General features: G+C 36.3%; 43 protein-coding genes and 1 other RNA gene. 28 read left to right on the top strand and 16 right to left on the bottom strand.

Features of this window, described 5'->3' with window-relative positions:
• Nucleotides 1–115: 115 nt before the first annotated feature.
• Nucleotides 116–241: a hypothetical protein gene (locus H7U22_RS23355; protein ID WP_262890381.1), complete on the bottom strand. Its 126-nt coding sequence runs from the start codon at nucleotides 239–241 to the stop codon at nucleotides 116–118.
• Nucleotides 242–455: 214 nt separating this feature from the next.
• Between H7U22_RS23355 and H7U22_RS20445 the strand changes: the two genes are divergently transcribed.
• The 5 genes from H7U22_RS20445 (at nucleotide 456) to H7U22_RS20425 (ending at nucleotide 3930) form a co-directional block, all read left to right on the top strand.
• The gene (locus H7U22_RS20445; protein ID WP_187073199.1) at nucleotides 456–647 is read left to right on the top strand and encodes a hypothetical protein; all 192 of its coding nucleotides are present in this window, start codon (nucleotides 456–458) and stop codon (nucleotides 645–647) included.
• A 45-nt stretch (nucleotides 648–692) separates the two neighbouring features.
• Entirely contained in the window at nucleotides 693–872 is a 180-nt protein-coding gene (locus tag H7U22_RS20440) for a hypothetical protein (protein ID WP_187073198.1), read from the top strand.
• Nucleotides 873–1136, top strand: coding sequence for a response regulator transcription factor (locus H7U22_RS20435; protein ID WP_187073197.1), 264 nt, complete (start codon nucleotides 873–875; stop codon nucleotides 1134–1136).
• A 660-nt stretch (nucleotides 1137–1796) separates the two neighbouring features.
• Entirely contained in the window at nucleotides 1797–2207 is a 411-nt protein-coding gene (locus tag H7U22_RS20430) for a hypothetical protein (protein ID WP_187073196.1), read from the top strand.
• A 247-nt stretch (nucleotides 2208–2454) separates the two neighbouring features.
• Nucleotides 2455–3930: a Fic family protein gene (locus H7U22_RS20425; RefSeq protein WP_187073195.1), complete on the top strand. Its 1476-nt coding sequence runs from the start codon at nucleotides 2455–2457 to the stop codon at nucleotides 3928–3930.
• Nucleotides 3931–3978: 48 nt separating this feature from the next.
• Here H7U22_RS20425 and H7U22_RS20420 read toward each other — a convergent pair whose 3' ends face one another.
• Nucleotides 3979–4251, bottom strand: a complete 273-nt coding sequence (locus tag H7U22_RS20420; protein ID WP_187073194.1) for a hypothetical protein — start codon at nucleotides 4249–4251, stop codon at nucleotides 3979–3981.
• A gap of 1020 nt (nucleotides 4252–5271) precedes the next feature.
• Between H7U22_RS20420 and H7U22_RS20415 the strand changes: the two genes are divergently transcribed.
• From H7U22_RS20415 to H7U22_RS20380, 8 genes are all read left to right on the top strand, one after another.
• Nucleotides 5272–8088: an N-6 DNA methylase gene (locus tag H7U22_RS20415; RefSeq protein WP_187073193.1), complete on the top strand. Its 2817-nt coding sequence runs from the start codon at nucleotides 5272–5274 to the stop codon at nucleotides 8086–8088.
• Nucleotides 8081–8956, top strand: coding sequence for a hypothetical protein (locus H7U22_RS20410; protein WP_187073192.1), 876 nt, complete (start codon nucleotides 8081–8083; stop codon nucleotides 8954–8956). The genes H7U22_RS20415 and H7U22_RS20410 overlap by 8 nt, the downstream gene beginning before the upstream one ends.
• A gap of 290 nt (nucleotides 8957–9246) precedes the next feature.
• Nucleotides 9247–9477: a hypothetical protein gene (locus H7U22_RS20405; RefSeq protein WP_187073191.1), complete on the top strand. Its 231-nt coding sequence runs from the start codon at nucleotides 9247–9249 to the stop codon at nucleotides 9475–9477.
• 132 nt (nucleotides 9478–9609) lie between these two features.
• Entirely contained in the window at nucleotides 9610–10086 is a 477-nt protein-coding gene (locus H7U22_RS20400; protein ID WP_187073190.1) for an ABC-three component system protein, read from the top strand.
• Nucleotides 10061–10537, top strand: a complete 477-nt coding sequence (locus H7U22_RS20395) for an ABC-three component system middle component 5 (protein WP_187073189.1) — start codon at nucleotides 10061–10063, stop codon at nucleotides 10535–10537. The genes H7U22_RS20400 and H7U22_RS20395 overlap by 26 nt, the downstream gene beginning before the upstream one ends.
• On the top strand, nucleotides 10524–12413 hold the full coding sequence (locus tag H7U22_RS20390; RefSeq protein ID WP_187073188.1) for an AAA family ATPase: 1890 nt from the start codon (nucleotides 10524–10526) through the stop codon (nucleotides 12411–12413). Before H7U22_RS20395 ends, H7U22_RS20390 begins: the two co-directional genes overlap by 14 nt.
• A 35-nt stretch (nucleotides 12414–12448) precedes the next feature.
• On the top strand, nucleotides 12449–12817 hold the full coding sequence (locus H7U22_RS20385) for a hypothetical protein (RefSeq protein WP_187073187.1): 369 nt from the start codon (nucleotides 12449–12451) through the stop codon (nucleotides 12815–12817).
• Between the two features lie 202 nt (nucleotides 12818–13019).
• Nucleotides 13020–15557, top strand: a complete 2538-nt coding sequence (locus tag H7U22_RS20380; protein WP_187073186.1) for an SIR2 family protein — start codon at nucleotides 13020–13022, stop codon at nucleotides 15555–15557.
• A 791-nt stretch (nucleotides 15558–16348) separates the two neighbouring features.
• Here H7U22_RS20380 and H7U22_RS20375 read toward each other — a convergent pair.
• The 5 genes from H7U22_RS20375 to H7U22_RS20355 form a co-directional block, all read right to left on the bottom strand.
• On the bottom strand, nucleotides 16349–17611 hold the full coding sequence (locus H7U22_RS20375) for a site-specific integrase (RefSeq protein WP_187073185.1): 1263 nt from the start codon (nucleotides 17609–17611) through the stop codon (nucleotides 16349–16351).
• A 259-nt stretch (nucleotides 17612–17870) separates the two neighbouring features.
• Nucleotides 17871–18237, bottom strand: a transfer-messenger RNA (tmRNA) gene (gene ssrA, locus H7U22_RS20370).
• An 80-nt stretch (nucleotides 18238–18317) separates the two neighbouring features.
• On the bottom strand, nucleotides 18318–19478 hold the full coding sequence (locus tag H7U22_RS20365) for a sialidase family protein (RefSeq protein WP_222621918.1): 1161 nt from the start codon (nucleotides 19476–19478) through the stop codon (nucleotides 18318–18320).
• Between the two features lie 205 nt (nucleotides 19479–19683).
• Complete coding sequence (locus H7U22_RS20360) at nucleotides 19684–20457, bottom strand: NIPSNAP family protein (RefSeq protein WP_317173014.1); 774 nt, start codon at nucleotides 20455–20457, stop codon at nucleotides 19684–19686.
• A gap of 22 nt (nucleotides 20458–20479) precedes the next feature.
• Entirely contained in the window at nucleotides 20480–21109 is a 630-nt protein-coding gene (locus H7U22_RS20355; protein WP_187073183.1) for a DUF4159 domain-containing protein, read from the bottom strand.
• Nucleotides 21110–21260: 151 nt separating this feature from the next.
• Between H7U22_RS20355 and H7U22_RS20350 the strand changes: the two genes are divergently transcribed.
• The 8 genes from H7U22_RS20350 (at nucleotide 21261) to H7U22_RS20315 (ending at nucleotide 33246) form a co-directional block, all read left to right on the top strand.
• On the top strand, nucleotides 21261–22259 hold the full coding sequence (locus H7U22_RS20350; protein WP_187073182.1) for an AAA family ATPase: 999 nt from the start codon (nucleotides 21261–21263) through the stop codon (nucleotides 22257–22259).
• A complete protein-coding gene (locus tag H7U22_RS20345) occupies nucleotides 22259–23146 on the top strand; it encodes a DUF58 domain-containing protein (protein WP_248284817.1) in 888 nt (295 codons plus the stop codon). The genes H7U22_RS20350 and H7U22_RS20345 overlap by 1 nt, the downstream gene beginning before the upstream one ends.
• 1 nt (nucleotide 23147) lies before the next feature.
• Nucleotides 23148–24539: a BatA domain-containing protein gene (locus H7U22_RS20340; RefSeq protein WP_187073181.1), complete on the top strand. Its 1392-nt coding sequence runs from the start codon at nucleotides 23148–23150 to the stop codon at nucleotides 24537–24539.
• On the top strand, nucleotides 24526–26664 hold the full coding sequence (locus H7U22_RS20335) for a DUF4175 family protein (protein ID WP_187073180.1): 2139 nt from the start codon (nucleotides 24526–24528) through the stop codon (nucleotides 26662–26664). The genes H7U22_RS20340 and H7U22_RS20335 overlap by 14 nt, the downstream gene beginning before the upstream one ends.
• A gap of 2 nt (nucleotides 26665–26666) precedes the next feature.
• Nucleotides 26667–28454 (top strand): hypothetical protein, encoded by a 1788-nt coding sequence (locus H7U22_RS20330; RefSeq protein ID WP_187073179.1) that lies wholly within the window; start codon nucleotides 26667–26669, stop codon nucleotides 28452–28454.
• A 90-nt stretch (nucleotides 28455–28544) separates the two neighbouring features.
• Nucleotides 28545–30179, top strand: a complete 1635-nt coding sequence (locus H7U22_RS20325; RefSeq protein WP_187073178.1) for a TldD/PmbA family protein — start codon at nucleotides 28545–28547, stop codon at nucleotides 30177–30179.
• 2 nt (nucleotides 30180–30181) lie between these two features.
• Entirely contained in the window at nucleotides 30182–31498 is a 1317-nt protein-coding gene (locus H7U22_RS20320; RefSeq protein WP_187073177.1) for a TldD/PmbA family protein, read from the top strand.
• A 107-nt stretch (nucleotides 31499–31605) separates the two neighbouring features.
• Entirely contained in the window at nucleotides 31606–33246 is a 1641-nt protein-coding gene (locus H7U22_RS20315) for a TldD/PmbA family protein (RefSeq protein ID WP_187073176.1), read from the top strand.
• Nucleotides 33247–33262: 16 nt separating this feature from the next.
• On the opposite strand, the gene H7U22_RS20310 is transcribed toward H7U22_RS20315, so the two are convergent.
• Together H7U22_RS20310 and H7U22_RS20305 are read right to left on the bottom strand one after the other, a co-directional pair.
• Nucleotides 33263–33688: a luciferase domain-containing protein gene (locus H7U22_RS20310; RefSeq protein ID WP_222621917.1), complete on the bottom strand. Its 426-nt coding sequence runs from the start codon at nucleotides 33686–33688 to the stop codon at nucleotides 33263–33265.
• Nucleotides 33688–34596 carry an SRPBCC family protein gene (locus tag H7U22_RS20305; protein ID WP_187073175.1) on the bottom strand — a complete coding sequence of 303 codons (909 nt, stop codon included), beginning with the start codon at nucleotides 34594–34596 and terminating at the stop codon, nucleotides 33688–33690. The genes H7U22_RS20310 and H7U22_RS20305 overlap by 1 nt, the downstream gene beginning before the upstream one ends.
• Nucleotides 34597–34932: 336 nt before the next feature.
• On the opposite strand from H7U22_RS20305, the gene H7U22_RS20300 reads away from it, so the two are divergent.
• Nucleotides 34933–36981: a tetratricopeptide repeat-containing sensor histidine kinase gene (locus tag H7U22_RS20300; RefSeq protein WP_187073174.1), complete on the top strand. Its 2049-nt coding sequence runs from the start codon at nucleotides 34933–34935 to the stop codon at nucleotides 36979–36981.
• Between the two features lie 6 nt (nucleotides 36982–36987).
• On the opposite strand, the gene H7U22_RS20295 is transcribed toward H7U22_RS20300, so the two are convergent.
• From H7U22_RS20295 to H7U22_RS20285, 3 genes are all read right to left on the bottom strand, one after another.
• Nucleotides 36988–37878, bottom strand: coding sequence for an SMP-30/gluconolactonase/LRE family protein (locus tag H7U22_RS20295; RefSeq protein ID WP_187073173.1), 891 nt, complete (start codon nucleotides 37876–37878; stop codon nucleotides 36988–36990).
• Between the two features lie 97 nt (nucleotides 37879–37975).
• Complete coding sequence (locus H7U22_RS20290) at nucleotides 37976–39736, bottom strand: ABC transporter ATP-binding protein (protein ID WP_187073172.1); 1761 nt, start codon at nucleotides 39734–39736, stop codon at nucleotides 37976–37978.
• Nucleotides 39720–41456: an ABC transporter ATP-binding protein gene (locus H7U22_RS20285; protein WP_187073171.1), complete on the bottom strand. Its 1737-nt coding sequence runs from the start codon at nucleotides 41454–41456 to the stop codon at nucleotides 39720–39722. The genes H7U22_RS20290 and H7U22_RS20285 overlap by 17 nt, the downstream gene beginning before the upstream one ends.
• Nucleotides 41457–41852: 396 nt before the next feature.
• On the opposite strand from H7U22_RS20285, the gene H7U22_RS20280 reads away from it, so the two are divergent.
• Nucleotides 41853–42698 (top strand): CvfB family protein, encoded by an 846-nt coding sequence (locus H7U22_RS20280; RefSeq protein WP_187073170.1) that lies wholly within the window; start codon nucleotides 41853–41855, stop codon nucleotides 42696–42698.
• 139 nt (nucleotides 42699–42837) lie between these two features.
• Here the strand turns inward: H7U22_RS20280 and H7U22_RS20275 are convergent, their stop codons facing one another.
• From H7U22_RS20275 to H7U22_RS20260, 4 genes are all read right to left on the bottom strand, one after another.
• On the bottom strand, nucleotides 42838–43521 hold the full coding sequence (locus tag H7U22_RS20275; protein ID WP_187073169.1) for an MCP four helix bundle domain-containing protein: 684 nt from the start codon (nucleotides 43519–43521) through the stop codon (nucleotides 42838–42840).
• 103 nt (nucleotides 43522–43624) lie between these two features.
• Nucleotides 43625–45058 carry an ATP-dependent DNA helicase gene (locus H7U22_RS20270; RefSeq protein WP_187073168.1) on the bottom strand — a complete coding sequence of 478 codons (1434 nt, stop codon included), beginning with the start codon at nucleotides 45056–45058 and terminating at the stop codon, nucleotides 43625–43627.
• 72 nt (nucleotides 45059–45130) lie between these two features.
• A complete protein-coding gene (locus H7U22_RS20265; protein WP_187073167.1) occupies nucleotides 45131–45280 on the bottom strand; it encodes a hypothetical protein in 150 nt (49 codons plus the stop codon).
• A gap of 89 nt (nucleotides 45281–45369) precedes the next feature.
• Nucleotides 45370–46509, bottom strand: coding sequence for a putative sensor domain DACNV-containing protein (locus H7U22_RS20260; protein WP_187073166.1), 1140 nt, complete (start codon nucleotides 46507–46509; stop codon nucleotides 45370–45372).
• A gap of 414 nt (nucleotides 46510–46923) precedes the next feature.
• Here H7U22_RS20260 and H7U22_RS20255 point away from each other — a divergent pair, with 414 nt between their 5' ends.
• From H7U22_RS20255 to H7U22_RS20235, 5 genes are all read left to right on the top strand, one after another.
• Nucleotides 46924–47730, top strand: a complete 807-nt coding sequence (locus H7U22_RS20255; RefSeq protein WP_187073165.1) for a DUF3822 family protein — start codon at nucleotides 46924–46926, stop codon at nucleotides 47728–47730.
• On the top strand, nucleotides 47721–48257 hold the full coding sequence (gene rsmD, locus H7U22_RS20250) for a 16S rRNA (guanine(966)-N(2))-methyltransferase RsmD (RefSeq protein WP_187073164.1): 537 nt from the start codon (nucleotides 47721–47723) through the stop codon (nucleotides 48255–48257). Before H7U22_RS20255 ends, rsmD begins: the two co-directional genes overlap by 10 nt.
• Before the next feature lie 174 nt (nucleotides 48258–48431).
• Nucleotides 48432–48893 (top strand): pantetheine-phosphate adenylyltransferase, encoded by a 462-nt coding sequence (gene coaD / locus H7U22_RS20245; protein ID WP_187073163.1) that lies wholly within the window; start codon nucleotides 48432–48434, stop codon nucleotides 48891–48893.
• Nucleotides 48894–49076: 183 nt separating this feature from the next.
• The gene (locus H7U22_RS20240) at nucleotides 49077–49580 is read left to right on the top strand and encodes an RNA polymerase sigma factor (protein ID WP_187073162.1); all 504 of its coding nucleotides are present in this window, start codon (nucleotides 49077–49079) and stop codon (nucleotides 49578–49580) included.
• On the top strand, nucleotides 49570–50178 hold the full coding sequence (locus tag H7U22_RS20235; RefSeq protein ID WP_187073161.1) for a hypothetical protein: 609 nt from the start codon (nucleotides 49570–49572) through the stop codon (nucleotides 50176–50178). Before H7U22_RS20240 ends, H7U22_RS20235 begins: the two co-directional genes overlap by 11 nt.
• Nucleotides 50179–50368: the final 190 nt, after the last annotated feature.

Below are 50368 nucleotides of genomic sequence, written 5' to 3'. Positions count from 1 at the left end.
CTCTTTTCATAATTCCCTAATTTAATGGTTCTAAATTGTTTTTAAAATTTAGTCCAGCTTTTTAGGGGGTTAATACAGTTTAACTTTTGGCATATCTCTTATTTTATTAAATAGTTTATTTCTTGTTTAGCCACTGACTTAGAATCATTTCATCATCAGATGTAAATTCTTTTGGTTGGTTCAACCACTTCCATTTACCATCTCTTTTCATAATCTGACCTTGATAGTAATTGTCAATCATAATCAGAAAATTATCTGCACATCCACCCCCATTGGTGCCTTTTTAAACAACCGTTTTAGTAACATCACCAAAAACCGCTATGAAAATTATTTCAGCACTTTTCATACACAGAGATTACAAATGATTTTAGTAAACACAAAAATAATAATTCACATTTTCAAATAGTTAAATCAAAACTTTCATGAAACGTGTTAAATAAGAAAAGGAAAATATAATGTGCAGGGTAATAGATGAAAATTCCGCTCCATTTGTATTAGCATTGGTGGATGTTGGTGATAGGTTGGCATATCATGGATATGAGGGTAATGTCTTTAAGATTGCGATCATTAAAACCGAGATAGAAGAAAGCTATTATTTTATGTTGGATTGTGGTAAAACAGTTGTGATCAACAAAAGTGGAGTTTAAGTGGATTTATACTTGATGCTAAGTATTTATACTTACATTACTTAAATGCTAGTAAAACAGAATACAACGGTAGCTCAATTAGATTCAATTAAGGTTGGTGATAATATTGAAGATGAAAATGGTAATGTTGGTGTAGTGTTTAAAATAGATATTTCAAAATATAGAAAAGTTGAAAGATATATCTTTAGAATTAAAAATGATGGAACTATTGAAGTCACAAAATAAATGAGTTGGTTTCTAACGGTTTATTTTAAAGCTAGACATCTTTCTATTTTGAATCTTGTTGGTGATGGTTTAACCAATAAAGAAATTGGGCTTAAACTGTCTATCAGTAAACAAACTGTTGAAACAATACGTACAGAATTAATAACAAGAACAAATTCTAAAAACACTGCTCAATTAATTGCTTTTGCATTTAGAAATGGCCTGTTAATTTTATTATTTTGTTGTAGAAATAAATTAACAGCAAATCAATCAAATTGGAAGTAAAAGGGAATAAGCTGGTCTTTTAAAATACTTTCCGGTATTTTGTATAAAAATTTCAACACCCCACTTTGCTCCACACGTTCGTTTAGATGAACAAACCAATTTATTTGACCCCATTCCACCACTTTTATGGTTTTTATAATTTGGCTGGAAATTAGGGTGTTGTAAGGAAATTATTTTTGGCGAGATGGGTCAGTACACTCTGGTTTTTCCACATAATACGATAACCGCCTATAACGGTATGATTCACGATTATGGGCTTCTAAATCCTATAGCAAATATGCCAGCTGTCAGGCAAGCCGTCATTCATGCTTCATATGTAATAAAATCATCTTTGTTACCCTAGAAATCTATTGAAACCTTGCTATATATCTATAAATATTGGACAAACCAATTCATTTGACCCCTTGTCGCCAATTTACTAACCTACAGGCTAGCAAAACTTTACAGTAATTTTATTTCCGGCAAGACGGGGTCAGGCTACCCGGGTTATCCACTTACACCAAAAATGGGAGCAAGACAGCCCGTCAGTTTAAAGACATTCCTGCCAATGCAAGTAATGTTTTCGCCAAGCCCAACAGCCTATCGGGTAAATGTGGAAAACAATCCTGCAGTGACAATGAATTTATTCCGAAATTTAGGCAGCTAACAAACAGTGACAGTATGCAGACCACCGAAAAACACATCCAACAGTTGGCCCAGGTCAGGAGCGTGATCTTTGACAGCTGGATCACCTATGTCGAATACAACTCCAGATGGCAGGGCAACAGGCTGGCCGGGCAGACCGACTGGCATGCAAAAATGTGGGAACTGAACGACAGCACGATCCCAAGGCTGCTCAGCAGGCTGGTGACCATCCTGAACCTGCAGAAGACCATCCCATTTACCTTCGAAAACCAAAACTTCATTCCCGATTACGAAATAAGGGCATCAGTGGAAGAGTACCGGAACCAATGGCTCGATGCACTCGCCACCTTTCCCGACCAAATGGAGATCGAGGACCTGCTCGCCGTACTGGTTGAAAATATGCAACTGATGGAACAGACCTCAAAGCTGTTTGTGCATTCGGCCTAAAGTCGAACTCCTTTACCAAAAAAGTCAGAAAACCAAACTTTATTTCTAATTTTTTGCTTAAATATCATTTATAAACCTAAAAAATTGCCTAAACAAGTCGATCTTCAATTCTTAGCACTAAATTTTTGCGTAGACAAAAATTTGCTTATTTCTAAAAATTTGCCTAAATTTAGGTTTTAAACCTAAAAATTTGCCTAAAAGGCACAATTCTTCGCCGTTAGTACTAAATTTTTGCAAAACCCCTTTTATGGACAGTTCTCTTCCCCTAAACCTACAGGAAATCATCTTCTCTTCGAGTGACACCACGCTGAGCAGGAAGATCAACCGCATGGAAGCAGCAGGGACCTTACGGAAACTCGCCCCCAGGATCTACACCCCAAATCTGGACGAGGAACCGGAGGCGATCATCAGGCGCAACATCTTCCCGATCATCGGTCATCTGTACCCAGGGGTACTGCTCAGCCACCGCTCCGCCCTGGAATTCAGGCCGACCGCTACGGGGAACCTCTTTTTGACCTACACCTATAACAGGAAGGCAGAACTGCCGGGGATCACGCTGAACATTATCAAGGGCGAAGGGAATATCGAAGGGGACAACCTTTTCAGCAACGGGCTCTACGCCTCCCAAAGGGAACGCGCAATGCTCGAAAACTTCCAGGTATCCAGAAAGCCAGGGCCCGATTCCAGAACGCTCACCATACCCCAGCTGGAGGAAAAGCTGGAACAGCTCATCCTCACCAAGGGAGAGGAAGGCCTCAACGCCTTCCGGGACAGGGCCAAACAGATCGCGGGCCAGCTCGGTATGGAAACGGAATTCGAAAGGATGAACAAGCTCATCAGCGCCATGCTGACCACCAAGCCCGCAAAGTTGCTATCCTCGCCCGTTGCAAAGGCAAGGGCCTTCGGCAGCCCTTATGACCCGGCAAGGATCATCCTTTTTGAAAAGCTGTTCCACGCCCTGCAGCAACCATTTCCGGTCATCGAAGAACCCTACAAGAGCCAAAGGGCCTATCGCAACTTTGCATTCTTTGAGGCCTACTTTTCCAACTACATCGAGGGGACCAAGTTCGAGCTAAACGATGCCAAACAGATCATCGAGACCGGTAAGCCAATGTCGGCAAGGGACGAGGATTCCCATGACATCCTGGGCACCTACCAACTGGTCAGTAACCGGACAGAAATGGCAAAAACACCAGGCTCGCCAAAGGAGCTGCTCGACATCCTGCGCTATCGCCATAAGGTGCTGATGAAGGCAAGGCACTCGTCCATCCCCGGAGAGTTCAAGGAGAAGAACAACGTTGCCGGCAACACCTCTTTTGTGGACCATACCCTGGTAAGGGGCACGCTGACCAGGGGATTTGATTTCTACCGGGCACTGGACGACCCCTTTGCCAAGGCAGCCTACATGATGTTCATGGTCAGCGAAGTGCATCCCTTCAACGATGGCAACGGCAGGATCGCAAGAGTGATGATGAATGCAGAGCTCAGCAGAGCAGGCCAATCGAAGATCATCATTCCCACGGTATTCAGGATCGACTACATCGGTGCGCTAAGGCAGCTGACCAGGAACAGCAACCCCGATGTCTATATCCGGATGCTCCAAAGAGCACACCTTTTCAGCGGCACCATCAAGGGAGAAGAAATCGATGAGATGCAGCTCATTCTGGAAAACAGCAACGCCTTCATTGAGGACGAGGGAACGATCCTAAAGATCGTAGGATAACATGCCAGTTGAACCGCTAAACAGGCGGCTGGTATTCCAACCTGAAGATCAGTTGCCCAAGGCCATAGCTGTATTCCTTTTCGAATTCTTTGATGCGGTATACCTTTCCAATACCAGAGAAGAAAGTTGCAGGTCGCGGGCATGCCCACCAGTCTTGAACTCATCCCAGGTCAGCTGATAACAGTTCACACATTGATAACGTACTTCCCTTTCTATATCCCTAAGTTCCTGATAGGCCGGGTTGCCTTTTTTGACATGATGAACCGAAGATACCTTAGCCTTTGAGCGCTTTAGAAAATCAATGAACTCACCCTTTTCCATAGAGCTAATTTAGCAGTATTGTCCCTAAACTGGATAAACCAGAGTACATTGATCCCCTTTCACCAAAAATGAAATTGTTATAAAGTTCTGCTTGCCTGTCTGTTAGGGAATTGGCGGGAAGGGGTCAAATGGATCAGTTTGTCCACTCCTGTACGTAATCTTGTCATTTTTAGATAAAGTCGCTTAAGAATAAGGAGGATTCTTCATATGCCCGCACTTTGTGCGGTACGCGATGACCAGCCACAATTCAAGGATTTATTTGAAAGGGTTTATCAACGAACAGGTAAAAAGATGAAGGGGCTATGTTGCTGTACAGAAAAAATTATTGGTAATGGCGTACCATCTGGAGAAAAAATAAGGCCTATAATCCAGCGTTTGATATGGAAATAAAAATAATAGCCCCAGAAAACTCCGAGGCTACACATGATAAAATTCTAGAAGGAAGTTTTCACTAAAGCAAAGGTAAATTTATTGCGCTGTATTACAAATGGAGGGCATTTAAATTAATGCTTCTCAGAAGCTAAATTTTTATGAGATTTTATTTGCTTTTAAAGACAGTGCCTTTCCATGACAATCTTTCCAAACGGAGAGGATTTATACTTCCATCCCTGATGTCTAACATACCTCATTACATAACATCATAACCTTACTAATCCTGCGAACAGCAGGATTTTTTTGCTTCAAACTTTCCTGCATTTTTTTGAAATCAATTAGCATTTCCAGATTGATAATTATTTTTTATTCGAAACGGACTAAAAGGGCAATCTAAGTTAGCTTGCGCAGCAGCTACGCGTGCATAATGAGTTCGTATCATGCAACTCTCCAGGGCTTATAGATCTCCAACTACTTTTGCAATGCAACAGTCCATAGTAAATTGGATTCCTCTAAAAATTCATAGAATTAGAAGTTCAATATTTGTGATTACGAATTCGCTACATTTACATAATTAATAAAAAAAGCAATTATAACAAATTGACCCCTGATTATGCTTTAAATAATTGTGGGGCAAACGATTCAAAAATGACTTTACACGAAGCGATTGAAACAGTTTTAAGAGAAAATAAGCGGCCACTCACTACCAAGGCTATTGCTTCTTTAATAAATACTCAGGGTTACTACCAGCGAAACGATTCGCAACCTGTTGAACCACGCCAAGTTTTAGCTAGGGTAAGGAATTATCCATCAACATTTGAGCAAATTAATGACCAGATAATTCTTGTTGAAGATCAGATTTGGAAAAACCTGTTGTTCAATTATTCATATTTGGTCAATACTTTGAGAGGCGTACATAGTGCTACTGATGTTCAATTCATTCTCGCGGTACTTCTATTTTTTAAAAGGCACTCCGATATTGAAAATCAAAACATTGATCAAAATCACTCTTCTTGGGACAACGTTTTGGCAAACCAGGAGATGCTTCTTCCAGATGGTAGGGAGTTAATAGATGCGCTCAATAGCTTTGACAGAAGATACTTAAGTCTTGAGGGCGTCTTTAAAGAATGTGGAAGATTTTTATCACAACTTGACTATCGCAGAAAAACAGAGATTTCGATTGCTATAAATAAAATTGACACCCGGGATTTAGACGAACGTGCATTTGGGGATGCTTTCGAATATTTCCTTTCAATTACTGCAAAAGGTAACGTTAATGCTGATTTCGCCCCTACTCCTTTCAGTTTGAGGGAGTTGATGATAAACGTTTTAGAACCTGAATCTGGAAGATCATTATTCGATCCTGTTGCTGGGACCGGCGGATTGCTGATTCAGGCAAATTACTACTCACAGGGAATTGGCATGGTTACTTCCGGGACTGAGATTAATATGCGTGTCGCACAATTGGGCAACATGAATCTTATTCTTCATGGTATACAGGATGCTGTGATTCGTTCGGGAGACTGCTTTCAAGAGGTGGATAATTCCATTACATACGACTACATTGTAGCTGATCTGCCATCTAGCGGAGTAATAAATTCCTTTGAACACGAACTTTTATTTAATAAATATCTCTTAGCACCACCAAGATCTGGAAGAAATTTTGGGTCATTAGTTCTCTTAATATTATCAAAACTAAAAGATACAGGAAAAGCAGTGATCACCGTATCTGAAGGTTTCTTAATGAAAAAAGGGAAAGAAAAAGAAATACGGGATATTTTGATTGACCAAGACGTGATTGAGAGCGTCATTAGCCTTCCTTATGGTACTTTACGGCCTTATACTGATGCCAAAGCCTCCCTACTTGTACTTAATAAAAATAAAGAGGCTGAATATAGGAATCGCATTAGGTTTATAACAGCGAACGTAGCAGATCATGATTCTAAAACGGTGTATCTTAATAATGATGACATAATCGCAGCCTATAAAAGTGACGCCATTTTTGCCAAAGACTCTCAGATTTTAGACATATCCGAACTAAGGCAGGACAACAATCTTTCTGCTGAAGGTTATGACGAACAGTATATTCTGGCAAATCTTATGATTAAGGAAGGCTCAGGAAAACTATTATCAGAATTAGTATCAATACGTGGGGGTATACAGCCTCAAAAAACAGATATAGACCCTACAGGTGACTTTCCCTTAATCAAAATCGAAAATTTATCTCGGGATATTTTAGAAACTGATCTATCTGATAACATTTCATCAAAAGTCTATTTTACACAAAAATATGCAAGGGCCCTAATCAGTGAAAAGTGCTTATTAGTTGCAAGAATCGGAGAAAATCTTAAAGCGACAATTTTTGTTCCTAATGAAAAAAACAAAAGTATATTAATTCATACAGGAATATATGCATTATTACCTTTAGATAAAAAAGACAGCGTAGATCTCGAATATCTTTATTATCAACTCTATTCTTCCTTTGTTGTTGAACAGGTTAAGAAAAGAAAACTGGGTGCGGTTATGCCTTATGTAAGCATTGCTAGTTTAAAGCAAATTGTCATACCTTATGTTGATCGGCAAACTCAAAAGAGCTTCATAGAGTCGCAAAAAGCCAATCTTATTTCGGAAGAGAAAAATCGCGCCAATGCTGTTCTTAAATCCTTGGGAAGCAAAGATGAGCTTAGGCAGTCTGAACTTGAAATAATCAAGACTTTAACACATCAACTGCGACCAACTTTTATGGGTATCAACAGTATTTCTAGCAGGATTATGAGGGTAATAGAGAAAGAAAAACTGCAAGATAGAATGGAATTTAATGACGAGGACCAACAGATTGAAGTAGATCCTGAAATAGCAGTATTTACCCAAAAGCCTGAAAACTTTCCATTGGGAAAACTGGTTAAAAAATTAATGGCTGATTCTGAACATTTGAGTGATATTTTAGGCACAGTTGAAAAAGTGATGAATTTCAAATTATCAGGCGAGGATTTAACCGAAATTGATTTACTGAACTTATTAAAAGAATACAAAAATGAAAAAAAAATAGCTATAAATCACAAATATGAAATTATAGTCAAAGGTGAGGACGCAGTAGCCTTGATAAACAAACCTGCTTTCAAGGAATTATTAGATCAATTACTTCAAAATGCAGAAGATCACGGTTTCACTGACTTCAATTCAAATAAAAAATATCGGGTTCAGTTTATTGTTCGACACAACAGGAACCGCGATGTTATCTCAATAGAGTACTCAAACAATGGAGCGCCGTATGAACTTCAGCAAAAAGATTTTATAACAGCCTTTGATAAGGGACGGCACAGTAAAGGTTCAGGCATCGGAGGTAATTATATAAATAGAATTGTTGAAGCGCACGGAGGACAAATATTAGTAGTTGAAAATAATACTAAGGGATTTTCCCTTATAATTGAATTACCAACCCAACAAAAAGGAACATATGAATAATATAATATTAATTGACGATGACAAGGATTTTACAACATCATTCGTCAATGAAGCAGCTGCGCTGACTATAAGTGTTTCACCACAATCGAGCCTCGAAGGGCTTAAACGCATTCTTCCTGCATTTGCCCATAAATATGCAGCTGTAGTTTTGGATATTAAATGTCTTATGACCGATTCTCAAACTAAAGAGAATGCAGACTTCATAGGTGCTGCTCTACATTATATCGACACTACCGTGCCCGGCTTTCCAAGATTCATTCTAACTGGAGACGAAACAGAATTTGAAGGTTTGAAGAAATATTACCCTAAAGAAAAGATGTTTCTTAAAAAACCGGATGACCAAAAGGAACTATTCATAGAATTGCAAGCCTGTATTAAAGATGCGGAACCCCTTCGATTGAAAAGAGAAAACCCAGCAGTATTTGAGGCATTTGACCAGAACAAATTAGATGTTGCAAAAGAAACCATATTAATCAGCGTCTTAAAAAATTATAATGAATCAAATCCAGCAAAATTCAAAGGCATTTTAGCTGATGTTCGTGAATTGCATGAAGAAGTATATAGGGCAATAAACAAGAGAAATAAAGCAGTAGTCCGCGACAGCGATATAAAAGCTAATAACTCACCTAGTTTCACGGGTAGCTTCCACAAGCATTTGGAGGGAAACCCTAATCCTGCCGATTCCTATAAGCCTACTACGCCACCATATCAGGATAGTACGATAGCTGGAGCAACCAAATTTATCCACCATGCTTGTAGTGAATATGTTCATGGTACCTCGAAAACCGGCTACCAAATAACGCCATATGCTATTAGGGCACTTATCAATTCTTTGCTTGAGGTAATAATCTGGTCTAAACAGTATTAATTAAATTATAATGGTTTATTGGATAAACCAGAATTCATTGACCCCGTCTCACCGGAGATATAATTTTCGTAAGTTATGCTTGTCTGTATTTTAGTGAATTGGCAGTAAGGGGTCAAATGAATTGGTTTCTGCATAATAGATTCTATAATAGGCTTGAGCAGTAAAAATTAAAATCCCATTTGAAATTTCTCATAATAAATCATGAAATTCAAAAATCAAGTGATATTTTTAAAATTTCGATTTACTGGAAAAATATTTAAATTAGCAGAAACGCAATCTAAATGAATAAAATGCTCAACCTTATCCTCAAGGCCATCGCTCTTGTGGTATTTATTATCAGTGCTATTTGGTGGTATAAAAGTCCAGGTTATGATTCTGTAATCGCTGCATTGACTTCTCTTTCTGCTTTTATTGCTCTGTTTTTTATTAGTGATTCTGACGATAAAGGCAATAAAATGAATCAGAGATCTGGAAACAATTCAACATTATATCAGTCGAGTGGGCCAATGAATATCCGCTAAGAAATGGACGAAAAAATTGAATTAGGGCAGAGCGCAGGCGAAAACTCTAAACTTTAACAGTCCGCTGGAGCGCTAACTCATGTTGAGAACAATACTTATTATGCGAATTCCTATACGCTAAATTATGTTAAGTTGGCAGAGGAGTATAAAAAGGAATCTGCTAATGATAAAGTCATTACTGAGGTTGTCGGTAAGCTTCAACACTTTATCAGCAATATTGATACTGAATTTATTGGCTTGGAGCAGAAACTTATCAACGGCGGTTTTCAGAACGAACTGCAGTTTGCCAATTTGCTGAAAGAGCAATATACCAAATACCTTGCTTCGAACAATCTTTCCAGGGCTAGTCAGAAAATCCATGCTTTCCTATTGGCGCGTATTTACGTAGCCTTTAATATGTATGTTCCAGAAGCCATCAATGAGGGAAAGAGTAATTCTGAGATCAAGGATATTATTCTTGAAAAGATTGTCCAACCTGTGGAGGATGTTTTGGGGGTAGATAATGTGCTGGAGCTCTATCAGGATGATGTCATGTCAATGGTTTATTTTTTAACAGGCAATTGCCATATAAAATGGGAGGGTAATGCTAATATATCATCCAGCCTTTGATACCTATCACTGCTTAGCGAGGATATTAAACATTCTCGACAATATTCCCTTGCAGGAATACAGTAAAGACAGGATTAAAATTTATGATTATTTTCTGCTGTTTCCGAATGAGCTTCGTAAGATAACCCTTCCCACAGTTTGGAATAGATATAAGACAATTAAGGAAGAAAACCGTTATAACCAGGTGCAAAATAGCCGGGATGTATTTATGCGTGTATCGTCATTTCAGGAATTGGCATTTGGTGCGCTTGCATCATTTGATCTGATCGATACAAAGCTTTTCAATCAGGATATTATCCTGCGGACAGCAAAACCTATTAACTTTGATCTTGTGGTTACGGATGTCGACGGGTTATACTTTCAGTTTTTAAATGATTATGCAAACAAACTTTCCTTGAAGGAATTCAAAGAGAGGACTAAATTAATGGCACATAAGTATGAGCTTTCTTAGATTAAATCGCTTAGTAATTACAAAAGAAGGTAAAGAAGTCTATAATGAGCAGTTCCATAATGGAATAAATATCATTAGGGGACACAATAGTTCCGGTAAATCTACCATTTCCAATTTTATATTCTATGTGTTGGGCGGTGAATTCAATACATGGTTACCTGAAGCGATATCTTGTGATTATGTTATCGCTGAGGTGACAATTAATGGAAAGATATTGACACTCAAGAGGGATGTTGATGAAAAAAGGAGTCGACCAATGTCTTTCTATTATGGTACATATGAAGAGTCAAAGGTTTCGCTTTTTGATGGCTGGACCTTACACCAATATAATAAAAGTAAGGACGCAGAGAGCTTCAGTCAGGTGCTATTTAAGTTTTTGGAATTTCCAGAAATATCTACTGATAATCAGGAGACGATCACGATCAATCAGGTACTGAGATTGATGTACGTAGATCAGCTTTCTGCCTTGGACAGCCTAATGAGAAATGAAGATTTTGATTCTCCAAATATCAGGCAGGCGATAGGTTATTTGTTGTTGGGCACTTACGATGATGAGTTGCTTCAAAAGCAAATGTTATTAAGGCAACGCAGAAAAGAACTCGCCGAAATCGACAAACAACTAAAAGCGATAGAAGATGTATTTCAAAATTCTGCATTTGAGTTTAAGCCCGAGAAAATCAGACAAGAAAAACAGAAAAGTGAAATTGCGCTTCAAAAAGTGCTCGATGAACTGACCAATCCACCTGTAGAAAAGAAGACAAATCAGGAAACCCAAAAACAGCTGGAGGTTTTGAGAGCCGCATTGGTGACAAAGAAAGTACAATATGCAAAAGTTGCTGAAACGATTGAAAAGGTAAAGCTTGATATACTTGACAGTGATGATTTCATAAATATTCTGAAAGAAAAAATTGATGCAGTCAATCTTTCCATAAATGCTAGGGGTGCTTTCAAGGATATTGCAGTAAGTTATTGCCCTGTTTGCCTCGAAAAGCTGGGTGAGCCAGAGGATGGTAGTTGCCATCTCTGCAAGCAGCCCAGAACGGCTGATAGCTCGGATTCGAAGGTGCTGCGTATGAAACTTGAACTGGAAATGCAGCTTAAAGAATCAAAATCATTGCTTGATTATAAAAATCTTGTAGTTGTTGAAAAACAGGGGGAACTCTTGGATATCAAACGAGAGCTGAAAGTCGCACAGTCAAATTATGATGTATTTATTAATCAATCCAGAACAACGACAGAGAGTTTTTATGATAAGTTATTGGAGGATAAAGGGCGATTAAATGCTGATATCAAGTTTTTTGACAAGGAATTAGCACTTTATGATTCCTATGCGGAATACAGAATCCAGAAAGAATCCTTGGTTTCTCAGATATCTACATTGGACGATACAACCACCAGATTACAAAGCGAACAGAAGTCAAAGTCTCAGGTAGCTTTTAGGGTTATTGAAAAATATACTTTGGAATTACTCAAAGGAGATGGAACTTATGAACGGAATTTCGCAAATGGATACAATGTTTTAATTGATTTTTACAGGAATAGTTTTTTCTTGGATGGAAGGAATAGGTTTTCTGCAAGTTCAATGGTTTTGCTGAAAAACTGTGTAAGGTTCGCCATCTTCTTTGCTTCAATCGAATTAGACTTTTTTAGGTTTCCAAAGTTTATTCTTTGCGATAACATCGAGGATAAGGGAATGGAAGAGCCAAGGAGTCAGAATTTTCAACGAAATATTGTTCAACTTGCAAATTCAGATCAGTTTAAAGGCAAAGACTTTCAAATGATCTTCAGTACTTCGATGATCAGTACTGAGCTTGATAATGACACCTATACTGTTGGTAGCTTTTATGGTGATGATAATAAATCCCTCAAGCTATAGATATTAATCTGTTCTTTTGTCGATCTGAATGGTATATGGTAGAAATTAAGAAATGCTCACTTGGTGATTGCGATTCCGCCTCTAAGATCATCAATGACTGTAAAATTCATTTAGAGAATCAGGGAGTCTTTCAGTGGACTGAAAATTATCCGTCAATCCAGATTACTCAAAATGATGTCAGCTCAGGTAATCTTTATAAGATCATCTCAAACAAAAATATTGCTGGACTTGTAACCATCAATAGTCTTCAGGAGAATGAATATAAATCCATTAGCTGGTTTTTTGAAGAAAAAAGCAGTTTAGTAATCCATAGACTTGCTATTGCCACGGTTTGGCAAGATCAGGGGCTAGCGGGGAAGATTGATGGGGTATGCTCAGGAGCTTGGTTTGAAAGGCGGATTTAAATCTATTCGACTTGATGCATACAGCGGAAATGATAGGCCGATAGAATTTTATGAAAAGATAGGGTCGCTCAAGCGGGGCGAAATATTTTTTCCTGGTAGGGCGTTGCCATTTTACTGTTATGAAAAGCGCATAAGTCATTCGGTTCTTTCGGGAAATAGTCAATTAATATATTAACCTGGTGCAAGGTTTTCAAAATTTAAAATGATAAATTATATAAACAAATTAAAAACAAGACTTGCTGAAGGTAAGGTCGTGCCGGTTGTTGGGGCAGGAGTATCATTTGCTTGCGCAGGACTTCCAAATTGGTCTGGATTAATTTCCAGTGGACTTGATTATGCTGAAAGCATTGCGCTTGAAAAAAGCAGCATACAGTTAGGAAGGGAATTATTGAAAGACTGGAAGTTAACAGAGGCTGCTGGTATAGTAAAAGCCCTCCTTAACGCCCCGAATAGGCCATATATAAATTGGCTTGAAAATACATTGGGAAGACCATCGGTAAAATCAGAGGCGCTAATAGAGAGCATACAGAACTTGTGTCAGCCAATTATAGCTACGACTAATTATGATGATCTTTTAAGAAATGTAGGTACGATAGAAACCAATCTGGCGTTGGATTGGCAACAGCACGAAGAGGTGCAGCGCTGCATAGCAGCTTCGAAGTCATTTATATTCCACTTACATGGAATATACTCTAGGCCAGACACCGCTGTGTTTAGCACAGAGGATTATGAACGGCTAAAAAGTGCACTTGGATATAAACACATCTTGCAAGATCTCTGGATGAATAGAACCTTTCTTTTCATAGGTTGTAGCCGAGATGGTGTGATGGATGAAGATTTTTCCACGCTGCTTAAAATTATGAGAGATTGGTTCCCTAATGTCAGCGGTGAACACTACCTTTTGGTACGAGATGATGAAATCGGTTCTGCCGCCCATCAGGAGCTTATGAAGGAATGCAACGTGCACATGGTGCCCTATGGAATGGATCATGAAAGCTTGCCTCATTTTATCAATGGGATTAACCCGAATGCAGAGGTTATTATCAAAAGATTCGAAAAACGTAAAGCTAAGGTATTTGAAGGCCTATCGAGGATTTTAGTTGCCCAGTCTGGCGAGGAACGTCAATCCAACGTGGAGACATTTGTGAAAGAAAATCTTGGATCACCTCATTACTGGCTGGATAATGATCAATTGAGCGTATTCGACGCTGCGGTAGAAAACTATAACAAGCTAATAAATGATAAGCAGCAGCGCTTCAGAAATAAACAGTTAGTTGCAAGGGCTATCGTAAACGTAGTGCAATTAGAAAAAAATATCGATTTGTGGAATCAGAGCTGGCGGGAAAGTACTAAGGTTAACAATGCTCAATTTATTAATATGGGTATTTTTGCCTATCAAGCGCTAGAAAAATTTTCCAAAGATATATTAAGGGATATTCAGCTAAGACATCCAAATTTGATACATCCGGCCTTTTTTGAAGGACGTTTAAAAGAATTTTATCTAGAAGCATTGGATTGGAAGGAGCGATCTGGTGGATTGGAAGAATTTGAAGGGGATGATTATTTTTTTGAGAATCTCAAAAGGATAATGGATTCATTAAAATCAGTACTGTCACTTTCCCCATCTGATTTGTATGAAGAGAAGAAACCTGCAAAAACTGTAAGCCAATTACCTGCAAAAATACTTCTAACATTAGAGGAGGCATGTGTTAGATTGAATGAAGTTAGTGCTCCACACAACACCTTGGCAGAGTTGCCATGGCAGGATAGACTTGATTTTGAGGATGCCAAACTAATCAAGCATAAGGATGAGAAGGTTGTGGTGGCTTGTAATGCTTTGCATTGTCTGCGATGGAATCCATGCACAGATCTTGAGCCCGTAAATTTTTATGTTGCAAAGCAAGATGAAAAGATATGGGAGATTGTGGTGGTAGAAGAAGGCAATGATGTAATTTTAAATGTTTTTACAAGTAGGCATTGCATTACAATAATTAATTTTTCAGAGACAATAGAGACGAAATTAGCTAGTGGCTATGGCGAATATACAAGGCTGAAAAAGTCTGGAAGAGTTTTTTGTAGCGTGGCATTTTCCGCTGGTTTGAAAGACAATAGCGTATTTGAGTTTATTTCTGGGGCATATGTACCAGTCGTTTCGAGAGAGCAGATTAGACATTTCTGGAGTGAATTGATTGTGCACTTTCCCGAGATGGAAAATCAGGATGGTGCTTCTGAAGTGGAATTTAAGATGAACTTTCAGGATGTGACATTATCAGCTGTAGAATGGAAACAAGAGGAGCGCTTAGTTTTAAGATGCAGAATAGGACACGATATTGGACCACCATCGACTGTTTTGTTTTTCTTTGACCCCCAAATTGGATTTGATCTGCCACTATTGAAAGTACTTTTCGCTCATAAGAATTGTTTTACTTTTGATTCAGGAAATGATGGGGATAGCGTGAATCTGATTGCTGGCTTCCTAGATTATAATGAGGTTGGTAATCTCATTCAGTTTTTCAAGGCAATCGATAAATCTGAACTTATCGTGGCCGATAATCAGCCAGGTGTGGTTCCCCAGGATTTAATTCGTACCACTACTCATGATATGTTTAATGCCATTTATATTGGTCAGCATGCTTTAATGCTCGAAGAAGGTCGAAAAATTCATGAGATATCGCTTCCTGGACTAAGCGTCAAGGAAACATCACTCTCTAAACGTATTAAAAGGATGTCTGTAAATTGATTGTAATCTAGATAGAATTAAAGTTCTCAAAGTTCTTACTTCATCTGTATATTTATAGATGAAATAAGTTTATGGTCACCGGGAGCCTTTGCCAAATTTTTGCATATCTTTCAATACTTAGCTTGACTTAAAAACATGTCCGAAAAGCAAAATATTGAATATAAGCAATCCTAGAACGGTGAATATTTGATGTGAATTTTCGGCTTAGCAAATGCGCAGGGTGGTAAGCTTTTTATCGGTATTGATGACAAGGGGGATATCTTTGGTTTCATAGAATACCATTTCTTTTATCCAAGTGGCTTAAATTTTTCTTCTCTACGTCGCTGAATGTAACTATGGATGCAATATTTTTCCTCCATATTTTTCGTAATAAGCCTCCACTCTGTGAATTGTGTCTTCGAAATCAGTATAAAAGCTCGATTTACGTATTGTCTACTCTATCCAACCTGCTGCGTGAATAAATTATAAAAATTTTAAATTACTGTTTAATTTTAAGTCGGCAATACGCTTCAGATCGTCAATAAAAAAGTTCGTTAATTGCCTTTTTACGGGCACCCAATTTAAATTGTGGGAAAGTGTTCTAAAAATCTCTCTAACTATGAGATGGAAATATTTTTAGAACACCAAAACCCTACAATTTCTTAAAATTTCCACCCTCCTCCTGCAACTTATTTTTCTCGAAAATCCTTTCTAATACCTCCAAGAAGCCAGAAAGGTGTTCTAAGAATTCAACATTCCTTGTAGGGAATGATCCCTATGTCTGCCAATTATTGAAAATGTGCCTTTTATTTCTACTTTGTGATCGTATAGTTATAAGTAGTAATTGCAACTGCTTTTTGTTGTTTGGGCTGCTCAAGTTTGATGATAAGTTTAGCCATGTCCTCATCTACTTTCTTATCCATAATTTTTGCATAATGTTGCGTGGTTTTGATATTCTTGTGCCCGAGCATTTTACTTACAGTTTCGATTGGCACATCGTTCATCAAAGTGATCGTAGTGGCAAAAGTATGCCTAGCCAAATGGAAAGTTAGAATAGTTTTTATACCACACACATCAGCAATTTCTTTTAGATAAGCATTCATCTTTTGATTCGAGCTAACCGGAAAGAGCTTCTCTGAATTAGATCTCAGAGGATGGTCTGTATATTTCTCCAAAAGATTTATTGCCTTGGGCAACAGGGGGATTCTGGTTGGGATCCCGGTTTTCTGCCTGTTTGATATAATCCAACGCTCGTCCTGTCTACCTGTAATAACCTCGCTAGTCTTTAATTGATAAATATCAATATACGCCAGCCCCGTATAACAACTAAACAAAAATATATCTTTAACTCTTTCAAGACGTTCATTCGCAAAATCTGTTTGCTCTAACCGATTGACTTCAGAATCAGTGAGACAAACCCTATCTATCTCTTTAACTGTAGCTTTGAAGTTAGCAAAGGGATCCCTTAAAATCCATCCATTGGCAAGACAAATCTTAACTATTTTCTTTAAGTTCTTTAAGTATTTAACGGCAGAGTTGTTTGAACATTTCCTTACCGATCTAAGAAAAAAGTCATAGTCGGTTAAAAATTTATGGTCAATCTTTTTAATATCAATATCTGAAATCCTGTATTTTTCCCTTAGGAACTGAAAAACGTGGCGAAGAGCTGTCTGATATCTTAAGTGGGTCATTTTAGAAAAACCACTTCCGACTAGTGCCTCCATTTGACTATTGTGGTTTTCAAATACCTGCCTTAGAGTCTTCTTATCGTCTTCTTTCCCAAGAAGCTCATTTGCTAACGATTCAGCTGTAATGTCACTTCCTAAAGTTAACAGCTTTCGATGTGCATCATGAACCTGTAGTTCCATCTGCTTAAGGAAAGCATTCATGGTTCTAGCGGCCGAACTGTTCCCTTTAAATTTACCGTTTTCCCAATCCTTCTCCAGACAGTCTTTACCGGATGTAACTTCAACTCTTTTCTTTGATACAGTGATCCTTAAATAAACAGGAAGTTTTTCGCTTGAGGCTCTTTTCCCTCTTTTCAGGAAGAAAATTAAACTGAAATTTCTTTTCATAATGTTGCTCTTAAAAGGTTAATAAAATTAAGAAAGCAATCAAAAAAAGTCAAGATGTTCACTCATTGAACATGCTGAAAATCAAAACGTTAACCCCTAAAAAGGTGAGTCGATTATAAAATTCGGTGGACTCACCTTTTAGCTCACCTCGCATATGCGATATTTTGGCGAAAAAGCCACTAAATCGCAAAAAACAAAACCCTGCAAATATCTGATTTGCAGGGTTTTAGTGTTTTTTGGTGAATTCTGTTAGTAATTCCAGTGGAGCCGAAGGGAGTCGAACCCTTGTCCAGTTGTGAGATAAATTATACCTTCTACATGCTTATTTTTCAATTGATTTTCGGGAAATAAACGGGCTGAAAACCGACCTTATTTAAATCCTTAGATACTTTATCTCACCTTGTGTCGTATCTCCACGAAGGCCAGCTTTGTTATTTCGATGCCCCAGATTCTAGTCTAACAATGCAGCAACTAGAGGGACAAAAGCTAATTAGTTCTAAACTAAGCAGCTAAGGCGTAAGTATTTTCGCCAACTAAAATGTGAACGTTCACTTTAAGTGCTCTCCGAACAACGCACTGCATGCTAACATAACTTTCGCCACCCCGTCAAATCCAAGAACGGCCCCAGCGATAGTGCTCAGTCTATTGTAGAAATAATAGTCTGAGGCTTCAAATATACAAATATCTGGCCAATTTTAGGTTACGATTAATTTTTTCTCTTAATCAATTTACCTTTAATCATCCAAACAGCAGTCGAATTGCTAAACGCATTTGTAGAGGTTATCGCAATTATGGTATCATCATTTAGGATGCATAATGAGTTCCACAAACCATGCTTGTTGGCAGGAACCTCAAAAGGAATTTCAACATCTTTAAAGTTTCTGGCTTCTGTATCACCAACAGCAACCTGCATATAAGCTAAGTCACCATTTCTACCTCTTCCTAAAGTACTTTGGTAAGAAAGTATAGTTGCGCCACTTTTTAGCTGACGTAAATATGGTGCACCAGCATAAACGGTATCGGGTAATTGTGGCACCAAGGCAAAATTTCTTTCGTCATCATCCGCACCGACTGGTTTCTGCCAATTCTGAGTTAAACTATTTCTAATGATTGCTGGTTTAAACTGACCATTGGCATTGTCTTCAATAGAAAAAAGAATTTCTTTTGAGCCTTTTAACATTATCGGCACCGGCATTCCATCTCTATGGCCAGGTCTAAAAGAAACAATTTCGGGCTGGGTACTCCAAGTTTTCCCTCCATCTTTTGATCTGAAAATGGAAATATTTTGCTCGTTTGATTTTCTGTAGATATTCTCGTTAGAGAAATATAGTTGTACTTCTCCAGATGGAATTTGAATTTGAGCGGGTTCCCAACAACCATCTTCAAATTTATAACTGGCCTGATAAACCAAACGATCATCTTCCCAGGTTTTCCCTTGATCATAACTTTTTTTAGTCCGAATTTCGAAACGTTTTGTGGTATCAGTTTGGCCATTAACTTTTCTTGGGCGAGGATTATAAGACATCAATAATGAATGATCCTTTAACTCCAAAATCTCTGGAACGGCCATATTGTAACCTTCTATCGGTGGAATGATATTAACCTGATTTTTCCATGTAGCACCAAGATCAGAACTTTGAGCACACTCTACCCCACCTTTTGTTTCATAAATGCAGATTAAATTTCCTGTATGCAATTGAATCATTCGGGCATAATTTGCATAACCATTTCCAACTGGAGCAATTTGTTTTAATGTAGATTTATCCCAGTGGATGTGAGGTGCGTTTTCAGAATCGTGTTTTTGCGCCTGTACGAAACAGGCAGTTGGCGATAAGAAAAGAAGAAACCAAATGAAGTTTTTCATCATTGATTATAAAAGTAAATGAATTAGCTTAATTAGAATCCAAATTACTGTAAAAATAAGAAAGCCTTTCAATCCTGAGAAGGCTTTCTTAGTTGTCTATCCCTATATAAATAGGAAAGCAAAACTATATAGATCCTTCAACATTTTTGGGTTATGAATAAACTGAACAGAAAAAACTTCTGTTCATAATTTGCCATTTTCCAAATGCCTATATATCAGAATAATCCGTTGGGTAAATAAACAAGGTTACATTTTTTGATACATTGTGCTGATATTGAGGCAATCCGCTTATCTTTTTATATTCTGCACCAAAGGCCGACCAGTGTTTTTCTCTGTCTTCTTTGTTGTTAAAAGTTGTGAGGTACATTAAATTGGGCGAATGACTTCCAGAAATTACTTGACCATAAAACACTGCATTAAAGTTTAAATTGGTAAAAATATTGATCTCCGCATCATTAAACATTCCGATTTTATTTAACGATAAACTTTCGGTTGAAGCTTCATAACTTCTTAATTCGTAAACTCTTTCGCTTTTTGCAGTAGTAAGTTTCGGCAGAGCTGGCTCGGGCATGGCGCTAAAAGCTTTTAATAAAATACTTTCAATTCTGTTATATGGCGGGTTATTATATTCTGCGTTTAAATACGATTTCCCTTGTGCTAAATAGCTTTGATCTTTTGCCAAGGTCTCATCCAATTTCAAAAAGGCATCGAATTTTTTAAATGGAATAAAAACATAAATTAATTGCTCGGTCGTATCTTTTGCTATCGGTTTAAAAACCCCAACATTCGGGATTCCTGCTCGGTGCAAGGCTGGCAAATAAGCGTCTTTTAAATAGCTATCAACTGCACTTTCTTGCGCCTGCCCTTTTATATGATAGATTTTTAACTGATAATAATATTGAATTTTAGCAACTGATTTATTTACAGAGATCATCAGAAGCAGAAAAATAGACAATGCTAATTTAATAGAGATTACTTTCACGATTTATGAATTTAATATTTGGTTAACTGTTTACGCCCATTGCATACAAAATAATATTCACTCCAAATTTGGTATTATCCTCAGCCAAAAAACGTTTATTTTTAAAATCATAGTCCCATTCGCAACCATAATCTTTATTGCTGTACAAAACTCCTATCCTATTATTTATGGTAATGGCTTTTAAATAATCGTGTACAAGATCATCTCCCCAACCGTTAAGCTCGAAAGATGTGGTTGGTGGTCCTTTTTCAAACTTAAAGAAAGAATTGTAGATGGCATGATCATTTGGGATTTTTTTTAATGCCTGTGCGCCAAATAAATTGCTCATTTGTGTTTCAAAAGAACGGGCGAACAATCCATCAATATCATGGTTGCAATCATCAACAAAAACAAAGCCTCCATTATGCACGTATGTTTTAAAATTAGTTGCTTCCTGTTGGCTAAATTGAACGAGTTTATGTCCGCTTAAATAACAGAATGGATATTTAAAAAGATCGTTACTGCTCAAATCCACAATTTTTTCTTCTTCATCCAAGGGGATGGTTGTGTACTCCAAAAGGGAATTTAACAGATTTGAAGGCATCCGTTGATCGGTATCCCAATCTCCAGAATTATATTTTATTCTCGCAAAAGTAAACTTAGATCTTTGCATCGTTCTAAATTAGTGTCAATTTTTATCATTTCAGATTTTAAACTTAGATATCTTGTAAATTTTTTGATATTGTTCGAGCTCCACCACAAAAATAATGGCAATATGACCTATATTGAGGCACAATAAGTTCAAATCAAAAAAAATAATTGTATTGGAGACTTCAGAAAGTAACGTAAAAACTTTAATTGGCAAATTAGGCGCATTAAAAAGCGAAATCCAGAAAGTAATTGTCGGCCAAGACATTATAATTGAAGAAATGTTAATCGCCTTAATGGCTGGTGGGCATTGTTTGTTAGAAGGCGTACCGGGTTTGGCAAAAACGCTGATGGTTAGAACACTGTCTCAAGCTTTGGATTTATCTTTCAGAAGAATCCAGTTTACGCCAGATTTAATGCCGACAGATATTGTAGGTACAGAAATTTTGGAAGAAGACCACGTAACGGGCAAACGCTTTTTCAAATTTAATAAAGGCCCTTTATTTGCCAATATTGTACTTGCTGATGAAGTTAACAGAACGCCTCCTAAAACACAATCTGCACTTTTAGAAGCCATGCAAGAGTTTGAAGTTACTTATGGTGGCCAAACTTATCCCTTAGATCGTCCATTTTTTATTCTGGCTACACAGAACCCAATCGAGCAGGCGGGCACTTATCCCCTTCCAGAAGCTCAATTGGATCGTTTTCTGCTGTATATTAAAATTGGTTATCCAACAGCTGTTGAAGAAGCACAAATACTAAGTAGTACAACAGGCTCTAAAAAAGCAGTTATCAACCCAATAATTGGTGCCGAAGATATTAAACAATTACAATCGCTTACGCGAGAAGTGAGCATCAGCGATGATTTAATTACCTATGTAAGTGAGTTTATTCGTGCCACCCGACCCGATACAACAAGCGTTCCATTTGTTAAAGAATGGGTAAGATGGGGCGCCGGCCCAAGAGCCGGACAAGCCTTAATTTTAACCGCAAAAGCGAGGGCACTTTTTCACGGGAGATATGCTGTAATAATGGAAGATTTGCAAACGATGGCCTATCCAGTATTAAGACATCGAGTTTTAATGAACTTTAAAGCAGAGGCTGAAAATGTATCTTCTGACCAAGTTACGGATGAATTAGTGAAAGCGATTGCAAGACCAAAAACAAATATTTAATGAGTAAACTGCTCGATCCCAAAATATTAATGGCCATTAAAGACCTCAATCTATCGGCGAAAACAACGATAGATGGTTTTATGAATGGCATTAATAAAAGTACCGTAAAAGGCGCTGGGCTAGAGTTTAGTCAATATAGAAGCTACCAACCTGGAGATGATTTACGTTCGTTGGATTGGAAAATGTTTGCCCGGTCTGATCGATATTACATTCGGGAATCGGAAGTGGAAACCAATATCTCAGTTCGCTTTTTAGTTGATGCAAGTGCTTCAATGAATCATAGCGATGGCGATTTTACCAAAATTGAATATGCAAGATATTTGACGGCTTGCTTAGCCTATTTGGCAAATTTGCAGGGAGATGCCATTGGATTGTACATTTTTAAAAATGCCGAACTGTTCTCCATGGTGGCCAAACAGGATTATCAACATTTGGCTAGGTTATTCTTTCAGTTGGAACAGATAAAACCTGAGGGAACGTTTACAAAACCAATTCATTATAAAGAAATTTTTGCAGGGACGCAAAAAAGAGAATTGCTTGTTTTCGTAACAGATCTTTACCAAACTGAAAACGAAATCTTCAATTTATTAGATACGTTAAATACATTGAGGCACGAGATTGTAGTTTTCCATGTGGTATCACGGAATGAAATGGAATTGGATTTTAAGGGTTATACCACATTCGAAGATTTGGAAACCGGGCAAACCATACAAATTGATCAGGCTAAAGCCAGATCTGACTATAAAAATAAACTCCAACTCTATTTAGAAGAAACAAGAATTAAAATGCTGGATAGAAGAATTTATTATAGAACGGTTTCTACGGATGAGCCATTAGATCAGGCGTTAAGAGATTTTTTGAAACAAAGAAATAAGCTAAGAATTTAAATTGCAGTTATTATATCCCATTGGTTTATTGGCACTTGCAGGATTAATTATTCCTGTAATTATACACTTGTGGAGTGTAAAACAAGGTAAAACCTTAAAAATTGGAAGTATCGCCTTGTTGGGCGAAAGCGCAACCGCAAGCTCGAAAAGTATTAAAATAACCGATTTACTTTTGTTCATTTTAAGGTGCTTGATTCTGATTTTGATTGCTTTTGTTTTAGCTCAACCGTTCATAAAAAAAACAAGTGCTGGCGCTAAAAACTCTGGTTGGATTTTGATGGATAAATCTCAATTTTATGATATTTATAAGGCGAACCGAAAAACAGTTGATTCGCTCTTAAATCTCGGTTTTGAGTTGCATAATTTTGATTTGGGGTTTGATCAATTTCTTTTGAAAGACAGCCTTCTAAAAACAAAAAAGTTTACCGAATTAAGTTATTCTTCTTTATTTAATCAACTGAATAAGCAAGTTCCTTCGGGTTATTCCGTGTACTTATTTGCCGATCATCGATTAAAAAACTTTGACGGGAATTTACCAAAACCAAACTTCAAATTAACTTGGAAAGAAACTGAAAATACAGATACTTTAAAAACTTGGTCGACGAGTTTTTTGGGTAAAATTTATGAAGGAAAATCGACGCCAAAACAAACAAGTTATTCTGCCAATCGAACACAAAATCTGCCTATTATTTCTGTTTTAATTTACGATCCTACAGGAACTGATTCGAGATATATTATGGCTGGTTTAAGCGCAATTAGCGATTTTACCAAGCGAAAGATAGAATTTAAGAACTGGAATACTCCTGCAATTAAGAAAGCTGATGTTGGTTTCTGGCTTTCAGATCAACCGATTAACGCTTCAAATTTAAGTAAACTCAAAGACAGTGCTAGTTTCTTAAATTACGAAAAAGGTAAGGTTGTAACTGAAAATTCTAATCTACTTTTAGATGAAAACAGGAATCAAACTGTTGAATTAAAAAAACGAATTGCTCCTAATCATTTAAAAGGAAATACCATTTGGACGGATGGTTTCGGGCAACCAATTTTAATAAACGAGGGCAATTTAAAAAGAAACCAATTTCATTTTTACAGTCGATTTAACCCACAATGGACAGATTTGGTTTGGAACGAACAATTTGTAAAAGCTTTGATTCCAATTGTATTGGGTAATCAAGATGCAAAAGATTTTGGTTTTGAAGATCATTCTTTAGATCAAAGAATCGTAGACAAGACTCAGTTTAGCGAATCAAAAATCATTAAATCAAATGGTTACAACAAAACAGAAAACAAAAATATAGATTATATAATTTGGTCTCTAGCATTTGTGCTATTGATTATCGAGCGGATTTTATCATTCAGAAAAAAAACAAATTTAGATTATGTTAAAAACTGAAGGCAAAAATTGGATTGATAATTTTAGAAGAAAGTGGATTGCGATTTACTTTGCACAAATCACTGTGCTAAGCTTATCCTTTGCCCTGATTTTGATTATAATTAGCGCATTGTGTTTCTTCCATATATTCCACATCTGGCATTTAATTCTTACTTTTATCCTAGTTTTCGCTGGCTTTGTGTTCCTTAAACCCACTTGGAAAATCAGTAGCAATGAAGTAACAAAATATCTAAATTCAAGATTTGCACAGTTAGAAGAAAGCGCCGAACTTTTCTTAAAACCAGAAAAAGAATTATCTCTACTTGAGCAATTACAAATCGAAAAAATTAGTGGCAGTTTGCCAATTCCAAAAAGCTTGAGCGAAGCTTGGAAAAAATTGTGGTTTTGTTTGGCTTTCTTAATTATAACCATAACAGGCTCTTATTTAATAGAAAAATATTATTGGTATGAAAAAGTAGCTTCAGAAGATCTTCTTACTTTATCAAACCAAAAAAATATCATTAAAGAAATTATCCTACCCGAAATCGAAACCTTTCAGCTTCGAATAAATCCGCCAAGCTATACAGGAAGAGGCGAGAGAACACAGAAACAGTTTACGATTAAAGCAGAAGCCGGAGCTAAAATATTTTGGAACATTGAAACCAATGTTTCCGTTAAAAAACTCAGAATCGTTTTTAACGATAAAGAGATTTCGAACTTGGCTACTTCCGATCATCTGAATTGGACTTTTAACAAAACCATTACGCAATCTGGTTTTTATCAAATGGAGTTGGATGGAAAAAAATCCGATCTCTATCAAATTGAAGTTATTCCCGATTTGCCTGTAAATATTAAAATTACACAACCAAAACCGCATACTACAATTGATATTGGGCAAATTGCGAAAGTAAACTTAAATGTTTTTTTAAGTGATGATTACGGAATCAATGAAGCCTATATTTCTGCAACTATGGCCAGCGGAAAAGGTGAAGGTGTAAGTTTTACAGAGAAAAAATTAAACTTCGATACTGATTTTAGAAATAAGAAGGATGCAAAATTAAATAAGCAGATTGACTTAAAATCTTTGGGAATGAAACCTGGTGACGAGCTATATTTCTTTATCAAAGCAATGGATAATCATGGTCAATCTAGCCGATCTGATGTTTATTTTGTATCAATCGTAGATACCACAGAACTAATGAGTATGGCCGGGATGGCAAATGGAGTTAACCTTGTTCCAGAATACTTTAGAAGCCAAAGGCAGATTATTATCGATACCGAGAAACTTTTAAAAGAGCAAGGAACCATTTCTGCAGATGATTTTAAAAACCGAAGCAATACTCTCGGGATTGATCAAAAACTATTGAGATTAAGATATGGCAAGTTTTTGGGAGAAGAATCAGAAACTGAAATTGGCGGCGATCACGATCACGAAGATGGCGACAATCACGACAAACCTAAAGCCGAGGAAAAATTTGGTGATGCTCAGGCAATAGCAGATAAATACTCACACAAACATGATGTTGCCGAAGACGCTACTTTCTTTGAACCAGAAATGAAAGCTCAGTTAAAAGCCGTTTTAACAGAAATGTGGACTTCGGAACTTCGATTGAGAACTTACAAGCCACAAGAAGCTTTGCCGTTTGAATATAAAGCCTTGCGATTATTGAAAGATTTGCAACAAAAATCTAGAGCTTATGTAGCAAAAACGACTGTCAAAACTTCAAAATTAAAACTAGAAAAGCGATTAACGGGTGAACTGGACAAAATAGCTGAGCCCATTCAAAAAGCTACATTTGAACAGAAAGATCATTCTAACGATGATTTAAAGATTCTTTTATCCATTCTTGAAAATAGAAAAATAGGAAAACCATTTACTTTAGGCGAGCGACAATTGTTACGCGATGGCGAAAAACAGTTAATTTCTGTCGCATCCAATCAACCCAGCTCTTATTTATCGGCCTTAAAAAGCTTACGTAAAATAAGTACATCCAATGTAGTTAATGTAAGAGATGTTGAGGCCGTTCAAAAAGCAATTCAGAAACTCCTAGGTATTGAAATCGTAAAACCTCAATCTGAAATTTCGGGTCCTGAGATCAATTTGTATCGAAGTTATTTTAATCACCTTAAAAGTGCAGGCAGGTAAATATGGAATTCAAATACATCATAATCCTCATTTCCATTGGTTTTATAGCATTTCTGGTGTTTAAAGAAATTCGTCGTGCTGATAAAGGCAGGTTGATTTTGAGGTTATTGGCAAGTATTTTTATGGCTGCCAGTTTTGCACTTATGATTATTCCAATTACGTATTCGGTAACGAAAGAAGAACCTGCACATGAAATAAATCTTTTAACCGAAGGCTTCACGTTAGATTCTATTTCTACGATAAAAGGGAATAAATACAATCTTGATTCTACCCTATTTCCAAAAAATAAAGCATTTAAAATTAGTCACATTGCAGATTTAACTTACTTTTTAAAGGAACATCGAGAAATCAAGAAAATTAACATCTATGGTTATGGTTTGGATGATTCACAATTAAAAGGTTTATCTGATTATCAAATTTCTTTTCATCCTTCTGCCCTTTCCTCAGGAATTTTTTCTGCAAACTGGCAGAAGAAATTAAATGCTTCTGAAAATTTAATTGTTCAAGGGATATACAATAATCAAACAGATAAAAATGTAAAGTTAAAGCTGTTCGGATTAGGCGCAAGTTTAGATTCTACAGAGATTAAAGCAAATTCAAAAGTTAACTTTTCCTTTTTAAATCGTCCTAAACAGCAAGGGAAAGCTATTTACAATCTTATTGCAATACAAGGAAATGATACGCTTTCAGCTGAACCTGTACCATTTGAGGTTGAGAAAAAACAACCAATCCAAGTTTTAATCTTGGCTTCCTTTCCAGATTTTGAATATAAATTTCTTAAAAAGTGGTTGTATGAAAATCAATATCCAGTTGCTTTTAGAAGTCAAATCAGTAAAAACAAGTACAGCACAGATTTCTTGAACATGAAGGCCGTTAATCTCAATCAGATTAATCAAGCTTTGCTTAAAAATATGGATGTGGTTATTATTGATGAAGATGAGCTTTCTGCCATTTCAAGCTCGGATAAAGCTTCAATCTATAGTGCAGTAAATAATGGAATGGGCTTAATTGTGCGAATAACCAATCCAAAACCTAGCGGGAATAATAAAAATTTCAATCAGTACGAAGTTGTATCATCAACTGAAAAGCCACTTTCATTAAAATCTACTGACGATTTAAAATTTAATAATTTACCTCTTATGCAATCGCTCTTTCTAAAATCGGGCACAAATAATCAGCCTTTAATTCTAGATGAAAGTGGGAAAATTGTTGTCAATAGCCAGATCAATGGAATGGGTAAAATTATAACGTCGGCGCTTTCATCAACATATCAATGGCAACTGGCTGGAAAACAAACGGATTACAGTCGGTTTTGGTCGATGCTTTTTGCAAAATCTTTAAGAAAAAAAGTAGAAACTCAATCTTTAGAAATTTTTCCCAAATTTCCATCGGTTGAAGAAAAATTAAGGCTAATCGTGAATTTATCGGATAACAAATCGCCTAAAATCTTAATTGATAGTACAAAAATTTATCCTAGACAAAACATGGAGCTTCCGTTTGAATGGGATGGTTTTTTCTGGCCAAAAACCGCTGGTTGGGCAATCGCAACAATTAACCAAAAAGCAGAGAACATATATATTTATAAAAAACAGGATTGGTTAACTCTAAAATCTGCTATAAAGCAATCCAAAACTTTGGCTTTAGTTAAAAATCAATCCAAGGAACTCATAAAATCGGATAAAATTCAGCATTCAACTGAAGAAGAAATTTCAAAATGGTGGTTTTTAGCAGTCTTTTTAATTACATCTGCCTTTCTTTGGCACGAATCCAGAGTATTGGCAAACAAATAGTGAATTGAAACTAAAATGTTATACTCCTAAGCATAGTTTGCTTTAAAGAATTAGCTATATTGGGTTGTTAAATCACCTAAACCGAACCAATTGAAAAGAAAAGACTTCCTTTACCTATCCGGAATGGGTATGGGCGCTTTGATGCTACCAGATTTCTCTGCGTTTGCAAATCCAATCGACCCATTACAAGCTCTAGATCGAGTAGATGTAAAAATTAAGAAAGAACTGGCTGATGTTGCACTAAACGCAGCCAAATCCAAAGGCGCAACTTATGTTGATGTACGCATTGGCAGATATTTAAACCAATTTGTAGCCACCAGAGAAAAACGAGTTCAGGGCGTTGCCAACACAGAATCTTATGGGGTTGGAATCCGCGTTTTAGCTAACGGATGCTGGGGTTTTGCAGCCACCAACAAAGTAACCAAAGAGGATATTGCAAAAGCAGCAGAACAAGCAGTTGCCGTTGCAAAAGCAAACTCAAAAATTCAGGGTGAGCCCGTTCAGTTGGCACCACAAAAGGGTTTTGGCGAAGTTAGCTGGAAAACACCTATAGAAATAAATTCTTTCGAAGTTCCTGTTAAAGAAAAGGTAGATCTTTTACTAAGTGTAAACGATGTTGCCATGCAAAATGGTGCTAATTTTGTTAATTCAGTACTGTTTGCCGTTAATGAACAAAAATATTTCGCATCTACTGATGGTTCTTATATCGATCAAGATGTGCATCGAATCTATCCAACTTTCAACGTAACTAGAATTGATAAAGAATCGGGCAAGTTCAAAACTCGTAACTCGTTAAGTTCTCCAATGGGAATGGGTTACGAATATATGCATGCCAGACCAGAGGATAAAGTAAGTGGAATTGTGACGCGTTACAAAGGTCGTTACGATATGCTTGAAGATGCAAAAGCGGCAGCAATTGTTGCTGGTGAAAAAGTTAAGGCAAAATCTGTAGAGCCGGGCAAATACGATTTGGTTTTAGATCCTTCTCACCTTTGGTTAACCATCCACGAATCTGTTGGACACCCAACTGAATTAGATCGCGTTTTGGGCTATGAAGCAAATTATGCAGGCACAAGTTTTCTTACTTTGGATAAATGGGAATCGAAAAAATTCAAGTTTGGAAGCGATAAGGTAAATATTGTTGCCGATAAAACTCAGGTAGGCTCTTTAGGAGCTGTTGGATATGATGATGAAGGCGTGAAGTGTAAAAAATGGGATTTGATTAAAGAAGGTGTTCTGGTAAATTATCAGGCCATTCGCGATCAAGCGCACATTATTGGTTTAACAGAATCGCAAGGTTGCTGTTATTCTCAAGGTTGGGATGATGTTCAATTTCAACGCATGCCGAATGTTTCTTTACAACCAGGAAAAGAAAAACTGAGTGTAGATGATATGATCAAAAATGTAGAAAAAGGAATTTATATTATTGGTGATGGTAGTTTTTCAATCGATCAGCAACGTTATAATTTCCAGTTTGGCGGACAGATTTTCTACGAAATTAAAGAAGGCAAAATTGTAGGCATGCTAAACGATGTGGCTTATCAAAGCAATACACAGGAGTTTTGGAACAGTTGTTCTGCAATATGCGATGATAGCGATTATCGTTTAGGTGGATCATTTAATGATGGAAAAGGTCAACCAGCGCAAAGCAGTGCAGTTTCTCACGGAAGCTCAACAACAAGATTTAATGGAGTTAATGTTATTAATACAGCAAGAAAAATATAATTATGGCCATATTAAGTAAAGAAGAAGCCCAGGCAATACTCAAAAAAGTACTCAGTTTTTCCAAAGCAGATTTCTGTGAGGTAAGTTTAAATGGCTCTGATGGAGGGAATATTCGCTATGCTAGAAATGCCGTTTCTACGGCGGGGCAAATCAGCGTAATGAGCCTTGGAGTGAGTTCCACATTCGGTAAAAAAACAGGATCTGCAACCATTAACGAATTTGATGATGCTTCCTTACAAAAAGTAGTTAAAAGAGCCGAAGAACTGGCGATGTTGGCACCAGAAAATCCGGAGTTTATGCCACCTCTTGGTCCACAAACTTTCCCTGAATCTACAACCTACAATGCAAATACCGCAGCCATGACGCCCGATACCAGAGCAGAAATGGTGGGCAAAAGCTTAAGTGTATCCAAAGCAGCAAACTTAGATGCAGCTGGATTTCTGGAGAATTCAACCCGATTCAATTCAATCATGAATTCTAAAGGCTTGTTTGCTTACAACAAGGGCACAAACGTTTCTTTTTCGGTTACGGTTAGAAATAAACAAGGAACTGGATCGGGGTATATTGAGCAAGATTTTAACGATTTAGCGAAGATGGATACGCTTGCATTAAGCAAAATTGCTGCAAGCAAAGCAAATGGATCTGCAGGTGCAAAAGCCATTGAGCCTGGTAAATACACTGTAATTTTAGAGCCACTTGCTGCAAGCGATATGCTTGGTAATATGTTTAGAGGCTTTGATGCTCGAAGCGCCGATGAAGGCAGAAGCTTTATGAGTAAAAAAGGTGGCGGAACCCGTTTAGGCGAGCAGTTATTCTCAGAAAATGTAAATATTTATTCTGATCCTATGAATTTGGATATTCCTTCTGCACCATGGAACGGCGATGGATTGCCAATAAAAAGAACACAATGGGTAAAAGACGGGATCGTTAAAAACCTCTCTTATTCGAGATATTGGGCCTCGCAAAAAGGGGTAGAACCTGTACCTTTTAGTAGAAGCATAGTTGTAGAGGGTGGAACGCAAAGCCTAGAAGAACTCATCAAAAGCACAGAAAAAGGAATCTTAGTTACCCGTTTCTGGTACATCAGATCTGTTGATCCTCAAACTTTATTATTAACAGGACTAACCCGTGATGGTACTTTTTACATTGAAAACGGAGAGATAAAATTCCCAATCAAAAATTTCAGGTTTAATGAAAGTCCTGTAATTATGCTTAACAATGTAGAAGCATTGGGCAAACCGGTAAGAACTGGAAGTGGAATGATTCCTCCGATGAAAATTAGAGATTTTACATTTACATCGCTTTCAGACGCGATATAATTAGATCATCATTTCAACCGAAATAGCTTTGACAAATTCTAACTAATGCATTTGAATTTGTCAAAGCTTGTACTATTGCAATATTTTTAACATCAAATTTTCAAAAATTGAGAAGAAGGGATTTTTTATTTATGACCGGTGTTGGCGTTGGCGCCTCAATGCTTGAAAGCGTGCCTGTTTTTGGCCGATTAATTTCTGTTGAGGAAGCTTTAACACCTGTTGATGTTGCGCTTAAAAAGAAAATGGCAGATATTGCCTTAAATGCCGCAAAATCTAAAGGGGCAACTTATGCCGATGTTCGGATTGGAAGGTATTTAAATCAAGTTATTGCAACCAAAGAAAAAAGGGTTGAAAATGTTGCAAACGCAGAATCGTACGGATTAGGCGTTCGTGTTCTGGCTTTTGGATCATGGGGTTTTGCGGCAACAAATAACCTCGATAATGATAGCATTGCAAAGGCAGCAGCAATGGCCGTTTCAATTGCAAAAGGCAATTCGAAAATAATGAGTGAGCCCGTACAACTTGCTCCACAAAAAGGATATGGAGAAGTAAGCTGGAAAACGCCATTAGAGAAAAATGCCTTCGAAGTACCCATTACCGATAAAGTTGAATTGCTACTTAACGTAAATAACGAAGCCTTAAAGGGAGGAGCAAAATATGTTAACTCAAATCTTTTTATGGTGAATGAGCAGAAATATTTCGCTTCAACAGATGGTTCTTATATCGATCAGGATATTCATAGGATTTGGCCTACGTTTACGGTAACTAAAATTGATGCTGCTGGCGGAAAATTTGAAACCCGTAATGCTTTAAGCGCTCCAATGGGAATGGGTTACGAATACTTAACCCCAATGGATAGCGAAAAAATAAAAGGTGGACCAGTAACCATGTACAAAAAACGCTATGATATTTTTGAGGATGTTAAAGAAGCAACCGCCCATATTGATGAGAAGTTAAAAGCAAAACCGGTACAACCAGGAAAATACGATTTGGTTTTAGATCCTACTCACCTATTTCTCACCATTCATGAATCTGTTGGTCACCCAACAGAATTAGATCGTGTTTTGGGTTACGAAGCAAATTATGCTGGAACAAGTTTCTTAACCTTGGATAAATGGGAATCGAAGAAATTTAATTTCGGAAGCAAAAATGTAAATATCTTGGCGGATAAAACTGAAGTTGGTTCTCTTGGCGCAGTTGGTTATGATGATGAAGGTGTAAAATGTGGTAATTGGGACATTATAAAAGATGGCATTTTGGTTAATTATCAAACCATTAGAGATCAAGCGCACATTATCGGCTTAAAAGAATCACAAGCTTGTTGCTATGCAGATAGTTGGGATAGCATTCAGTTTCAAAGGATGCCAAATGTATCACTCGCTCCAGGGAACGTTGCTTTAACGGCTGCAGACATGGTTAAAAATGTAGAGAAAGGCATTTATATGTTTGGCCGAAATTCTTATTCAATTGATCAGCAACGCTACAACTTTCAGTTCAGTTCGCAATTGGCTTACGAAATTAAAGAAGGTAAAATTGTTGGAATGCTAAAAGATGCGGCCTATCAAGCCAATACTCAAGAATTTTGGAATTCATGTACTCAACTTTGCGATAAAAGCGATTATCGTTTAGGTGGAACATTTTCGGATGGAAAAGGTCAGCCAAGCCAAGTAAGTGCAGTTTCTCATGGCAGTGCAACTTCTAGATTTAATGGTGTAAGCGTAATTAATACGGGCAGAAAATTAGGTTAATTATTTTAAGGATTGCTCAGATAGATTTTTGAGCAATCCTTAAATAAGATTTTCTTAAGAGTGCCATTGCAAGTTTAACATCATCTTCATTCTGTATATAAAAACTAATCCACCCAGATTTTTTAAACACATGATGCTCCTCTGCTTTCCCACTACGGATTAAATCTGCTTTAATTTCCTGACTAAATAAAATATCTAAAATACCATTGCTGTGCACATGGCCAATTTCTCTTTTATTAAAGTTAAATTGAGTACCTCCAAATTTGTGTAGGCTGATATTAATACTTTCCCACCTTAAAACTTCCTCTTCTAAAGTATCAAGCCATTCTAATTTGTTTGGTTCGGCTATAGAGAGCCAAAGTTTTATTCCGCTATCAAATATTAAAGCTGTTAAAGGGATGCTTTTTATAAAACCTAGTTTTTTAACAACGAAAGAAAACATTATTGTTCGCTAAGTTCTTTAATATGATCCATAACCCGTAAATGTACATTTCTAGTGATGCTTTCTGCCCAAACATCGTAATACCAAATTGGGAAAACACGAAGCTTATACCAACTGTTGCCAACAAGTGTTGTTGTGCCGTTCCCATTGTCTTTTAGCAAAAACTGTCCTCTTTTAATATCTATGTGCCCCATAATTTCGGGGTCTTGCGGTTGCCCAACAATATCAAATGTTAGGTTTTTATTGACATCAAAAGCCACAATTTTTTCATCAAATGCGTAGCCATTACTAAATATACATTTTCTACCGGCACCGTATTTATAATCAGTAACAGTAGTTTGCATGGGGCTTGGCATCCCAATTTTAAATAGCCAATAATTATTGGGTTGTTTAATTTTCTCGAAAGCAACAACGTTGTTCCATATTTTAGAGGGAGAAGCTTTTATAACAATTTCATCAGAAACCATATTTTCATACTGATGATCAGCAATTGAATCGACTACAAAAACCATAAAAAGTAGAGAAACAATACTCACATTAACGGTCTGATTCTTTTTTCTAAACATCATCTTCCCAATAAATGCACCAGTAATAACAAATACCAGAATTAGTGGAGAAACGATAATTAAGCAAATTACACCTTCTCCTAAAAATAGATAACTGAGTGCAATGGCCAGCAAACTATTTATTAAGGAGTAACCTATTATGGTTTTGGTTTTTAAATTTAAATCTCGCCAAAACCAAGCACTGATGATTCCAATAAGCATTGGCAGAATTACAAACTGCGAGTACACCAATACTCCAGTTTTTTCTACATGAAGTGCCCTATTTACACCGATAATCAAGAGTACAATTAAATTAGAAATGATAAAGCCTAAAAGTTTGGTGGGTTTAGATGATGTATTCATAGCGTTAAATGATTTGTTTGATCAAACGTACAATTATATTATTAAACTTTCAAAAATTATTGAAAGATAAATTATAAATTTTTAATCAAAATAATTACGTATAAATACGCTTTGTAGTTAAATTATTTATAGATTCACTCTTATTAGTTGTATTATTAAAACTTTAGTTATTCTTCGATTTTGAGGTTTTAAGAATTGGAATTGAAAAGTATAAATAATTTTGTGTAATACTAAAACATCCTAATCTTGATAATTATCAAACTTTGATGTAAAAAATGCCGTTTTTTTACCATTAATACGTACATTCCTTAAGAATTTTGCTTACGTCCCATCGATATGAGTTATAGTAAATATCTCTTTTTTTTGTTGAGTTTATTATCGCTTTCGTGTAATTTATCGAATAGAGAAATAGATAATAAGGTTTTTATAGATAAAGCGATTGATAGTGCGAACAATCTTATCGATTTAAAAAAAACGGCGCAGGCTTATATTTATATAGATTCTGTTTTTCTTTCGATAAAAAAACCAAGTGTTCTTGATATTTGGAAAAAATATCATTTTAAGGAGAATAATCATTTCATTTTAGCTCGTTTAAATAGAGATAAAAGAGAGCTTGCACTTGCAGATTTGTACGCAGACAGCATGCTTAATATAATCAAAAACAATAGAGTTGAGGTTAAACTTAAACATGAGTTCAGCATTTCAAATTTTCTTAAAGGCGATGTGTTATTGGAAATGGAGAAATATGAGCAATCTTATCAGTATTTCCATAAGGGTAAGCTTCTTGCCGACGAATCGAAAAATACTTGCGATCAATCAGATTTCAACAGCCGTTTTGCTTTCTTAAATTATGTACAAGGTAAGTACAGGCAAGCCGCGTCATTATTTTATCAGGCCTACCAGAATAACTTAGACTGTAAGCTGGATGTAGAAAAATATATGGCCATTCAAGGTGCGCTTTGCAATGCTGGTTTAAGTTACGAGCATATTAAAATGACAGATAGTGCTTTGCTCTGCTATAAAAAAGCTGTTTCCTTTTTAGAAAAAAACGAGCAAAATTTTCCATTCAAAAAATCATTTACCAAAGTTGCAAAAGGTGTTGCCTATCATTATATGGGTGATGTTTATTTGGACAGCGGAAATAATGCCAAAGCTGAAGAATATCTAAAAAAATGCATCGATTTTAATGGAAGCGTTGGTACAGAAATAAGAAATGCTCAGATTGCCGAAGTTAAATTAGCCAGATTGTTTTTAAACACCGGCCGATTTAAGGAATTTAATGCTACAATGAAATTTGCCAGAGCTTCTATGGATTCTCTACCTAGCCCAAAAACAGAAATTGAATGGCAGAAATTACAGATTGATTATTTTAACCTAACTCAACAGTATGATCAAGCAAAAGCTTTAGTTCCCAATTATTTATCCTTATCGGAAAAGCAAAATGCTGGGCTTAGAAAACTTAACAATGTAGATGCCCGCACTGAGTTTTATAATTTGCAAAAGGACTACGAATTAACCTTACTTAAAAAAGAAAAACAATTAAGCGATTTATACTTAGTCATAGCTGTCGGATTTACAATCATGGCTCTATTTATACTTTATCAATTATGGAGAAATGGAAAAGTTTCCAAGAAAAACAATGATAGGTTAACCCTGCTGAACAAACAGGTTACAGAACAAAATTTACACTTACAAAATGCCTTAACAGCCCTTGAGCAGAGTCAGGAAGAAAACAAACGAGTTATGAAGGTAGTTGCTCACGATTTGCGAAGCCCAATTGGCGCTATAGTAAGTTTGGCGGGTTTTATGTTAAGTGATAATCGTTTGCAAGAAGAAGATCAACATTTGATGGGTTTAATTCAAAATTCTGGTTCGGATTCTTTAAAGTTTGTGAATGAATTACTTAATAGGGAGGCTGAAACAATTGAAATGGAAAAAGATTCTGTTGATTTAAGTGCCTTACTTAATTATTGTGTAAATCTGTTACAATATAAGGCTACGGAAAAGCATCAAAAAATTGTCCTAACGACTACCCCAATTACTTTTAGTCTTAATAGAGAAAAAATATGGCGTGTAATGAGTAATCTAATTACAAATGCAGTAAAATTTAGCCCTAAAAAATCGACTATTGAAGTAAATATGGGTGTTTTTAAAAATTCTGTACTGATCTCGGTTAAGGATCAGGGAATAGGAATTCCGGAGCAGATTAAAGAAAAAATATTTGATATGACAGAAGAAGCCAAACGTTCGGGTACGGCCGGAGAGAAATCATTTGGTATGGGGCTTGTAATCTCCAAACAGATTATCGAAGCTCACGGCGGAAAGATTTGGTTTAACAGCATAGAAAATAAGGGTACAACTTTTTTTGTAGAGCTTCCCCTATAGAAAGTTTTACTCTATCCCTTTTGCATTAGTTTTAATCGTGTATAAAGATTTAGAGGCCGTGATGAACAAAATATTTCTATCCTTGCCACCAAAACAAATATTTCCACACCATTCTTCAGGAACCTCTATATGGCCAATTTTTTCTCCTGTAGGCTTATAAATCGTAACTCCCTTACCAGTTACATAAATATTTCCATTGCTATCTAGTGTCATCCCATCAGAATGCTGACTTAATACAACCTCTTTTTCACTTAAGCTAGCATCGGCATTAATTTTATAACGATAAGTCTGGTTTGCACCCATGTCTGCAACGTATAAAAACTTCCCGTCGGGAGTACCAACAATTCCGTTCGGTTTTACCACATCAACAGCTACAACAACAGCTTCCTTTTTACCCTTTGGAAGATAATAAACCAATTGCCTTTCTAATTCCGGCTTTTTTCTTGTCCAATAATCACGTTGATAATATGGATCGGTAAAATAAATTCCTCCCTTATTATCCAACCAAATATCATTAGGCCCATTTACTTTTTTACCTTCGAAATCAGAAAATAGAATCTTTATTTTTTTGTTTTTATCGATAGACCAGATTTGATTATTTTCATCAGCACAAACAATTAGATTGCCCTTTTTATCAAAGTATGTGCCGTTCGCACGACCAGTTTTATCCATGTACAACGATAGCTTTCCATGAATATCATATTCCCAAATTTTATCATTCGGCTGATCTGTAAAAAACACATTTCCTTGCTTATCAACAGATGCGCCTTCAGTAAACTTGAACTGAGAAGAAATGAGTTTTAAACTATCCTGAACAAAAATGGAATTGTTTGTTGCTTGGGAAAAAGAATATGTTGCGTTTACAAGCAACGCAAAAAGAATAAAATATTTTTTCATGAATAAAATTTATCAAAGCGCAATGTGGCCATTAATCGCTTCCGAACCAAGTAAAATTGTTGTTTGAAACGTTATGTCTACCTAATATGAAGCTACTTTAACTCACTCTTTTGCCTTTAAGTAACATGCCCAATGCATCATTTAAAGTTCCGGCTTTTTGAACTTCACCCTCGTTAACAAAATAAATTTCATCGGCATTTTCGATGGTATTTAATCGGTGTGCAATAATAACCAACGTTGTTTCTTTAGAAAGCTTGTTTAAAATACTACTCAACAACTGTTCGGTAATGGTATCGATATTGGCAGTTGCCTCATCTAAAATTAAGAGTTCAGGATTCCGTAAAACCGCTCGCATAAAAGCAATAAGCTGTTTCTGACCCAAGCTTATTCCATCAGAATTTGAAGTAACCTGTGTTTTTAAACCATCATCAAAAATGTCTAAAAGCGCATTTAAGTTGGCTTCTTCAATAATTTTTTCTAGCTCTTCATCGCTCACATTTGCATATTGGCTATTGCCATAAAGAATATTATCCTTTACAGTTCCGGTAAATAAAAATGGTTCTTGTAAAATAAACCCAATTTTTTGAGTTCGTTCTTCCGCACTAAAAGAGCGGATATCTTTGCCATGAAGTAAAACTGTTCCTTTTGTAGCATCGTACAAACGAGAAATTAAAGATGCAGTTGTTGTTTTGCCCCCACCTGTTGGGCCAATTAAGGCATAAGTTTTACCTTTTTCGAACTTTAAATTAATGTTGTGGAGAATCTCTTTAGAATCATCATAAGAGAAATGGACATTTTTAAACTCTAATAAAGCATCTGATGTTTCAGTGGTATCAGCTTCAATCTGGGTTAAATCTGTTTCTAAAAGTAAAATCTGCGAAATCCTATCCCAACTTGCCATTGCCACTTGGAAACTGGTCCAAAGGGCGGCCAATTGCCTTAATGGGTTGTAAAAGTTGGTGGCATAGGCTACATAACTCACTAATAATCCAATGGAAAACTCCCCGATTGAAATTAAATGAATTCCGTAAAGCAAAACGATTAGCTGAGCCATACTTGAAAATAACCCATAAACTGGAACAAAAATATTGTTCGATAATCCAGCGCCTATAGCAGTGCGATAATTTTCTTTATTGGCTTGATCGAAACGCTTTCTAAAATAATCTCTCCGATTGAAAGCAATAATTACCTTAAAATTATTTAGACTTTCCTGTACTTCGGCACTTAAAGCACCGACACTTTTTAAATTGCTCGCATTTTTGCGTTTTACCCAAGGGGATAAAATAACTGTAAAAAGCACAATTAGTATTGCTGGAGACAATGTTGCAGCGCCCAAATCGATGTTAATACTTAAAAGAAAAATTCCTGCACCAAGCATGGTTACAATGCTGCCAATAAATTGCATTAGCGATTGTGAGAAAAATTGATTGAGTTTATCCGTGTCGTTATTTATCCTGGAAATTAAATCGCCAGCCTTATTTTGATTAAAAAATGCAACGGGAAATTCCTGTAGTTTATTAAAAATGGCATTTCTTAAAGTGAATAACATCCGTTGCCCAATACCACCCATAAGTTTGGTTTGGGTATAACCGGTAGCCATTGCTACTAAATAAATCCCTAAAAGAAGACCTGCATAAATTAATACGCCATGAAACTGTTTGGTACGGATATAAGCATCAACAGTATGGCCAATAATTAGTGGGCCAACCAGTAAAAGTCCAGAATTTACCAAAATTGCAATCAGCGCCAACCAGAGATTTTTACGTTCTGCGGAAATCATTTTAAGCAATCTTTTGAGTGCCTTATAGGTAGATTGCTTTTCCTGCTTGGCGGTAAGCTGGTTAAGATTGTAGTTCATAATTGCTGGTGCTCTGTTGTGAATTGTAAATTTGAACATACTCCGGACTGCTTTTCAAAAGCTCCGAATGGGTTCCTTCTGCAATAACTTCGCCTTGCATTAACAAGACAACTTTATCATAATGCTCAACAGATGCTATTTTTTGGGTAATTGATAATAAGGTTAAGCCTGGATAATTCTGTTGAATATTTGCCAAGATTCTCTTCTCCGTGTTGCCATCAACTCTGGCTGTAAAATCATCCAACAATAGAATCTTCGGATTTACCGCGAGTGCTCTAGCTAACATAATCCGCTGTTTTTGCCCACCAGAAAGACTACTTCCACGTTCAGAAACAATCGTATTCAGCTTTTCTGGAAGTGCATCTACAAAATCTCTCAGCTCTGCCGTTTCAATTGCCTTTGCTAAAGATTCATCCGTTACGGTATCACTAAAAGCAATATTCTCACGGATACTCATGTTAAAAATAATGCTATCCTGAAAGACAAAGCCAACCTGCTGATGAAAATTTTCTTGATTGTATTCGTTAATCCGCTTACCATCAAAAAGAACTTCACCACTTTTGGGTTCTATTAAACCAGTTAAAATATACAGCAATTGTGTTTTACCCGCAGCCGTTGGGCCAATTACGGCAGTTTTCGAACCGCCTTTTGCAGAGAATGAAACATTCTTTAAAACAGGTTTTTGTCCAAACATTAAGGATACATCCTTAACATCAATATCTCCAATTAATTTTTCAGTTAATGTTCCGGGATGTTTAATTTCGGGAGCGTTCAGTACGCCTTCGATTCTTTGATAAGATGCCGTAGCTTGAGCGATCACGTTGCTCATAAAACCAATAACCAAAATGGGAAAAATAATTAGCGATAAATAACTACTAAAAGCGGTGAATTCTCCCAAAGTCATGGTATCATTTATTACAAAATGACCACCCAAAACCAAAATTGTTAACCCAGATAAGTTGGCAACAAAGATAATGATGGGAATAAGTCCGGCGAAAAGTCGAAGTATGGATAGGCCAAGATCTCTGGCCCTAGAGTTTGCATCAATAAATTTATTGTATTCTAGCTGTTGCGAATTGATGACTCGAATTAAAGCCGAGCCAAGAATACTTTCGCTAATTACTTTGTTTAGCCAATCAATAACCTCTCGGCTTTTAGTAAAAAGAACTCTTACCTTGCTTAAAACGTAGAAAAATGCACCACCAATAATTGGAACAATTGCAATAACGCAAAGGGCAAGTTTCCAATTAATTATTAAAAGCAAGATACTTGCACCAACAATTAAAAAGATAGAAGATGCGATGGAAACAATGGCCTGCGATACGAACATTTTTATCGAATCGGCATCAGAAGTTAAATTGGTAAGCAATTTTGAAGGATTTGCCTGGAGAACATAGGCGTGGCTCTGGCGAGAAATCTGATTGGATAATTTGGTTCTTAAATCTCTTGCAACCCGCTCAGAAGCATAGGTTTGAACAATACTTTGCAGGTATGTAAAAATAAAAATCAGCACAATTGCCACTGCAAACTTAACTAGTATGGGTTCTATTTTAAAAGTACCAGAGGTGTAAGTATCAATTCCTTCGGCTATAATTTTTGGCAGTAACAGGTTGATTCCATTACTTAACAAGGCAAAAAATATGAGCAGAAAAATCAATCCTCGATAAGCGGAAAGCAAACTGAATATACTGGGTTTCTTAGCTTCTTTGGGTTTTTCCATATGGATGAAATTCCTTTAATGTAACTCCAAATTTAACTCAATTATTCAATAGAAAGTGCATATCTATTGCAAAATGAATAAAAGAAGTGTTAGTAATTAATATGGGTATTTTTATATTGAAGTAGAAATGCTTGCCAGAGAGGTTTTATTTACCAACCCATTTTTTATAAACGGGATGGAAGCGATATCCTTTTGTTTTTTAAGATTTGACAATTTTAATATCGGCCTGGCAAGGATTTATCAATGCTAAAAACAAAAGATTTAGCGAACAGCCCGACTAAAGCTTCCGATGAAATACTACAGCACCTTTTCAATTTATAAAACATTAATACAATTAAACATTGTTACCTTTGCAAAAAACAAAAGCCATTGAAGAAAATGGTTAACTGATAGAAAATGATTGAAATAGGAAAATACAACGAATTAAGAATTTTAAGTAAAACAGAAGCTGGATTAAATTTAACCGATGGCGATAAGCTGGTTATTTTGCCTTACCAATATGTGCCTGCAGGTGTAGAAATTGGCGATAACATAAAAGTTTTTGTGTTTGTGCAAAAAGATGGCCGTTTAACTGGTACTACCCAAAAAGCATATGCAGAGGTTGGCGATTTTGCTTTCTTAAAAGTTGTTTCTGACGGCGATGAAGGTGTTTTTATGGATTTGGGAATCGATAAAGATGTTTATGTACCTACTCGCGAGCAGAGAAGACCGATGCAAAAAGGTTATAAATATGTGGTTTACCTTTATTTAGATGAAACGAACGATCGTTTATTGGCATCATCAAAACTGTACGATTATGTTGAAGAAGAGGGGTTCGATTTTGAAGAAGGCGATGAAGTAAGCTTATTGATTACCGAAGAAACAGATTTGGGTTACAATGCAATAATTAACAATACTTTTATTGGATTACTTTATAATAACGAGGTTTTTGATAACATTCAGCCAGGAGAAATCCGCAAAGGCTGGATTAAAAAGATTCGTGTAGAAGGAAAAATCGATTTGACCTTACAACCAAGTGGTTATGGTCATATTTTAGATTCGAAAGTAATGATTATGAAGGAACTTAAAAAAAGTGACGGAGTAATCGAATTAGGCGATAAAAGTACTCCAGAAGAAATTTATCATCGTTTCCAGATCAGCAAAAGTGCCTTTAAAAAAACCATTGGCTCACTTTATAAAGAAAGATTAATTACGATATCAGATACAGAAATTAAACTTCTGATTGATGATGACGCAGAATAATAGTTTTTTTCTGGCAGATTAATATTTAAGACTTTGAACCATATAATACAAATAAGTACATTTTAGATGATGTATTCTTATATGTATTATATGGTTATTTTTTTAACCTGTTCATCTACGAACAATAAAAGCACCATCCTTAATTCAAATTGAACTTCTCGTTTTGGATTTTTACTGCATTAGAAGCTGAAACAATTCCAACAATCAAAATCCCGATTGCAATAGCCAAAATAACTTGAAGCGTAGAATAAATTTTCGTTCCTGAGACAAAGATTTCGGAATCTTTTATCAACTCATCGCCTACTTTCGATTGCATTTTAATTAATGCAGACAAAGTTTTTAAGGCTCTAGTCGAAGTATTTTTGCCAGATGTTTCATATAATCTCCTGCCTTCCAAAACATCATGAATAACTAAATTTAAAATTTTACTTTCTTGAAACTGCTGATGAGCTAATGAAGTTTTCAAATCATTTAAATACTGCTTTTCCTGCTTAACCAATACTGTAAGTTCGTATTTACTGATAACCGAATCAATTTTTCTATTGTGTTTTGCCAACTGAATATTACCTACTGATGGATGAATCGAGCTTCCATAAAACCCCAAAGAATTTTGAATAATCGAATTTTTATGATAAAGATTTTCGGCAATAAAATATAGATCAGTAGCTGGAACTAATCTATCGTTATACATCGAAATGAACGATTCATTGATTTTTTCGACACTTTTATCTTCCAAGAAACGGATTAACAAACTGCAACACATAATGCAGAAAAGTAAAAAAGCTATTTTAAGCTTATTCTTCAAACTGAAGGCGAATTTCATAGTATAATTTGGTTAGCGTGTATTTAAACCACTAAGGCATAATGAACACAAAGAAACTATGCGATTAAATACTTTGTGCACTTGGTGACTTTGTGTTAAATATTTAAAAATAATCTTCCAATGCGGTCTTTGAAAAAAGTTGTGGTGCAAAATTAACCAAATACAGCTCTTTTTTTGCCCGCGTAATTGCAGTGTACAACCAGCGCAGAAAATCCAGATCAATCATTTCTTCTGTTAGGTATCCCTGATCGGCAAAAACAGCATCCCATTGTCCACCCTGCGCTTTATGACAAGTTACAGCGTAGGCAAATTTAATTTGTAAGGCATTATAAAACGGATCTTGTTTAATGGCCAACATTCTTTGTCGCTTGTTTGCAATGTGACTATAATCCTCATCTAAGCCATCAAAAAGCTTTTTATTTTGCTCGTAAGGGAGGTTTGCCGTTTCCAAATTAAGGGTATCCAAAAGCACCTTACAACTAATTTGGCCAGCAGATGGGAAATCCATAAACTCTAAAGTAGCATCAGCAAAGCGGAAACCATAACGCTCCTCTTCACCACGAACGCGGATAACTTTCGCCATATCGCCATTGGCAATAAATGCGGTTTCATCATTTTCTGGAAGCCAAAAATAATTATTCCGAACCACCATAATCTGATCTCCGCCCGTTAATTCTTCTTCCCTATAAAGCAATCGTGCCCTAATTTGCTGGTTGTAAACATTGGCCGATTTATTGGATCTGCACACCACCAAAGTATTTTCAATCCCGAATTTTCGGTAAGCATATTCTAGCCCTTCTACCAAACGTGCACCAGCCATATTATAAATGTCTGTGTAATTTTTAGTTAAGAATTTAGGCATTGGGTGTTCCGGATTCCTTGAGATCTGATTCCTCAACATGGTTGCGTTGGCTAAAATCCCCGATTTCTTTTCCTGCCGAACCACTTCTTTAAGTTCTACCGAAGTAACGGTTAAAGCAAATTTATCTTTAATATATTGCTCGTTTAATGCCGGACTATCCAAACTTCCAACCGGCGGAAGCTGTGCCGTATCTCCAACAAAAAGTAAAAAACAGTTTTTGCCATTGTAAACAAACTCCAGTAAATCACGAAGAATAGATGATCCTGTTTCATTAAATTCATCCGCAATCATCGATGCCTCATCAATAATAAAAAGCGTGTTTTCTGATAAATTTGGTGCAATCTGAAACTGTAATTCGGGAGAAGTAGAAGAACGTTTTCTGTAGATTTTTTTATGAATGGTTAATGCTTTGCGAAAAGAATATTGGCTCATTACTTTGGCCGCACGACCGGTTGGCGCCAATAATTCGCTCCGTAAACCAAATCTCCCTAAAACTTTTACCAACGCCGCTACAGATGTTGTTTTTCCAGTACCAGCATAGCCTTTTAAAACAAAACATCGGTGCTCATCTTGCTCTTGCAAAAAAACCGACATACGCTCGCAAAAAAGCAATTGCTCTTTAGTTGGGGTATGCTGGTAAGCTTGGGCAATAAGTTGAGTTTTATCGATGTACATTTATATTGTCTAATTGTTTTAATTGGTTAATTGTTCGCGATTTGAAAAATAATTTGGAAAGCAAATACAGTGTTAATCGGTTTCAGCAGCCCGTCTTTCCGCTGTATCTTTTAAAACTTCTGTATTGCTTAATAACAAAGTATCTGCTCCATCGGTTGCAGATTTACTTTGCGATCTTCGTTCCTCAGACGTTACTGCAAATTTAAAAGTATATCGCTTCAATACGGTTTAAGTGGCAAAGATAGAAGCTCTTTTTAAAGGCAGCTCCTGCTTAAACAATAAAGCAATGAAACAATAGAAACAATGTTTAATTACAAAAGCAAAGTCTCAATCCGATGCGCCATAACCATATTTTGCTGTTTACTCCAGCTAAAAATAGTAAAATGCCCATCTTGCGAAGCAACAAGACCGATTGCTTGATGTTGATCATTTACAAACTGTGCAACAGAAAAATGCCTTGTTCCACCCAACTGACCAGGGAATAAAATCTTATCCTCGCCATCTACAATAGGTTCAGAAAAGGCGATTTGCTCTACAGTTGGCTTGCCTTTCGCACGTCCAATTTTGGCGCCGAAAGCAATTAAATCGAATTGATCATTTATAATGGTGGCTCCATCTACAGCGGTTAATCCTGCCAAATGTTCAACCTCTCTACGAAGCGCACCTTGAGAAAAAATTTCACTCTGATTTCCACTCTGTTTAGCCAAGTTAGATAATCCGCAAAAAGGTGGTTCAACTAAATAAGTTATTGGATGAATGATTGACTCTTCCCAATTCTGATCATTTTTTGGAACGATAAGCAATGCCCCTCCCCGACCATGGCCACGCATGGAAACCGAAAATTGAATCAATATATTAATTGGATCATTCCAACTTGCCAGAACAGTTAAATCTAAAAGTGCTTTCAAAATTGGCGGGCAGTCGCGGTTTTTACAACTTGTATCATCTACAATTCTAATTTGCTCGCCCTTTAAAACGGCAACATTTGTATATTTTCCAATGCCATAAATACGTCGATGTTTAATTACGATAAGTCCCGGTTCGGAAACATCTACAACGAAGCAAAAATTAGGGATATTTAAAGTTGTGCCCCAAATATAAAGTTCGCCATCTTCTTCCCAAACGCCTAAGTGAATACCAGAACGTTCTATTCCTGGTGCAATTTTAGTAAGCGTATTGGCATTTAAAGCTAATTTTTTAGCAAATTTTAATGGCTTCGAAGTTTGTGATGGTGGCAGAAACGCAATAGAAATTCTTGGCGAATGACCTTCCTCTTTTCGGAGACTGCTCCAAAAGGCAACATCAATTAAAGCCTCGATTATTTTTTTATCTGGTTGAGTCGCCAAATCTACCTCACCTTGTGCAACTGCATTTGCGTGCAATCTTACAAAATGTTGCTCTATTGTACCTGCAATTGTGTTTGCAGCCTTATAAGTAGGTTTATAGATCATGTTTCGAATTTAAGGCGAATATTTCAATTTCAGATAAATGAAAGGTTTGATTTTGGTAAAAAGATTTTTTGGGTTTACGGGAAGAATCTTAACCACCAAGACACAAAAAACACAAAGTAGAGTATTAAAATTATTGTTCAATTGGAACTTCTTTCGTATTTAATAGAGTGTTATACTTAATTTCTAAGATGATCTAAGGTTTCTTAGGTGGTAAAATATTATGCGCTTTTTTCTCACCATCTTATATACCTAAGAAAGAATAGCATTTTAATTATTGTTCAACTGGAACTTCTTTCGGATTTGATAGCGTGTTATAACTCATTTCTAAACTGATCTAAGCCTTCTTCGTGGTAAATAATTCAGCTCTACTAATTTCTTTGCCGTTAATTACTAAAAAACTCTATTTTTGTTTCAATGAGTAAAAACAGCCTTTTATTAATCGACCCGAATTTTAAAGCTGAAGCATCGGTTAACTGCCATTTATTATTAAAAATAACGAATGATAGTTTTTCTTATGCCGTAGTAAGCAAAGATTCTGAGGAGATTAATTTGATCTTTGATAAACAAGGTAGTGATGCTGTTGAAAAGGATTTGAAAACGGCATTTGAAACGGATCCGTATTTATCACTCAATTACAGCGCTGTAAAAGTTACCGTTCATACCAGCAATTTCATTTTTGTACCAGATGAATGGTTTGATGCAGAAAATTTATCTGTTTATTCAAAATACTTGGGCTCAGAAGGAAAAATTTACGCCAAACATAACGAAGAATTGGGTTTCAATACGCTCTTTTCATTGGATAATCTTGTTGAACAGCAACTAACAGAAAAGGCAATTGTTTATCCTCAATCGGCACCTTTGCTTGCGGTATCAAGTCATTTGGCAGATCATGCACTGTTAATTGATTTCACTTCTTCATCTTTTAATGTTCTATATTTAAAAGATAAAAAAGTTCATTTCCAAAATCACTATCAATCAGAAACTGCTGAGGAATTTAACTATTTCCTGCTTTTACTTATTGAGCAATTAGCGCTTAACGAAACCATTCCAGTTTATTTACAAGGCATTATAAACGAAGATGACGATTACTATAATTGCTTGCTAAAGTATTTTAATCAGCTTTATTTTTTCTTTCCAACCGAAAAACAAAACAGCGAATTGCTGGCCGATATGCCTAAACATTATTTCAGCGGATTGCTTGCTTTAGATTTATGCGAATAATTGGAGGGAAATTAAAAGGAATTCGTTTGCAACCACCTGCTAATTTGCCGGTTAGGCCCACAACTGATATGGCCAAGGAAGCTTTATTTAACATTTTGAATAATAAATACGATATCGAAAACTGCACGGTGCTCGATTTATTCTGCGGTACCGGAAACTTAACTTTCGAGTTTGCATCCCGCGAAGCGGAAAGTATTTTAGCTATCGATCAAGATTATGGTTGTGTAAATTGGGTTAAGAACACTGCAAAGCAACATAATTTCGATCAAGTTGAAGTACATAAAGGAGATGTATTTAAGCTATTAAAGCAGATGACGGGTTCTTACGATCTAATTTTTGCCGATCCACCTTACAACCTTCCAAATATTCCTCAAATTCCCATTTTGGTTCTAGAGCAAAAACTTCTTAAACCCAATGGCTTATTAATTGTTGAACACCAAAGTCACATGAAAATGAACAATCAGTTTGGCTATACGGAAACCCGGAAATACGGAAATTCTTCCTTTAGTTTTTTTGAGTTTGGTTAACTACAAGGAATATTAAGTTTTTCTAAAACGTTCGTCATTGCGAGGCACGAAGCAATCTCACTACTATGGGTTTATAGCAAACGCATTAAGATTGCTTCGTGCCTCGCAATGACGAGCTGGGGAGCACTGAACTTTAGCCTTTCTCCTTTCCACTTAAAAATTTATATTTGAAATATGAAAATAGCGCTATTTCCAGGTTCTTTTGATCCAATTACCATTGCCCACGTTAATATTTTACAACGGGCAACGCCTCTTTTCGATAAGATTGTTGTAGGCATTGGTTTAAATAGCTCTAAACAGAATTTCTTAAGTGCAGAACAACGTTTACAAATTCTGAACACTGTATTTGCAGGATATAAAAACATCGAAATTCAAACCTATGAAGGCTTAACGGTAGATTTTTGTCGCAAAATAAACGCAACATACATGGTGCGTGGTATTCGTTCAGCTTCTGATTTTGAATATGAAAGAGCTATAGCGCAAATTAATCAAACGATGATGCCAGAAGTAGAAACGATTCTACTTTTAAGTAAACCCGAATATTCTGCAATCAGCTCTACCATTGTTAGAGATATTTTAAGATACCATGGTGATGTGAGTCCGTTTGTACCAAAAGAGGCTTTAAGCTTTTTGTAATTATAATTTACTTTTCATTCCTGCTGTAACGTTTTAATAAATCGGTTACCAATTGAGTATTAACATTTAAATATGAATACTCGAGCAACTCTTCTTTTTAAAACAAATATTCATTATCCTACGCTTATTTCTAAGTTAAGTTGCCATTTAATTCTATTCATTTAGTTAACCAAAACGCCTTAAATGAAAGAAATTGAAACCATATTTCTCACTTTAATCAATCAGCACAAAGCGATCATACATAAGATTTCAAAAATGTATATGCATGGCGTTGAAGAACAGCGAGATCTATTTCAGGAAATCGTGATGCAACTTTGGAAAGCTTATCCAAATTTTAAAGGACACAGCAAGTTTACCACCTGGATGTATCGTGTGGCCTTAAATACGGCTTTAGTTTATTTTAAAAAAGAGATTAGAAAAGTAGATAAAACGCCTTTGGATGAAAATATCGATGTAATTGACGAGAGTGATAGCGCAGAAAAAGAAGAAAAATTAGCCTATCTATATAAGGCGGTTCAGGAATTAAATGCTGTAGAAAAGGCGTTGATATTTTTATTTCTTGAAAATCAATCGCATAGAGAAATTGCTGAAAACTTAGGAATTAGTGAAGTAAATGCTCGAGTAAAACTCAATAGAACCAAAGAAAAATTACAATTCATTATAAAGAAAAACGGTTATGAATTTTGACAATTTAAAAAATGAATGGAACGCAAATGATGCAGAAGAAACAAATATTTCTGCAGATATGCTCAAAATAAAAGAGGCTCGTACTCCAATTGATATCATTAGAAGAAAAATGAAACATGAGTTTAATTATCAGGTAGTAGCGCTAATTATTATGGCTTTATTACCCTACATATTGGGTTTCTCGCCAAATATGAAACTAATGTACTTAGCTTTCTATGCCATAACCTGTGGTTTTACAGCGTATTACTTCTTCAAATTTTACCAATTCTATAAACATTCTTACGACATGAGTCTTGATACTAGAAAAAGTATTCTTTGGTTTTATTACGAAATGAAATTGAATATAGAACTTTACAAAGCGCTTACCTACATTATTGCATTTATTGGTTTGGCATTTATGTCAGTATATCTGTTTATCGAAAAGGCATCGATTTTTGCTAGGCTCGTAAGCAAACTTTCTCCTGTTTACATTCTTTTAAATTGCTTTGTTACCATATTGATTATTGGCGCAATTACCGAGTTATGGGCTTGGTATTATTACGGAAAGTATTTAAAACGTGTTAAAAAAGTAGTCGATGAATTGGATTTTGAGCGTTAAAAGTTGGCCGTCTTTTCTACTTAATTAATGTTCAAAGATTTCTCCACTTCGGTCGAAAAGACGGTGAGTGTGTAGTAATGCAAAATATTAAATTCAATTGGGGTTTGTGTAATTCACGACCAAGTTGGGCATCCCCGTCATTCCCTCACCTCGATAGGGAATCTTAAAACGATTCTCAGTAAATAAAAGC

Source organism: Pedobacter fastidiosus (genome assembly GCF_014306625.1).
GTDB lineage: Bacteria > Bacteroidota > Bacteroidia > Sphingobacteriales > Sphingobacteriaceae > Pedobacter > Pedobacter fastidiosus.
This window is presented reverse-complemented; position numbering and strand designations above follow the sequence as displayed.

Bases quoted from the DNA above. Each gene is read 5' to 3' on its own strand.
- H7U22_RS20365 (WP_222621918.1), bottom strand. From the start codon at position 19,478: ATGATGAAAAACTTCATTTGGTTTCTTCTTTTCTTATCGCCAACTGCC.
- H7U22_RS20260 (WP_187073166.1), bottom strand. From the start codon at position 46,509: ATGATCTATAAACCTACTTATAAGGCTGCAAACACAATTGCAGGTACA.
- coaD (WP_187073163.1), top strand. From the start codon at position 48,432: ATGAAAATAGCGCTATTTCCAGGTTCTTTTGATCCAATTACCATTGCC.
- H7U22_RS20440 (WP_187073198.1), top strand. From the start codon at position 693: ATGCTAGTAAAACAGAATACAACGGTAGCTCAATTAGATTCAATTAAG.
- H7U22_RS20355 (WP_187073183.1), bottom strand. From the start codon at position 21,109: ATGCAAAGATCTAAGTTTACTTTTGCGAGAATAAAATATAATTCTGGA.
- H7U22_RS20310 (WP_222621917.1), bottom strand. From the start codon at position 33,688: ATGTTTTCTTTCGTTGTTAAAAAACTAGGTTTTATAAAAAGCATCCCT.
- H7U22_RS23355 (WP_262890381.1), bottom strand. From the start codon at position 241: ATGATTGACAATTACTATCAAGGTCAGATTATGAAAAGAGATGGTAAA.
- H7U22_RS20255 (WP_187073165.1), top strand. From the start codon at position 46,924: ATGAGTAAAAACAGCCTTTTATTAATCGACCCGAATTTTAAAGCTGAA.
- H7U22_RS20275 (WP_187073169.1), bottom strand. From the start codon at position 43,521: ATGAAATTCGCCTTCAGTTTGAAGAATAAGCTTAAAATAGCTTTTTTA.
- H7U22_RS20335 (WP_187073180.1), top strand. From the start codon at position 24,526: ATGTTAAAAACTGAAGGCAAAAATTGGATTGATAATTTTAGAAGAAAG.
- H7U22_RS20420 (WP_187073194.1), bottom strand. From the start codon at position 4,251: ATGGAAAAGGGTGAGTTCATTGATTTTCTAAAGCGCTCAAAGGCTAAG.
- H7U22_RS20395 (WP_187073189.1), top strand. From the start codon at position 10,061: ATGCTAATATATCATCCAGCCTTTGATACCTATCACTGCTTAGCGAGG.
- H7U22_RS20380 (WP_187073186.1), top strand. From the start codon at position 13,020: ATGATAAATTATATAAACAAATTAAAAACAAGACTTGCTGAAGGTAAG.
- H7U22_RS20385 (WP_187073187.1), top strand. From the start codon at position 12,449: ATGGTAGAAATTAAGAAATGCTCACTTGGTGATTGCGATTCCGCCTCT.
- H7U22_RS20430 (WP_187073196.1), top strand. From the start codon at position 1,797: ATGCAGACCACCGAAAAACACATCCAACAGTTGGCCCAGGTCAGGAGC.
- H7U22_RS20290 (WP_187073172.1), bottom strand. From the start codon at position 39,736: ATGAACTACAATCTTAACCAGCTTACCGCCAAGCAGGAAAAGCAATCT.
- H7U22_RS20240 (WP_187073162.1), top strand. From the start codon at position 49,077: ATGAAAGAAATTGAAACCATATTTCTCACTTTAATCAATCAGCACAAA.
- H7U22_RS20320 (WP_187073177.1), top strand. From the start codon at position 30,182: ATGGCCATATTAAGTAAAGAAGAAGCCCAGGCAATACTCAAAAAAGTA.
- H7U22_RS20425 (WP_187073195.1), top strand. From the start codon at position 2,455: ATGGACAGTTCTCTTCCCCTAAACCTACAGGAAATCATCTTCTCTTCG.
- H7U22_RS20270 (WP_187073168.1), bottom strand. From the start codon at position 45,058: ATGTACATCGATAAAACTCAACTTATTGCCCAAGCTTACCAGCATACC.
- H7U22_RS20390 (WP_187073188.1), top strand. From the start codon at position 10,524: ATGAGCTTTCTTAGATTAAATCGCTTAGTAATTACAAAAGAAGGTAAA.
- H7U22_RS20295 (WP_187073173.1), bottom strand. From the start codon at position 37,878: ATGAAAAAATATTTTATTCTTTTTGCGTTGCTTGTAAACGCAACATAT.
- H7U22_RS20410 (WP_187073192.1), top strand. From the start codon at position 8,081: ATGAATAATATAATATTAATTGACGATGACAAGGATTTTACAACATCA.
- H7U22_RS20305 (WP_187073175.1), bottom strand. From the start codon at position 34,596: ATGAATACATCATCTAAACCCACCAAACTTTTAGGCTTTATCATTTCT.
- H7U22_RS20235 (WP_187073161.1), top strand. From the start codon at position 49,570: ATGAATTTTGACAATTTAAAAAATGAATGGAACGCAAATGATGCAGAA.
- H7U22_RS20405 (WP_187073191.1), top strand. From the start codon at position 9,247: ATGCTCAACCTTATCCTCAAGGCCATCGCTCTTGTGGTATTTATTATC.
- H7U22_RS20280 (WP_187073170.1), top strand. From the start codon at position 41,853: ATGATTGAAATAGGAAAATACAACGAATTAAGAATTTTAAGTAAAACA.
- H7U22_RS20345 (WP_248284817.1), top strand. From the start codon at position 22,259: ATGAGTAAACTGCTCGATCCCAAAATATTAATGGCCATTAAAGACCTC.
- H7U22_RS20330 (WP_187073179.1), top strand. From the start codon at position 26,667: ATGGAATTCAAATACATCATAATCCTCATTTCCATTGGTTTTATAGCA.
- H7U22_RS20445 (WP_187073199.1), top strand. From the start codon at position 456: ATGTGCAGGGTAATAGATGAAAATTCCGCTCCATTTGTATTAGCATTG.
- H7U22_RS20375 (WP_187073185.1), bottom strand. From the start codon at position 17,611: ATGAAAAGAAATTTCAGTTTAATTTTCTTCCTGAAAAGAGGGAAAAGA.
- rsmD (WP_187073164.1), top strand. From the start codon at position 47,721: ATGCGAATAATTGGAGGGAAATTAAAAGGAATTCGTTTGCAACCACCT.
- H7U22_RS20435 (WP_187073197.1), top strand. From the start codon at position 873: ATGAGTTGGTTTCTAACGGTTTATTTTAAAGCTAGACATCTTTCTATT.
- H7U22_RS20415 (WP_187073193.1), top strand. From the start codon at position 5,272: ATGACTTTACACGAAGCGATTGAAACAGTTTTAAGAGAAAATAAGCGG.
- H7U22_RS20285 (WP_187073171.1), bottom strand. From the start codon at position 41,456: ATGGAAAAACCCAAAGAAGCTAAGAAACCCAGTATATTCAGTTTGCTT.
- H7U22_RS20300 (WP_187073174.1), top strand. From the start codon at position 34,933: ATGAGTTATAGTAAATATCTCTTTTTTTTGTTGAGTTTATTATCGCTT.